At 51.0% G+C, this 55,237-nt stretch carries 57 protein-coding genes and 6 pseudogenes (2 of these 63 only partly in view); 31 read left to right on the plus strand and 32 right to left on the minus strand.

The genetic code is table 11. The annotated features are described in order from the left end of the window. Nucleotides 1–470 carry the 3' portion of a helix-turn-helix transcriptional regulator gene (locus ACX3P5_RS00340; RefSeq protein WP_029571202.1) on the plus strand. It extends 358 nt beyond the left edge of the window, so the window shows 470 of its 828 coding nt (coding positions 359–828); its start codon lies off the left edge, out of view; it ends in the stop codon at nucleotides 468–470. A gap of 13 nt (nucleotides 471–483) precedes the next feature. Here ACX3P5_RS00340 and ACX3P5_RS00345 read toward each other — a convergent pair whose 3' ends face one another. Beyond that, entirely contained in the window at nucleotides 484–1,047 is a 564-nt protein-coding gene (locus ACX3P5_RS00345) for a YbhB/YbcL family Raf kinase inhibitor-like protein (RefSeq protein WP_109653986.1), read from the minus strand. Nucleotides 1,048–1,638: 591 nt separating this feature from the next. Here ACX3P5_RS00345 and ACX3P5_RS00350 point away from each other — a divergent pair. Then, the gene (locus ACX3P5_RS00350; RefSeq protein WP_159223855.1) at nucleotides 1,639–2,208 is read left to right on the plus strand and encodes a TetR/AcrR family transcriptional regulator; all 570 of its coding nucleotides are present in this window, start codon (nucleotides 1,639–1,641) and stop codon (nucleotides 2,206–2,208) included. Between the two features lie 52 nt (nucleotides 2,209–2,260). Next, on the plus strand, nucleotides 2,261–2,737 hold the full coding sequence (locus ACX3P5_RS00355; RefSeq protein WP_067437284.1) for a nuclear transport factor 2 family protein: 477 nt from the start codon (nucleotides 2,261–2,263) through the stop codon (nucleotides 2,735–2,737). Nucleotides 2,738–3,014: 277 nt separating this feature from the next. On the opposite strand, the gene ACX3P5_RS00360 is transcribed toward ACX3P5_RS00355, so the two are convergent. The 4 genes from ACX3P5_RS00360 to umuC (ACX3P5_RS00375) form a co-directional block, all read right to left on the minus strand. Beyond that, nucleotides 3,015–3,653, minus strand: a complete 639-nt coding sequence (locus ACX3P5_RS00360; protein WP_067437282.1) for an NAD(P)-dependent oxidoreductase — start codon at nucleotides 3,651–3,653, stop codon at nucleotides 3,015–3,017. A gap of 332 nt (nucleotides 3,654–3,985) precedes the next feature. Further along, nucleotides 3,986–4,339, minus strand: coding sequence for a winged helix-turn-helix transcriptional regulator (locus tag ACX3P5_RS00365; RefSeq protein ID WP_067437279.1), 354 nt, complete (start codon nucleotides 4,337–4,339; stop codon nucleotides 3,986–3,988). Nucleotides 4,340–4,467: 128 nt separating this feature from the next. Beyond that, nucleotides 4,468–4,893, minus strand: a complete 426-nt coding sequence (locus ACX3P5_RS00370) for an ester cyclase (RefSeq protein WP_115763932.1) — start codon at nucleotides 4,891–4,893, stop codon at nucleotides 4,468–4,470. Nucleotides 4,894–5,510: 617 nt separating this feature from the next. Then, a complete protein-coding gene (gene umuC / locus ACX3P5_RS00375; RefSeq protein WP_458968153.1) occupies nucleotides 5,511–6,536 on the minus strand; it encodes a translesion error-prone DNA polymerase V subunit UmuC in 1,026 nt (341 codons plus the stop codon). Between the two features lie 230 nt (nucleotides 6,537–6,766). Between umuC (ACX3P5_RS00375) and ACX3P5_RS00380 the strand changes: the two genes are divergently transcribed. Then, nucleotides 6,767–7,114, plus strand: coding sequence for a cupin domain-containing protein (locus tag ACX3P5_RS00380; RefSeq protein ID WP_458968154.1), 348 nt, complete (start codon nucleotides 6,767–6,769; stop codon nucleotides 7,112–7,114). Nucleotides 7,115–7,125: 11 nt separating this feature from the next. Beyond that, nucleotides 7,126–7,290, plus strand: a pseudogene (locus ACX3P5_RS00385) (TraU family protein); the annotation flags it as partial. Nucleotides 7,291–7,471: 181 nt separating this feature from the next. On the opposite strand, the gene copM reads toward ACX3P5_RS00385, so the two are convergent. The 7 genes from copM to ACX3P5_RS00420 all read right to left on the minus strand — a co-directional run bounded on the left by copM (nucleotide 7,472) and on the right by ACX3P5_RS00420 (nucleotide 14,171). Further along, on the minus strand, nucleotides 7,472–7,822 hold the full coding sequence (gene copM, locus ACX3P5_RS00390) for a CopM family metallochaperone (protein ID WP_458968155.1): 351 nt from the start codon (nucleotides 7,820–7,822) through the stop codon (nucleotides 7,472–7,474). Nucleotides 7,823–7,948: 126 nt separating this feature from the next. After that, on the minus strand, nucleotides 7,949–9,355 hold the full coding sequence (locus tag ACX3P5_RS00395; RefSeq protein WP_110015875.1) for a heavy metal sensor histidine kinase: 1,407 nt from the start codon (nucleotides 9,353–9,355) through the stop codon (nucleotides 7,949–7,951). Further along, the gene (locus ACX3P5_RS00400; RefSeq protein WP_031374864.1) at nucleotides 9,352–10,032 is read right to left on the minus strand and encodes a heavy metal response regulator transcription factor; all 681 of its coding nucleotides are present in this window, start codon (nucleotides 10,030–10,032) and stop codon (nucleotides 9,352–9,354) included. The genes ACX3P5_RS00395 and ACX3P5_RS00400 overlap by 4 nt, the downstream gene beginning before the upstream one ends. Before the next feature lie 26 nt (nucleotides 10,033–10,058). Continuing rightward, complete coding sequence (gene copD / locus ACX3P5_RS00405; RefSeq protein ID WP_110015873.1) at nucleotides 10,059–10,991, minus strand: copper homeostasis membrane protein CopD; 933 nt, start codon at nucleotides 10,989–10,991, stop codon at nucleotides 10,059–10,061. A 4-nt stretch (nucleotides 10,992–10,995) separates the two neighbouring features. Next, the gene (copC, locus tag ACX3P5_RS00410; RefSeq protein ID WP_110015871.1) at nucleotides 10,996–11,376 is read right to left on the minus strand and encodes a copper homeostasis periplasmic binding protein CopC; all 381 of its coding nucleotides are present in this window, start codon (nucleotides 11,374–11,376) and stop codon (nucleotides 10,996–10,998) included. A 31-nt stretch (nucleotides 11,377–11,407) separates the two neighbouring features. Next, nucleotides 11,408–12,316, minus strand: a complete 909-nt coding sequence (locus ACX3P5_RS00415) for a copper resistance protein B (protein WP_458968156.1) — start codon at nucleotides 12,314–12,316, stop codon at nucleotides 11,408–11,410. A gap of 34 nt (nucleotides 12,317–12,350) precedes the next feature. Next, the gene (locus tag ACX3P5_RS00420) at nucleotides 12,351–14,171 is read right to left on the minus strand and encodes a copper resistance system multicopper oxidase (RefSeq protein WP_458968157.1); all 1,821 of its coding nucleotides are present in this window, start codon (nucleotides 14,169–14,171) and stop codon (nucleotides 12,351–12,353) included. A gap of 286 nt (nucleotides 14,172–14,457) precedes the next feature. On the opposite strand from ACX3P5_RS00420, the gene ACX3P5_RS00425 reads away from it, so the two are divergent. Next, nucleotides 14,458–14,688, plus strand: a complete 231-nt coding sequence (locus ACX3P5_RS00425) for a hypothetical protein (RefSeq protein WP_094121210.1) — start codon at nucleotides 14,458–14,460, stop codon at nucleotides 14,686–14,688. Between the two features lie 540 nt (nucleotides 14,689–15,228). Next, complete coding sequence (locus tag ACX3P5_RS00430) at nucleotides 15,229–15,390, plus strand: hypothetical protein (protein ID WP_158279701.1); 162 nt, start codon at nucleotides 15,229–15,231, stop codon at nucleotides 15,388–15,390. A gap of 154 nt (nucleotides 15,391–15,544) precedes the next feature. Here the strand turns inward: ACX3P5_RS00430 and ACX3P5_RS00435 are convergent. After that, nucleotides 15,545–15,990, minus strand: a pseudogene (locus ACX3P5_RS00435) (heavy metal translocating P-type ATPase); the annotation flags it as partial. A gap of 81 nt (nucleotides 15,991–16,071) precedes the next feature. On the opposite strand from ACX3P5_RS00435, the gene ACX3P5_RS00440 reads away from it, so the two are divergent. The 3 genes from ACX3P5_RS00440 (at nucleotide 16,072) to arsC (ACX3P5_RS00450) (ending at nucleotide 18,285) form a co-directional block, all read left to right on the plus strand. Continuing rightward, a complete protein-coding gene (locus ACX3P5_RS00440; protein WP_099257117.1) occupies nucleotides 16,072–16,425 on the plus strand; it encodes a metalloregulator ArsR/SmtB family transcription factor in 354 nt (117 codons plus the stop codon). A gap of 98 nt (nucleotides 16,426–16,523) precedes the next feature. Beyond that, entirely contained in the window at nucleotides 16,524–17,807 is a 1,284-nt protein-coding gene (locus ACX3P5_RS00445) for an arsenic transporter (RefSeq protein WP_458968158.1), read from the plus strand. Between the two features lie 49 nt (nucleotides 17,808–17,856). Beyond that, nucleotides 17,857–18,285 (plus strand): glutaredoxin-dependent arsenate reductase, encoded by a 429-nt coding sequence (arsC, locus tag ACX3P5_RS00450; RefSeq protein ID WP_110015861.1) that lies wholly within the window; start codon nucleotides 17,857–17,859, stop codon nucleotides 18,283–18,285. Nucleotides 18,286–18,343: 58 nt separating this feature from the next. On the opposite strand, the gene arsH (ACX3P5_RS00455) is transcribed toward arsC (ACX3P5_RS00450), so the two are convergent. The 6 genes and pseudogenes from arsH (ACX3P5_RS00455) to ACX3P5_RS00480 all read right to left on the minus strand — a co-directional run bounded on the left by arsH (ACX3P5_RS00455) (nucleotide 18,344) and on the right by ACX3P5_RS00480 (nucleotide 23,343). After that, nucleotides 18,344–19,066 (minus strand): arsenical resistance protein ArsH, encoded by a 723-nt coding sequence (arsH, locus tag ACX3P5_RS00455; protein WP_458968159.1) that lies wholly within the window; start codon nucleotides 19,064–19,066, stop codon nucleotides 18,344–18,346. Next, nucleotides 19,063–19,398, minus strand: a complete 336-nt coding sequence (locus ACX3P5_RS00460; protein ID WP_458968160.1) for an ArsR/SmtB family transcription factor — start codon at nucleotides 19,396–19,398, stop codon at nucleotides 19,063–19,065. The genes arsH (ACX3P5_RS00455) and ACX3P5_RS00460 overlap by 4 nt, the downstream gene beginning before the upstream one ends. Nucleotides 19,399–19,555: 157 nt before the next feature. Beyond that, complete coding sequence (locus ACX3P5_RS00465; protein ID WP_458968161.1) at nucleotides 19,556–21,679, minus strand: tyrosine-type recombinase/integrase; 2,124 nt, start codon at nucleotides 21,677–21,679, stop codon at nucleotides 19,556–19,558. Continuing rightward, nucleotides 21,679–22,662, minus strand: coding sequence for a tyrosine-type recombinase/integrase (locus tag ACX3P5_RS00470; protein WP_458968162.1), 984 nt, complete (start codon nucleotides 22,660–22,662; stop codon nucleotides 21,679–21,681). Before ACX3P5_RS00470 ends, ACX3P5_RS00465 begins: the two co-directional genes overlap by 1 nt. Before the next feature lie 73 nt (nucleotides 22,663–22,735). Next, nucleotides 22,736–22,963 (minus strand): annotated as a pseudogene (locus ACX3P5_RS00475) (Y-family DNA polymerase); the annotation flags it as partial. Between the two features lie 2 nt (nucleotides 22,964–22,965). Continuing rightward, nucleotides 22,966–23,343: a S24 family peptidase gene (locus tag ACX3P5_RS00480; protein WP_424996897.1), complete on the minus strand. Its 378-nt coding sequence runs from the start codon at nucleotides 23,341–23,343 to the stop codon at nucleotides 22,966–22,968. A gap of 137 nt (nucleotides 23,344–23,480) precedes the next feature. Between ACX3P5_RS00480 and ACX3P5_RS00485 the strand changes: the two genes are divergently transcribed. The 5 genes and pseudogenes from ACX3P5_RS00485 to ACX3P5_RS00505 all read left to right on the plus strand — a co-directional run bounded on the left by ACX3P5_RS00485 (nucleotide 23,481) and on the right by ACX3P5_RS00505 (nucleotide 28,497). Continuing rightward, the gene (locus tag ACX3P5_RS00485) at nucleotides 23,481–24,161 is read left to right on the plus strand and encodes an SOS response-associated peptidase family protein (protein WP_424996896.1); all 681 of its coding nucleotides are present in this window, start codon (nucleotides 23,481–23,483) and stop codon (nucleotides 24,159–24,161) included. A 476-nt stretch (nucleotides 24,162–24,637) separates the two neighbouring features. Then, entirely contained in the window at nucleotides 24,638–25,087 is a 450-nt protein-coding gene (umuD, locus tag ACX3P5_RS00490) for a translesion error-prone DNA polymerase V autoproteolytic subunit (protein ID WP_424999166.1), read from the plus strand. A gap of 8 nt (nucleotides 25,088–25,095) precedes the next feature. Further along, nucleotides 25,096–25,323, plus strand: a pseudogene (locus ACX3P5_RS00495) (Y-family DNA polymerase); the annotation flags it as partial. Nucleotides 25,324–25,396: 73 nt separating this feature from the next. Beyond that, nucleotides 25,397–26,386: a tyrosine-type recombinase/integrase gene (locus ACX3P5_RS00500; RefSeq protein ID WP_346550262.1), complete on the plus strand. Its 990-nt coding sequence runs from the start codon at nucleotides 25,397–25,399 to the stop codon at nucleotides 26,384–26,386. Then, nucleotides 26,386–28,497, plus strand: coding sequence for a tyrosine-type recombinase/integrase (locus ACX3P5_RS00505; RefSeq protein ID WP_346550266.1), 2,112 nt, complete (start codon nucleotides 26,386–26,388; stop codon nucleotides 28,495–28,497). The genes ACX3P5_RS00500 and ACX3P5_RS00505 overlap by 1 nt, the downstream gene beginning before the upstream one ends. Before the next feature lie 253 nt (nucleotides 28,498–28,750). On the opposite strand, the gene ACX3P5_RS00510 is transcribed toward ACX3P5_RS00505, so the two are convergent. After that, nucleotides 28,751–29,071: a metalloregulator ArsR/SmtB family transcription factor gene (locus ACX3P5_RS00510; RefSeq protein ID WP_258996310.1), complete on the minus strand. Its 321-nt coding sequence runs from the start codon at nucleotides 29,069–29,071 to the stop codon at nucleotides 28,751–28,753. Between the two features lie 461 nt (nucleotides 29,072–29,532). On the opposite strand from ACX3P5_RS00510, the gene arsL reads away from it, so the two are divergent. From arsL to ACX3P5_RS00545, 7 genes are all read left to right on the plus strand, one after another. After that, nucleotides 29,533–30,804 (plus strand): arsinothricin biosynthesis radical SAM protein ArsL, encoded by a 1,272-nt coding sequence (gene arsL, locus ACX3P5_RS00515; RefSeq protein WP_346550260.1) that lies wholly within the window; start codon nucleotides 29,533–29,535, stop codon nucleotides 30,802–30,804. A gap of 13 nt (nucleotides 30,805–30,817) precedes the next feature. Continuing rightward, nucleotides 30,818–31,093, plus strand: coding sequence for a hypothetical protein (locus ACX3P5_RS00520; RefSeq protein ID WP_258996307.1), 276 nt, complete (start codon nucleotides 30,818–30,820; stop codon nucleotides 31,091–31,093). Between the two features lie 10 nt (nucleotides 31,094–31,103). Then, a complete protein-coding gene (locus tag ACX3P5_RS00525) occupies nucleotides 31,104–32,309 on the plus strand; it encodes an ATP-grasp domain-containing protein (protein ID WP_346550259.1) in 1,206 nt (401 codons plus the stop codon). Beyond that, the gene (locus ACX3P5_RS00530; RefSeq protein ID WP_458968119.1) at nucleotides 32,278–33,498 is read left to right on the plus strand and encodes an MFS transporter; all 1,221 of its coding nucleotides are present in this window, start codon (nucleotides 32,278–32,280) and stop codon (nucleotides 33,496–33,498) included. The genes ACX3P5_RS00525 and ACX3P5_RS00530 overlap by 32 nt, the downstream gene beginning before the upstream one ends. Beyond that, complete coding sequence (gene arsM / locus ACX3P5_RS00535) at nucleotides 33,485–34,276, plus strand: putative arsinothricin biosynthesis methyltransferase ArsM (protein ID WP_311968000.1); 792 nt, start codon at nucleotides 33,485–33,487, stop codon at nucleotides 34,274–34,276. Before ACX3P5_RS00530 ends, arsM begins: the two co-directional genes overlap by 14 nt. 10 nt (nucleotides 34,277–34,286) lie before the next feature. Then, entirely contained in the window at nucleotides 34,287–35,384 is a 1,098-nt protein-coding gene (locus ACX3P5_RS00540; RefSeq protein ID WP_258996302.1) for a GTP-binding protein, read from the plus strand. A 72-nt stretch (nucleotides 35,385–35,456) separates the two neighbouring features. Continuing rightward, entirely contained in the window at nucleotides 35,457–36,056 is a 600-nt protein-coding gene (locus ACX3P5_RS00545; RefSeq protein ID WP_242458896.1) for an MIP/aquaporin family protein, read from the plus strand. A gap of 33 nt (nucleotides 36,057–36,089) precedes the next feature. On the opposite strand, the gene ACX3P5_RS00550 is transcribed toward ACX3P5_RS00545, so the two are convergent. Continuing rightward, nucleotides 36,090–36,587 carry a GNAT family N-acetyltransferase gene (locus tag ACX3P5_RS00550; RefSeq protein WP_346550254.1) on the minus strand — a complete coding sequence of 166 codons (498 nt, stop codon included), beginning with the start codon at nucleotides 36,585–36,587 and terminating at the stop codon, nucleotides 36,090–36,092. Between the two features lie 225 nt (nucleotides 36,588–36,812). Between ACX3P5_RS00550 and ACX3P5_RS00555 the strand changes: the two genes are divergently transcribed. From ACX3P5_RS00555 to arsC (ACX3P5_RS00565), 3 genes are all read left to right on the plus strand, one after another. Continuing rightward, nucleotides 36,813–37,166, plus strand: a complete 354-nt coding sequence (locus ACX3P5_RS00555) for a metalloregulator ArsR/SmtB family transcription factor (RefSeq protein ID WP_258996301.1) — start codon at nucleotides 36,813–36,815, stop codon at nucleotides 37,164–37,166. 90 nt (nucleotides 37,167–37,256) lie between these two features. Next, the gene (locus ACX3P5_RS00560) at nucleotides 37,257–38,540 is read left to right on the plus strand and encodes an arsenic transporter (RefSeq protein ID WP_187508774.1); all 1,284 of its coding nucleotides are present in this window, start codon (nucleotides 37,257–37,259) and stop codon (nucleotides 38,538–38,540) included. Nucleotides 38,541–38,589: 49 nt separating this feature from the next. After that, nucleotides 38,590–39,018, plus strand: a complete 429-nt coding sequence (arsC, locus tag ACX3P5_RS00565; RefSeq protein ID WP_258996300.1) for a glutaredoxin-dependent arsenate reductase — start codon at nucleotides 38,590–38,592, stop codon at nucleotides 39,016–39,018. A gap of 57 nt (nucleotides 39,019–39,075) precedes the next feature. Here arsC (ACX3P5_RS00565) and arsH (ACX3P5_RS00570) read toward each other — a convergent pair whose 3' ends face one another. Beyond that, nucleotides 39,076–39,798: an arsenical resistance protein ArsH gene (gene arsH / locus ACX3P5_RS00570; RefSeq protein ID WP_458968120.1), complete on the minus strand. Its 723-nt coding sequence runs from the start codon at nucleotides 39,796–39,798 to the stop codon at nucleotides 39,076–39,078. Continuing rightward, complete coding sequence (locus tag ACX3P5_RS00575; RefSeq protein WP_182505494.1) at nucleotides 39,795–40,130, minus strand: ArsR/SmtB family transcription factor; 336 nt, start codon at nucleotides 40,128–40,130, stop codon at nucleotides 39,795–39,797. The genes arsH (ACX3P5_RS00570) and ACX3P5_RS00575 overlap by 4 nt, the downstream gene beginning before the upstream one ends. Nucleotides 40,131–40,478: 348 nt before the next feature. Between ACX3P5_RS00575 and umuD (ACX3P5_RS00580) the strand changes: the two genes are divergently transcribed. The 3 genes and pseudogenes from umuD (ACX3P5_RS00580) to umuC (ACX3P5_RS00590) all read left to right on the plus strand — a co-directional run. Next, nucleotides 40,479–40,928: a translesion error-prone DNA polymerase V autoproteolytic subunit gene (gene umuD, locus ACX3P5_RS00580; protein ID WP_187508778.1), complete on the plus strand. Its 450-nt coding sequence runs from the start codon at nucleotides 40,479–40,481 to the stop codon at nucleotides 40,926–40,928. Between the two features lie 8 nt (nucleotides 40,929–40,936). Continuing rightward, on the plus strand, nucleotides 40,937–42,211 hold the full coding sequence (gene umuC / locus ACX3P5_RS00585) for a translesion error-prone DNA polymerase V subunit UmuC (RefSeq protein WP_458968163.1): 1,275 nt from the start codon (nucleotides 40,937–40,939) through the stop codon (nucleotides 42,209–42,211). A 43-nt stretch (nucleotides 42,212–42,254) separates the two neighbouring features. Continuing rightward, nucleotides 42,255–43,298: pseudogene (gene umuC / locus ACX3P5_RS00590) on the plus strand (translesion error-prone DNA polymerase V subunit UmuC); the annotation flags it as partial. A 307-nt stretch (nucleotides 43,299–43,605) separates the two neighbouring features. On the opposite strand, the gene ACX3P5_RS00595 reads toward umuC (ACX3P5_RS00590), so the two are convergent. From ACX3P5_RS00595 to ACX3P5_RS00625, 7 genes are all read right to left on the minus strand, one after another. After that, on the minus strand, nucleotides 43,606–43,800 hold the full coding sequence (locus ACX3P5_RS00595; RefSeq protein ID WP_311976850.1) for a hypothetical protein: 195 nt from the start codon (nucleotides 43,798–43,800) through the stop codon (nucleotides 43,606–43,608). Between the two features lie 181 nt (nucleotides 43,801–43,981). Continuing rightward, a complete protein-coding gene (locus ACX3P5_RS00600; protein ID WP_285722981.1) occupies nucleotides 43,982–44,185 on the minus strand; it encodes a plasmid partition protein ParG in 204 nt (67 codons plus the stop codon). Further along, nucleotides 44,182–44,805, minus strand: a complete 624-nt coding sequence (gene parA / locus ACX3P5_RS00605; protein ID WP_311976851.1) for a ParA family partition ATPase — start codon at nucleotides 44,803–44,805, stop codon at nucleotides 44,182–44,184. The genes ACX3P5_RS00600 and parA overlap by 4 nt, the downstream gene beginning before the upstream one ends. Nucleotides 44,806–45,085: 280 nt before the next feature. Continuing rightward, a complete protein-coding gene (locus ACX3P5_RS00610) occupies nucleotides 45,086–45,856 on the minus strand; it encodes a site-specific integrase (protein WP_311976897.1) in 771 nt (256 codons plus the stop codon). 4 nt (nucleotides 45,857–45,860) lie between these two features. Next, entirely contained in the window at nucleotides 45,861–46,373 is a 513-nt protein-coding gene (locus ACX3P5_RS00615) for a hypothetical protein (RefSeq protein ID WP_311976852.1), read from the minus strand. 217 nt (nucleotides 46,374–46,590) lie between these two features. After that, nucleotides 46,591–47,037 carry a hypothetical protein gene (locus tag ACX3P5_RS00620; RefSeq protein ID WP_458968121.1) on the minus strand — a complete coding sequence of 149 codons (447 nt, stop codon included), beginning with the start codon at nucleotides 47,035–47,037 and terminating at the stop codon, nucleotides 46,591–46,593. 420 nt (nucleotides 47,038–47,457) lie between these two features. Continuing rightward, nucleotides 47,458–51,285, minus strand: a complete 3,828-nt coding sequence (locus ACX3P5_RS00625) for a YobI family P-loop NTPase (protein WP_458968122.1) — start codon at nucleotides 51,283–51,285, stop codon at nucleotides 47,458–47,460. 184 nt (nucleotides 51,286–51,469) lie between these two features. Here ACX3P5_RS00625 and ACX3P5_RS00630 point away from each other — a divergent pair. From ACX3P5_RS00630 to ACX3P5_RS00640, 3 genes and pseudogenes are all read left to right on the plus strand, one after another. Next, nucleotides 51,470–51,709: pseudogene (locus ACX3P5_RS00630) on the plus strand (hypothetical protein); the annotation flags it as partial. After that, the gene (locus tag ACX3P5_RS00635; RefSeq protein WP_275103433.1) at nucleotides 51,693–52,214 is read left to right on the plus strand and encodes a hypothetical protein; all 522 of its coding nucleotides are present in this window, start codon (nucleotides 51,693–51,695) and stop codon (nucleotides 52,212–52,214) included. The pseudogene ACX3P5_RS00630 and the gene ACX3P5_RS00635, both read left to right, overlap by 17 nt. Before the next feature lie 102 nt (nucleotides 52,215–52,316). Then, complete coding sequence (locus ACX3P5_RS00640) at nucleotides 52,317–53,198, plus strand: hypothetical protein (protein WP_424999266.1); 882 nt, start codon at nucleotides 52,317–52,319, stop codon at nucleotides 53,196–53,198. 191 nt (nucleotides 53,199–53,389) lie between these two features. Here ACX3P5_RS00640 and ACX3P5_RS00645 read toward each other — a convergent pair whose 3' ends face one another. After that, nucleotides 53,390–54,694 (minus strand): DUF1173 family protein, encoded by a 1,305-nt coding sequence (locus tag ACX3P5_RS00645; RefSeq protein ID WP_458968123.1) that lies wholly within the window; start codon nucleotides 54,692–54,694, stop codon nucleotides 53,390–53,392. Nucleotides 54,695–55,155: 461 nt separating this feature from the next. Further along, nucleotides 55,156–55,237: the final stretch of a transporter substrate-binding domain-containing protein gene (locus ACX3P5_RS00650; protein ID WP_376712903.1), read on the minus strand. The gene runs 710 nt beyond the window's last position; only the last 82 of its 792 coding nucleotides appear in the window; its start codon lies off the right edge, out of view; it ends in the stop codon at nucleotides 55,156–55,158.

Here is a 55,237-nt window from a genome sequence, read left to right on the forward strand (position 1 = left end):
GCCGCGCTTTTTATCATACCAGAGAGATATTTACGGATTCAGCAGACATTCCTGAATCTATTGCTATAGCCCGCATGCGGGAGATGCTCAGCTGGCTGGATGAATACGGCATCTACTTCGGAGATTTTCAACGGAGCGGAATCGGAAATAAAATCCGAAGGCTCGTGTCTTCGGATATGTCATATGCATGGAATATCAACGATGTATCCAGGCAACTGGGGATGTCTGAAGCCACGCTGAGGCGCAGGCTTTCGGCGGAAAGTAGCTCGTTTTCGCGAATTATTGCAGATGTGCGCATGTGCCGGGCCCTGACGCTACTGCAGGTTACTGATTTATCAGTCATACAGATAGCCTATGAGGTAGGCTATATTAGCCCTTCAAAATTTTCGGCGCGGTTTCGTAGCCGGTTTGGGTTTTGTCCGGGTCAGGTTCGAACGTTAAAAAACACTGAGCAGTTAGTGCAAGCCTGACCCGTAACTGGCTTTAACGCCCCTGCGTGATGCGAATTTTTGCTTCACCTAGCGAGTTTGCCCTGGTCATAAAGCCGACCATGGCCGGTGTGGAATCAGCGGTAATATTGGGCACTTTATCTACTTTGAGCGCAGTGAGCGTGACCACATAACGATGCGTCTGGCCCTTTGGCGGGCATGGGCCACCGTATCCGGGCACACCAAAGTCGGTGCGCGTCTGGATTGTTCCTGCCGGGAGGCCTGTATTGTCTTTTGCGATGTCCGACGGGATCGATTTTGCATCTGCAGGAATATTCACTACTTGCCAGTGGACCCAGCCCAGGCCTGTGGGTGCATCACGATCGTAGATCTGCAGCGCGAAGCTTTTTGTTCCGGCCGGTGCACCTGACCACGTGAAGGACGGCGATTTATTCTCTCCGGCACAGCCGAATCCGTAAGACTCGCTGAGTAGCTGAGTATTCGCGAAGCGGCCTGAACCAAGCTCTTTACTGGACAGGGTAAAATCCGCAGCGAGTGCGGACTGGCTGAGCAATGCCAGGCACACAGCACCGGCTACAGGAAGAAGGTATTTTGACATCAGTTGTCTCCAGAAGGGTTGTCGCCTATGATTTTAAGAACAGCTGGAAAAGGTTTCGCTCCTGAAACAATCAAAGACTGTTCCAATACGCTCATTTGAAATCATTTTATTAAGAGGTTTTCAACGGTACTACTACAAACCGATAGCGAGCCTAAAGAGTCCGCTATGAGCGATCAGCGGACCTTCATATTTATGCATTGGACACTCCATCAGCCATTATTTCGCCGCGCTTTAGGGATGCATTGTTCTTATAACTGATATACGCAAAATGTCATCAAAACCCCTCCAACAGGCCGGCATCATCATTTCAGCAGTACTTCTCATCCTTTTTATACGGAGTTAATCCATCCATTACGCAAGCCAGCTACCCCGGCTTATGTTACAGCCACTGTGCGCGTAGACGAGCTCGTCTGACTTTTTACCTTTGTGCAGCTGCCTTCATCGGTTTCTCATCAAAGTAAATCAGACTTGTGCCTGATACTGAATTAACTCACTGTTATTAAAAGCATTTACTAAGAATTATTGTCATTAGGAACTTCAATGATGCAAAACTTATTGACAGGGGTAGAACAATCATTCTACCTTCTCGTCATGAACATGACGTCAGGCAATACCCGTGAAAAGATCCTTAAAACTGCTGAAGAGCTTATCTATAAGAACGGTATTCATGCCACTGGCATGGACCTTATTGTTAAGACCTCAGGAGTGGCAAGGAAAAGTATTTATCGACAATTTTCAGGTAAGGAGGACATTGCAACTGCCGCACTGAGTGTGCGCGACGAGCGATGGATGTATTGGTTCAGAACAGAGACAGATAAAGGCAATACGCCACAGGATCGTATCCTGAATATATTTACGGTGCTCAACAGCTGGTTTAAATCTGAGGGTTTCCGTGGTTGTGCGTTTATCAATACAGCCGGAGAAACGGGTGATCCCGAGGACCCCGTTCGCCAGTTAGCAAAGATGCATAAACAAAAGTTGCTGGATTATGTCGGCGAACTTTCAAAACAGCTGAATATTCAACATCCGGAAGATTTGTCCAGAAAGTTGCTGATTCTCATTGAGGGAGCAATTACGACATCTTATGTCATAGGGGATCCTGATGCTGCAGATAACGCGAGAGAAATTGCGCAGATGCTGCTTAAGCAGGTCTCTCCGTAAGTCCGGTATAAAACCACTCTGAATTTTAAACAATGATTACAGGAGTCTTTAAATGACGGGATCACAGGCACGTCCACCATTACCGCCGTTTACTCTGGCAACAGCGACAGAGAAGGTACGCCTCGCCGAAGATGGCTGGAACACACGGGATGCTGCAAGAGTGGCACTGGCCTACACTCTGGATACTAAATGGCGTAACCGGGCTGAATTTGCAAAAAATCGTGACGAAGCCCAGGGCTTTCTTGAGCGCAAATGGAAAAAAGAGCATGAGTACCGCCTAATCAAAGAACTCTGGGCATTTGGCGGCAATCGCATAGCAGTTCGTTATGCCTACGAATGGCACGACGATTCGGGTAACTGGTTCCGCTCTTACGGCAATGAAAACTGGGAGTTTGAAGCTGACGGACTTATGAAAAGACGCTTCGCATCAATCAATGACATGCCAATTAAAGAAAGTGAGCGCAAATTTTTCTGGCCACTGGGACGCCGTCCGGACGATCATCCGGGCCTTTCAGACCTTGATCTGTAAAACAGTAAGCCTCTGATAGACTGTATCTTCGCCAATAACTGATTCTTTACGAACAGATGACCTTCGTAAAAAAGTTATTCACGCCGAAGGGCGAGCACATAATAATAGTTTGCTGAATGATCGCGTATTGTCAGACCAGGCTGGTGGGATGGACAAATATCACCGAATGTTTAATCAGAAATTGCCGGTGGGGAAGTGTAACTGTGATTATTGATGAATACAGGCGTAATGTGTGAGGGAGCCGGGAGGACGTAAATCCCCGGCTCCCTTAATTATGTCAGCGATGCGCGACAGTCATGATACTTCTGATGTGGTTTCTTTGTGAAATTTCATTCACGAACGCTTCAGCATAGTCTGCATATGAGATCCGACTTAGACCATCAGCGCCTTTCAATAGGCTACCACCACCAGTCTGGTAGTCGCCTGTTTTCTCCGATGGACTAATCTCCGCGGCAGGGGAGAAAAACGTCCATTCTAAGTCATCTGCGGTCTGATAAATTTTATAAGCCTCATCATGAGCCAGGCCATAAGGATAGTAATCTGATGGAAAGTAAGGGGCATTGAGCAGCTTTTCACCCGGTGCGACTTCAAGACTTGCAGCGCCACCCACAACGATGACACGCTTGATATCTGCAGCACGGGCTGCACTGATTATGGATTGGGCGGCTCCCACCAGTTCACCAATGTGCTCGCCATGGACGCCAAAAGCACTGGCCAGAACATCAGCCCCGTGAATGACTTTTCCAAACGAAGCCGTATCATAAATATCAGCGACTTCAAATTTGACATCTTGCAGCTCTTCGGGAACAGGGCGACCTGTTCTGACAATACCTGTAACAGTATGTCCCTGACGCAGTGCTTCCCTGGCAATCTCAAATCCGATTTTTCCTGTTGGTGCTATTAGCGCAATTTTCATTTCTGATCTCTCTTTCATAAAGTGAGTTGTGGCGTGACTTATCGGACACATTTAAAAAAGTGCACGTGGGAATGACGTCACATCAAAACGATTGCTTATAATCAGGACGTATTTAAATAAATAATTCTTGCGATTAAAACATCACGTAATTTTTTCACTTTTCAGGCGCCTGTACCTCCATAAATTTATTTCTGATTCACCATTAATCTCAGACATTGCCTCATAAATTCTATCCCGCAAAAGCAGGCCGTTACTGATTTTTATTCAGCAGCCAGTTGCAGGTGTCTGTGATTAACCTGGTTATTTCGGTATGTCAGTTTTAAAGTCCTGGCTCACATCTCGTTATCATTAACTATTGCGGACCTGAGTACGTCGTCTGGAATGTTCTGTCCCCAGTTATTCATGGTCAGCAGAATCGGTTCCAGTGATTTACCCAATTCCGTCAGTTCATAAATCACCTTGGGTGGTGTTTCAGCATAAGCGGTACGCATGACCAATCCGCTCTTTTCAAAGCGTCGCAAACGGTGGGTGAGTGTATGCGCGCTGATACCAGTTAGTGATGTACGTAATTCGCTAAAACGCTGAGGACCACGCAGCAATTCTCTGACAATTAACGTTGCCCAGGGACCATCAAGTAAAATGAGAAATCTCGCCACACCGCATGATGGCAGGTTACATTTCAACATATGTATCTGACCTAAAGTTTTTGGCGCCAGCACCTGAATCATAAATTATCACACAGCGATGCGTTTTGGGTGACATGACTCTTCACTCATGTCTGAGATTACCCCTGAATGTCTGCAGTCTCAGCTAATCAACTTACCAGTTTAGGGATGATGTCGAGCGCCTGGAGCATTGAAAGCTGATCAAACTGCTCCCAGTGACCATTGATTTTTCCATTCTCAAGAGAATAGGCAGTAATGCCGTTAAGAGAAAAATGACGGCCTGTCGCCGGCAAATGAAGAAACTGTCCCGTATGCTCTACCTCTGCATGCCAGATTGCGACAACGGTATCACCCTGTTCAATCATCCGGTCAACATGATAAACCTGCCGGAAAGCTTTATTAATAAAGCGCACGCTGTTCTCAAACCCTGTTTTATCAGGTTTTGCGCCAAATACAGGCGAATGATCCTGAAATGAATCAGACAGACGCTCGTTAACTAATTGAGAAGCAATGTCTGCATCGTTTGAGTTATAAAACGCTGTAAAAAGATCGGCACCGTAGGGATTAATACTCATCTTAAACCTCGTTAGTTGAAGTGAAAAAACCTGGTATTGCAGAGATTTTTACCGGTAAAGGGGAACCCCGATAAAACGAAGTTCGCCCGACAAAAAAATCCCTGTCTTTTATTCTGTGCATTACTCTCCCGGATGGTGCATTCATACGTTCCTTCAGGGCTTAATGCTTATCAGCATGAGAAAAATCGAGGATTCTCATGCTGTGCTTCACCGGGCAGGCTCAATAGTTCATTACGTGCATCAGTTACGTCAAATGCACTAATGCAGTTTTTATTCCTTTTCCTGAAATTTTTTATGGATGCGTATGATGAGCTTGTTCACACCTCCATAACTGCGTTGACATGCATTTTTTACATACCTTGGTGCTCTGGCTCTGAGTGGCATCAGTTTTTACTCTTTTGCTGGCGCGATCATTTTTTTGGGCTCGAATGTAATTCTCCACGAGATGCTGTGGCTGACATTGGCTGCATCGCCCGCCCCTAAAGGCAGATTTAACTCTTTACGGGCCAGAAGACTGACGCTATGCCCAATAAAAAATGGTAAGCCAGCTTTTTTGAACGTCCGCTTCTGGCACATAGCGGACTCTTAGTTAAAGAGTTCCCTCAATTACTCTAAAATTATTTTATTCCTGGGATATCTTTTATTCTCGTTGTGTAGCGCGGCGACAGCATTCCGCGCTTCATCTGCCATGAACTGTCGCGATTTCCCTGACCCGCGAACCAGACCTTTCCTTTGCCTGAACGATTGATGCCGTCCAGCGCTGCCATTAAAGCGTCAGAGTTCGCGCGCGGCTGCTGCTCACTAAACATGTCAAACTGCGCCACATCTGACTGGTAAAAATCGGCCAGCATGACCCCTGCTTTGGCATACCTGTAGCCTTCACGCCAGATAGTACTGAGGCCGCTAAGCGCTGATTCGATAATGTCCCGCGTGTCGTTCGTTGGATAGTCGCATATGCGGGAAGCAGTATTCGAATACTGCGGTTCACCACCGTGGCGACCGGTGGCGATCGAGACGCTTATATGGCGGCAGCGCGAATTCTGCTCCCTGAGCTTTTCCGCAGTACGCGTGGCATACAGTACGACTGCCTGCTGCATATCTTCCAGCTGTGTGACGCGCTGGCCAAAAGAGCGCGAGTTTACAATCTGTTGTTTTGGCGGCGGTGCATCTTCAAGTGCCAGGCAAGACTCACCACTGAGTTCACGCACGGTGCGCTCGACGATAACGTCGAAGTTCTTCCGTATCATGCTGATGTTGCTGTCCGCGAGCTGCAGGGCTGTGGTGATCCCCAGCTGGTTCATGCGCAGACTGATCCGCCGGCCAATGCCCCAGATATCACTGACGTCAGTCAGATGCAGGAGTTTTCGCTGCCGGCTACTGTCTGACAGGTCTACGACGCCATTCGTCTGCGTCCACTTCTTAGATGCATGGTTGGCCAGTTTGGCCAGGGTTTTAGTCGGCCCGAACCCCACGCCGATTATCAGCCCGGTTTCACGCCGGATGCGCTCGCGCATCTGCTGCCCGAATGCCTCAAACGGGATAAGGTTATCAATCCCGGTAACGTCCAGAAATGACTCATCGATGGAATAGACTTCCTGTCCCGCAGCCATCTCGCCCAGTATGGCCATCATGCGTGCAGACATGTCGCCGTTTATGTGGAATGGAAAATCTACAGGACTATTTCGGATTTGATGGCTGCTCTGAGCGAAAAGCGGACATTACGGTCCCGTTAATACATTTATGACTGCCAGATATGTTGAACAAAGCTGTTCAGGTCTTTAGGTAATTATCACCTGATGCGAACCGATAGTATCTCTCGGTATAACTTTCGGAATGACTTGAAAAACAGACACAAACGAACAGGAGAACGTTGATGATTTCAAAGGATAATGCTGAGCATTACGTGTGGGGCGATGATTGCGATGGTTGGTATCTGGTAAACCGTCAAGACAGGTTGGTTATTCATGAAAAAATGCCTCCCGGCACTTCTGAAAAGCGACATTTTCACTCCGTTTCCAGACAGTTTTTCTTTGTTCTCAATGGCATTCTTTCAATAGAGTTGGAAGGTGAAATGCGCAAAATTAAAGCCCTGCAGGGGCTAGAAATTCCACCGGGGTCAAAGCATCAAGCCAGAAACGACACTAAGTCTCCCGTAGAATTTATTGTAATTTCGCATCCGACGACACGAGGGGATCGTTCTGACCTCCTTTCTTCCTACTGACAACTCACAGACATCCGGCCACCTCGCTAATTGGCGGCAGCATTGCCGGCTACTCATGCGATACAGCGGCCCGAGCGCTCAATCCCTACTTCCTCAGCATCCTGGATTCCCTTATGTGGCGTTCGGGCCTGCCGGAATCGCTTTATCCGGAGGCGCTTATTCCCGGCCAGCGCCAACATGTGGGGTATCCCTGAATATCAGTTGGTGATAATCAGGCTTTAACGTAATGGCGTCAGATATATCTGTATGATGATGCTGTAAAATTAAACCTGTTTAGCTGAGTGTATAATGGATGCAAGCTTACTGAAGGATTCTTTGGGCAGAACCCTTCAGAGCGTTTATAAAGCCGGATAACCGTTATTTTTTCAGCCACGCTTCCATGTGCTCTATTTCATTTTTCTGTGCCTTGATGACATCTTCTGCCATCTTCTTCATTTCCGGATCTTTCCCGTATTTCAGCTCCGTTTCAGCCATGGCAATCGCGCCCCTGTGATGCTCGATCATGCCTTTGGCAAACGCCCTGTCAGCGTCCTGCTCCTTCAGGGCATTCATCATGCTACTGTGCATCTTTTGCATACCTGACATGTACTCTTTTGATGCCGGAGACATGCTCATCTCATGCGTCATTTTTGAGGCCGGTTGCTGAGCCATAACCGCAGCCGGCAGGACAAACAGCAGGGAGGCAAGAATCATATGCGGTTTTTTCATAAGGTAACTCCTTATAGGTAAGATATTTACTTCAGGTTTTCCCGGGCATCCTTTCATATGTCCGGGAACATAACCTTGATACAGAGCAGTTCAAATCATGAAATTTTAGCCCGGAAAATTTTGTTATTACGGTCCCTCTGTTGCCGGCATGATGGCCGTGAACGTAATGACATTATCATTCACGGCTACCTGCAGATCGCCTTCATGGGCCAGCAAAATGGACCGCGTAATAGAAAGACCGAGTCCCGCGCCATCCGTATTATGCTGCCTGGATGCATCGCCCCGGTAAAAACGGTCAAACAGTCGGCCCAGACTTTCCGGTGCAATATCTTCTGTGTGATTGGAAATATGTACAAAGGCCCTGTCCGAGTTATGCTCTGCTGATACGGATATGGCAGAGCCCGGCAGAGAATATTTTATGGCGTTGGTGATCAGATTACTCAGCGCACGACGCAGCATCAGGCGATCGCCTCTGACGAGAGCATCACCTTTAAGCTTCAGCGTTTTATGACTTTCACCAGCAAGAGGCTCGAAGAAATCAATCAGTTCCTCGAGTTCTTCGTGCAAGGAGACGTTCTGCTTCTCCAGTATCATCAGGCCATTTTCTGACTTCGCCAGAAAAAGCATGTCGCTGCTCATTCTTGCAAGCCGGCTCAGCTCTTCCAGATTAGAGAAAAGTACCTCCCGGTAACTGGCTGCATCACGATCCCGGGACAGGGCAACCTGCGTCTGCATCATCAGGTTACTGACAGGCGTACGCAGCTCATGGGCAATGTCCGATGAAAACTCAGAAAGGCGCCTGAAGGATTTCTCCAGCCTTTCAAGCATGCTGTTGAATTCAGCCACGGTAGCCATCAGCTCGGCCGGCAGATTGTGCGCAGGAAGACGTTTACTGAGGTTGTTGATGGTGACAGCGGAGGCCAGACGGTTTAATTCATTCAGCGGCTTGAGACCCATCCTTGTGACAAACCAGCCCAGTAATACCGAAATGAACATCAGCCCGCCGTTGAACCAAATCAGCCATTTTTTGAGCTGGCTGATAAATTCATCATGAAAGCCGGTATCATAAGCGGCTGTTATCAGGACATCATGTTGTCCGCCTGCTTTCTGCGCACTGATTTTTCTGACAATAACATTATAACGCCAGCCTTCATCCTCTACTGTCTGCATCGTATCCGGATATGCGGCTTCGCTGGCAAAACGTCCGTAAGGAAGCGGAAAACCGGGCGAGGAATAGTCGGCAAGTAACCGGTTATCCGACGTTTTAATCGACAGATACAACCCGCTGTGACCTACCATGGCATCGGCAACCTTGCGTGCAAGCGAAGCACTGTCTGGCTGCCCGGAATCAGCTCCACTTTCCAGTAGTTCGGTTGCCAGCTCAAGCTTTCCTGTCAACAGTGCGGCATCCTGATGGCGAAAATAGCTGCTCAGGGCAGCAACAAGCAGGACACTGGAAAGAAGCCAGGCAGACATCATTACACCGGCAAATATCACGCTCAGCCGTGTAGTCAGGGACCAGTTACGCTTCACTCTTCACGTATCTCCAGAACATAACCGATGCCCCGCACGGTATGAATGAGCTTTGGCGTAAAGTCATCATCTACCTTGCTGCGAAGCCGCCTGACGGCAACGTCAATGACATTGGTATCGCTTTCAAAATTAATATTCCAGACCAGGGAGGAAAGCAGGTTTCTTGGCAAAACCTCCCCGGTTCGCTGTAACAACAACTCAAGCAGCACAAACTCTTTGGTAGACAGGTGAATTTTTTTCCCCGACCGGCTCACGGTCCGGCGGGAGGCGTCCATGATCAGATCTGCAATGCTGTGGTTTCCTGAAGCCTGTGTACGGTTACGCCTGAGCAGCGTGCGGATACGGGCCAGAAGCTCGGCAAAATCGAAAGGTTTTAGCAGGTAATCATCCGCGCCCAGATCGAGCCCTTTAATTTTTTCGCTGACGTTATCTCTGGCCGTCAGGAACAGGACGGGCTCTTCGTGGCGTGCCATGCGCATCTGCTGCAGGATATCCCAGCCGTCCATTGAGGGCAGCATGACGTCCAGGATTATCAGGTCATAATGCTGACGCAGAATATGCTCCAGGCCCTGACGCCCGTCGTTCACCAGGGTCACGTCATAGCCTGCTTCCTGGAGTCCCTGCTTCAGGTAAGTACCGGTCTTCAGTTCATCCTCAACAATCAGCATGGTTGTCATGATGCGTTTTTTCCTGCAGTTAATTGTTACTCCATACCGGTTCCTGGCGACAGGGTGCCCAGCCAGGCAACAATTGCCAGTATCAGTACCGCTACGGTAAATTCTGTAATAATGCTTTTACGCATCAGTGCAATACCCGCCTTATAGTGGCCCTGAAGCAGGGCATTTTCCAGCTTTGGTGCAAGCCGGAAGCGGTTGGCGGCAGCCAGCAATAACATCAGAAAAAACAGAGCGGTCTTTATTACCAGCAGCAGGCCGTAAACGCTTCCCGGCAAAGTGCTCAGTGGCTTTTCTGTGATAAGCACGAAATTAACCACTGCCGTGATCACGATGCTTATCACAATAACCGTGCCGGCACGGGCAAATCCCGTTAATGCCCCGGACAGCTGCAGTGCATAAGCCGCTTTACTGGCTTTTTTTATACTCAGCAGAACGGTAAAAGCCGTCAGGGCTCCTACCCAGGCACCGGCTGCGGAAAGATGAACAATATCGCTCAACAAATGGACGTAATAGCTCACACCGTCATTCATGGCTGCATGCCCCCCCCACGCCAGGGTCGCCAGCGCCGTACCGCCTGCCAGCATCAAAACATAACGTGAAAGTACGGCATTCCTGAGCCGCAGACCGAGCCCGACAAAGGCGATGGTCAGGGCAACGAGCCGGACAACCCAGCTCATGCCAACAGCGGTCTCGCCGACCACCATTTCAATAATGTGCAGAGTCAGCTCACCGGGGTCGCTGACACCGCTCATAGACTGGGCAACCAGCAGCATGTTTGCCAGTGACAACACAATCCCGGCAGAAATGAGCGTGAAAAAGAACGACCAGACGCTGAACAAAGATACCGGTTTTTTTAAGACGCCTTTCAGGGCATAAAGCTCAAATAAAGGCAGGCCAAAAAGAACCATAAGATCAAGGTAAAGAAGAAACCGGATGACAATAAAAGTCTGATCGTTCATAGCATTACTTCACGCTAAAACTGTAGTTGCCGGTACGGGGATGTGTGTCAGATGACACCGCACGCCATTCCACCTTATAAGTCCCGGCGGGCAGCGGCTTTGCCGGCGTGATAATCATGGTTTTGGGATCGCTGCCGGCTGCAACTTTAGCTGCAACAGGCATTGGCGCGTGCGATGACATGCCCGGCATGGCAGTCATTATCAGACGTGCGCCAGAGAATTTGGTCACCAGATTTTCGGTGAAGTGAAGCTCTACTTTTGAAGGAGCCGCAACCTGTGCCTTGTCTGAAGGCACTGATGAAGCCAGTTCAGGATGTGCCTGGACAGCGAAAGCAGTGACAGAAGCCACAACAGCGATGAAATACTTAGCAGATGAATGTTTCATTATAATACCTGTCTTGTTTGAATTGACTGCATCAGAACCACATGCGTGCCCCGAAAAGGAAACGCACTTCGTTATCTTTTTCTTCTTCACGGGCAGCCATATCGGCGGTATTACCGTAAAGCTGGCTCCAGGAAACCCCGACGTATGGAGCAAACTCACGTTTCACCTCGTAGCGAAGGCGCAGTGAGAGTTCCGTACTGGACAGTCCCTTACCGGTTTCACGCGCTTCATCATCTTTCCCGTAAAGATTGGCTTCAAAGGAAGGCTGCAGGATCAGACGGTTGGTCAGCAGCACATCGTAATCCGCCTCCAGCCTCAGCGCAGTTCGCCCCTTCTCGCCGGCAAACGCTGTCAGCTCGGTTTCAAAATTGTAAAGGGCCATTCCCTGCAGGCCGGCGGCAAGCCAGGTCTGGGGCTTTCCGGGCCGGAAATCCTGTCGGGCCCCGGCAACCACGTCCCACCAGGGCGTAATGGCATGTCCCCACAATGCCTGCACTTCTGCGGATTCAGCTTTACCGTCGCTGGTTTCTCCTTCGCTGCGCATCCAGAGCCGGTCAATGTCACCCCCAATCCAGCCGCTCACATCCCAGCTGAATCCGCCAGGATCGTTGTTTTTCTGCCATTCCAGCTGATCGGCAAGCAGAAAGTAATTCACGCTGCTGTCATGAACTTTATGACCGTGGACATCCGGAAATGCCGCCTTACGGTCAGCCTCGGTAACCGGCGGGATGGGCGTTCTGCTTTCTGCTGACGCGGCGGGTTGCATGGACTCCATACCATCCATCGGCTCCATCCCGCCCATAGCAGAATGCTCCATCCCTGACATATCATGCTGCTGCATGTTATGCGCTGGCGCGGCATAGACGGGTGTAAACGTCGTTCCGGCAAGTGCAGACCAAACCAGCAATCCTGCCGCAGAACGCGACACATTCTTTTTCATATCACTCCACCCTGAAACTGACATCAGCAGTACCTCATTCAATGACCCGGACTTCACGGAACATGCCCGTTTCCATATGGAAAAGAAGATGGCAGTGATAGGCCCACCGCCCGAGTGCATCAGCCGTGACGCGATAGCTGCGGCGGGTTCCCGGAGGCATATCAATGGTATGTTTACGTACCTGGAAGTTGCCATCCTCGTCTTCAAGATCACTCCACATACCGTGAAGATGAATGGGGTGCGTCATCATGGTGTCGTTGACCAGTACGATACGAACGCGTTCACCGTAGCGGAGCGTAACCGGTTCTGAATCTGAGAATTTGATACCGTTGAAAGACCAGGCAAACTTTTCCATATGCCCCGTAAGGTGCAGTTCGATAGTACGGGAGGGTTCACGGCCGTCCGGATCCTCAAACGTACTTTTCAGGTCAGCATAAGTCAGAACTTTTCTGCCGTTATTACGCAGGCCGATGCCCGGGTCATTTAATTTTGCTGCCGGCATCATTGCCTGCATATCGACCAGAGGGTTATTCGTTTCGGAAGCCGGGTGTTTTTGCATGTCACTCATGCCAGCCATGCTTGCGTGATCCATACCGCTCATGGCGCTGTGATCCATTCCCGCCATGCTGTCTGTTGGAGGGGCTGGTATATCTGAACCATCCATACTCTGCATATCGCCGCCGTTCATGCTCTGCATCTGACTGTGATCCATCCCGCCCATGCTGCCATGATCCATCCCGCCCATGCCCATATCATCCATGGTCAGCCAGGGACGCGGATCGGGTTTCGGAACCGTTGCTGACAGCCCCTCCCGGACGGCAAGCGTGCCACGCGCATAGCCGCTGCGGTCCATAGACTGAGCAAAAATAGTGTAAGCATCATCAGTCGGCTCTACGATCACATCGTAGGTTTCGGCAACGGCGATACGGAACTCATCAACGGACACGGGGGTGACATACTGTCCGTCTGCAGCCACGACCGTCATTTTCAGACCGGGAATACGAACGTCAAAATAAGTCATGGCCGAGCCGTTAATGAAGCGCAGGCGTACTTTCTCACCTTTACGGAACAGACCGGTCCAGTTTTTACCGGGTCCCTGTCCGTTCATCAGGTAGGTGTATGTGAAACCACTGACGTCGGCCAGATCTGTCGGGTTCATCTTCATTTCAGCCCACATTTTCCGGTCAGCCAGCGTATTCGCGAGGCCTTTCTCCCGCGCATCACGGAAAAAGTCGGTAGCGGTGGGTTTAGCGAAGTTGTAATAATCTGACTGTTTTTTCAGTTTTGCGAGAATGTCTGAGGCTTTTTCATCAGACCAGTCGGTCAGCAGCACTACCTGCTCGCTGTCCCACTGAAACGGCTCAGGTTCAGCGGCATCGATAATAATCGGACCGTATACTCCTTCCTGCTCCTGCAGACCGGAATGGCTGTGATACCAGTAAGTTCCGTTCTGCTTTATTTTAAAGGAGTAAACATACGTGTCGTCCGGTTCGATACCGTGAAAACTGAGACCCGGTACGCCATCCATATTTGCTGGCAGGATAATGCCATGCCAGTGAACAGAGGTCGGCTCTGACAGGCGGTTTTTTACCCTTAGCGTGACAGTGTCGCCTTCTTTCCAGCGCAGCAGCGGCCCCGGAAGACCCGCATTTATGGTTTTTGCATAACGGGTCTTACCGGTGATATTCAGTGGCGTTTCGCCGATAAACAGATCAAAGTCGGTCCCGGTCAGCGTGCGGGACTGCATCAGGCTTACCGCCGAGAGCGCATCAAACGTTCTCAGCCCCAGGCCGCCCACGAGACCGGCGGCGGTTATCCCTTTAATAAAATTACGTCGTGAACTTTTAAGTTCCATGACTGAGCTCCGGCAAAATTCACAGTATCCCGGGAGAAAAAATCTCTCCGCTCCGCAAGCACAAGCCGTGCTTACCGTTCAGGAAGTTTATTTTTTGTTACCGGAAAGCTATCACAGCTGAAAGACGGACATGATTACAATTGTGTAATGTTGGAACTTACTGTTTTTACATTACATTTCTGTCATTTTCGATCGGAAGCATTTTTCTCCTGTACGATAAAAATGACTGAAGCCGGAGAGCATCCGGCCCGCCATTATTTAACTTTTACTCGTAAGGACTGCCGACATGAAAAAATTAATGTTTGTTTCTCTTCTGGCCCTGTTTTCTGCCTCATCAGTATGGGCACAGCCGCATCCTGTTTCAGAGCCGGACGGTCAGGTAACTAATAACGCTGTTGCCATGATGAATGAACATGAGCGTGCCATCCTGGCGCACCAGAGTATGGATAATGCAAATTCTGCAGCACATCAGAGCATCATTGATATGCACCGCAGGATGATGCAGCAGGAAAAATAACGGGTCGTACCGGACAGAAGGTTTGCCCGGTATCTTCTGTCCGTTTCTGTCACTGCTCCGGGATGTGGTTGTGTTTTACCCTCATCATTAATGCTTTTTCCGGTAAATCTTCTTTCAAGGCTTACGTGAGCCGGCCCGTCTTGCTGCGACGGGCTCTTTTTTACTGCCTTCCCGCTTTCCGCATCGTTAAACTGCCGGCCGTGCTGAGTACAGCGGTATCTTTGCGCCAATGATGATTTTGTTCCAGGCTTACCACTTGTTCGCAAATAAGCCGAGTGAGAGAGGACAATATGTCAGAGCATTATCGCAACTGCATTGAAGCCTGCTACATCTGTGCCGCAACCTGTGATTACTGTGTCGCATCGTGCCTGAAGGAGCCTCAGCTCGATATGATGCGTGAATGCATAAGCCAGGACATGCAGTGCGCAAGTATCTGCAGGATGGCGGCAAAATTAATGACGCTTGACAGTGAGTTTGCTACAGAAATCTGCAGGATCTGCGCTGAAGCCTGCCAGAAATGCGGGGATGAGTGCGGCCAGCATGAGCACGAACACTGTAAAAAATGCGCAGAAGCATGCCATCATTGTGCTCAGGAGTGCAGAAATATGGCAGCATGAATTTTCTGTCATCCACGGTACGAAGCAAGGAACAGCTACTTCATACGCCGGAAAGCAGAAAATTGTCGTCGCCAGCCCTGCCTGACCTTTTGCGGGAAAAACGCAGTAGTAACAGATAATGCGCAACAAAAGACAGGGCTGCCTGAACGTGCCCTGTAAGCTGTTCAGGTGGCAAGGGTTCTGGTGTACGCGAAAAGCGACATTATCTGCAGTACCCACCCGACGGGCAGCCGATCCGGCTACTTACGCAACAGGCGCAGGCCGTTTACCACTACAAGCAGACTTGCACCCACATCCGCGAACACCGCCATCCACATGGTCCCCATTCCGGCAATGGTCAGGGCCAGAAATGCTGCCTTGATGCCAACTGCCATAATGATGTTCCTGACCAGCACGCCGTATGTCTCCTGGAGAGCCGGACAAAGGCCGGAATTTTACGTAAGTCATCCTCCGTCAGAGCCCCGTCGGCAGTTTCGATGGCGGTATCTGTGCGCATTGCGCCCACGGCAAAGCCGATATCGGCGCGGGCCAGCACCGTATGTACCTTTTCCCCGAACAGCCTGGACGTTCTGACGTCCAGGCTGTGCAGCTGACTGCTCGCCTCGAGACTGCTTTCTGTTACCGTATCTGCCACTGTGAACAGCCCGGGCACCTGATGACTGTCACAGACCATGATGACCGCCTTAATATATATGATTAATCGAATATAAAATTGACATGCGCAGTCCTGGAAACGACACTGGACTCTGTAATTCAGGAGAATGTCATGCCACCATTTATGCCCCTGCAGCTTTTCAAAAACCTGTCTGACGAAACCCGGCTCAGCCTGGTGCTGTTACTGCGCGAAAAAGGTGAACTCTGCGTCTGCGAGCTTTCATCCACCCTGAAGGAATCACAACCCAAAATTTCCCGTCACCTGGCTTTACTGAGAGAAAGTGGCCTGCTTGTCGACCGACGAGACGGCAAGTGGATCCATTACCGTTTGTCTCCGCACATGCCAGCCTGGGCAGCAGCAGTGATTGAACAGGCTTATCTGTGCCAGCGGGATGATATCCTTAAGCTCAGCCAGCAGGCTGAACGCGATAACGCAACCACCAACGGCAAGCCTGTCTGCATTTAAAAAATTTTGCCATCATATATGCGATTTTTTGAATGTGTTTTGTGCGGGATAATCATCAGCCCGGATCAACGGGCAACTTTATTTAAAAAGGAGAAGGTATGTTTCTGGCGGGTGCGATTTTCGTCCTGACGCTGATACTGGTTATCTGGCAGCCGAAGGGCCTCAGTATTGGCTGGAGTGCAGTCATCGGTGCGGCTCTGGCGCTCCTGACCGGCGTAGTACAGATTGGGGATATTCCGGTGGTCTGGCAGATTGTCTGGAACGCTACGGCTACCTTTATTGCCGTCATCATCATCAGCCTGCTGCTCGACGAGTCCGGCTTTTTTGAGTGGGCGGCGCTGCACGTTTCCCGCTGGGGGGGCGGAAAAGGCCGACTGCTGTTCACCTGTATCGTTCTGCTGGGTGCGGCGGTGGCCGCCCTGTTCGCCAATGACGGGGCGGCGCTTATTCTGACGCCTATCGTTATCGCCATGCTGCTGGCGCTGGGCTTCAGCCCCGGTGCCACGCTGGCGTTTGTGATGGCAGCAGGTTTCATCGCCGACACCTCCAGCCTGCCGCTCATCGTGTCGAACCTGGTGAACATCGTCACGGCGGACTTCTTTAAGCTGGGTTTCAGCGAGTATGCCTCGGTAATGGTGCCGGTAAATATCGCCTCGGTTGCCGCCACGCTGGTCACGCTGCACCTGTTTTTCCGCAGGGATATCCCGGCCACCTACGACCTGACGAAACTGAAGGCGCCGCGTGAGGCCATTCGCGATGCGCGCACTTTTAGAACCGGCTGGATTGTTCTCATCCTGCTACTGGTCGGCTTCTTTGCTCTCGAACCACTCGGCGTGCCAGTAAGCCTGGTGGCAGCGGTGGCGGCGTGTGTTCTCTGGCTGGTTGCCCGCAAAGGACACGTGATTGATACCGGCAAGGTGCTGAAAGGCGCGCCCTGGCAGATTGTTATCTTCTCGCTGGGCATGTATCTGGTGGTGTACGGTCTTCGTAACGCCGGCCTGACTGATTACCTTTCTGCCGCCCTGAACCGGTTTGCAGAGCACGGCGTCTGGGGCGCAACGCTCGGCACCGGTTTCCTGACGGCGGCGCTCTCTTCTGTCATGAACAACATGCCTACCGTGCTCGTTGGCGCGCTTTCGATTGACGGCAGCACCGCGCAGGGCGTGGTGAAGGAGGCGATGATTTACGCCAACATCATCGGCTGCGACCTCGGCCCGAAAATCACCCCCATCGGCAGCCTCGCTACCCTGCTGTGGCTGCACGTACTGGCGCAAAAAAACATTACTGTCAGCTGGGGCTACTACTTCCGCGTGGGTATCGTGATAACCCTGCCGGTACTTTTTGTGACGCTGGCCGCGCTGGCTCTGCGTCTGTCTGTTTAACCTTAACCCCGGTGTTGCGACTGTGCAGCGCCTTTACGGAGTACCGCTTATGACTGACATCACCATTTATCACAACCCGGCGTGCGGGACGTCCCGCAACACCCTGGCGCTTATCCGCAACAGCGGCACCGAACCCAAGGTTATTCTGTATCTGGAAACACCGCCGTCCCGCGACGAGCTGAAGAAGCTGATTGCGGACATGGGCATCAGCGTACGCGCCCTGCTGCGCAAGAATACCGAACCGTACGAGCAGCTCGGCCTGGCAGAAGACCGCTTCAGCGATAACGAACTGCTCGATGCCATGCTGGCTCATCCGATCCTTATTAATCGCCCGGTGGTGGTGACGCCGCTCGGCACGAAGCTCTGCCGTCCGTCCGAAGCGGTTCTCGACATTCTGCCAGATCCGCAGCAGGGAGCCTTTACCAAAGAGGATGGCGAAGTGGTCATTGATGAGCACGGTCATCGCGTCAGCCACTGATTATTCACCAGGCTGCGGACATAACGAGTGTGAAAAAAGCCGGCATCTGCCGGCTTTTTTATATGCTGCGCTGGTTGACCCGCTCTGAGAGCTGAGTGGCACTCTCTTTTCTTTCACTGTAGCGGTCGGTCAGGTAGTTGCTTCGCCCGCGCGTCAGCAGGGTGAACTTCATCAGTTCCTCCATGACGTCCACGATGCGGTCGTAATACAGTGAAGGTTTCATGCGACCGTCCTCATCAAACTCGGCCCAGGCTTTTGCCACAGATGACTGGTTCGGGATGGTAATCATTCGCATCCAGCGCCCGAGAATGCGCATCTGGTTTACGGCGTTGAACGACTGTGAGCCGCCGCTGACCTGCATGACTGCAAGGGTTTTCCCCTGCGATGGCCGGACCGCCCCGGACGTCAGGGGTATCCAGTCAATTTGCGTCTTCATGATGCCGGTCATGGCACCGTGACGCTCAGGAGAGCACCAGACCATCCCTTCTGACCAGAGTACCAGTTCGCGCAGCTCTGCAACCTTCGGGTGCGTTTCAGGTACATCATCCGGCAGCGGCAGGCCGGACGGATTAAATATTTTCACCTCCGCGCCCATAGCCGTCAGCAACCGGGCAGCTTCTTCCGTGGTGAGCCGACTGTAAGAGCGTTCCCGCAACGAACCGTAGAGCATCAGGATACGGGGCGGGTGTGGCACTTCTGCGGCCTTCAGCTTCTCTTCCGTAAGGGGCGCATTCAGGAGCGTCGGATCGATATTGTTCAGGGCATCATTCACGTTATTCACAATGGAGTCTCTTTAAGGGGCATCGCGGCAGACAGGCGGCAGTCGCTGCCGCCGGCGCAGCACTCTTCAGTCAGAAAAGCCATCAGCTGCTCAAGCTGCGCATAACAGGGCCTGCAGAACAGGGTTCGGCTCTGCCGTTCCTGACTTATGAGGCCAGCAGACATCAGCGCAGAAAGATGATGGCTGAGCGTGGAGGCAGGAATATCAAGGTGCTTCTGAAGTTCGCCAACCGGCAGGCCGTGATGACCCGCCCTGACCAGCTCCCGGTATATGCTGAGACGGGTCGGGTGGCCCAGCTCCCGAAGTGCGTTTGCTGCGGTATGTAAGTCCATGCTGGCTCCAATAACTATATTTCCAGAATAATAGAAATATAGTCAGCGTCAAACATTAATTTAATCATCCTGGCACTCTGTTGATGACTTAAAATGACTAATCTGCTTCTGAACAGGTAATACATTAACGTCCGCTTCTGGCACATAGCGGCCCGTTTTACCCTTCGGGTTTGAGGGACAACCTTTTAAGAGCCTGTTCAATTTTCTCTGCGTCCTGTTCCACGATGGCTCTCTCATCGGGTGTGAGCGGAACTTCCTCAAGGTAACGTCTGACAGAGGCTTTGCTTTCCAGTATCAGTCCGCGCGCGCTCTGTTTGAGCAGGTTAAAATCGCAACCGATGCAGGCCATCCGGTGCTGACAGCTGCTCCAGAAGGGGTTCGTGCAGTATGAGTCACCCAGATCATAGTACGTTGAGGGGCCGGTCAGACTCGCGGCTTCCGGATCGTGGTCAATCAGCACGCTGATCATATGAGCGACCCTGTCTGCTTTTACGAACGATGCTGCCAGCTGGGTCGGACGGATGCGGATATAATGCATTGTCGACTGTGCGGATGAGTGACCTGACCACTGCATCAGCTCATGTAAAGACATGCCCCCGGTAACACTGGCCAGTGCTGTAACGGCAGAAGCACGGCCTCGGTGGCTTGTAATGGGACCGCGTGAATCTTCCGCAGGCATTCCTGCTCTGGCGCAGAGAACCGGAATAACAGTGCGATTTATTATGTCCCTGCCCACCGGTTTACCCCGATTCTGTAACAGGAAACGAACTTTTTCGCCGGTGCGTTCATCCGTAAGTGCTGCCTGCTCCTGAGGACGCTCACTGAGCCAGATATCTACATATTTTTTCACTACAGCCGAGACCGGCTTAACAAAAGCTTTAGACGTTTTGCCGGCCGGCACGCTGAGATAGCACAAAGTGCCCGCCGGGATAGCACCACCGTTTTCCTGCAGAATGTCATCCGCCTGTGGAGTAATACAGTTCATTGTCAGACGCATCAGCTCGTTCTGTCGCAGCCCTGCATGTGTCCAGATAACCGCCATAGCCTGAAGCATAGACAGGGGATAATGAATTTCGCTCAGCAGATCTTCTTTACGCAGATTCAGGCTTGCCCAGACCAGTTTCAGCCAGACCGGATCATCAATGACGCGGGGATTCACGCCCTGACGAAACAGCGGTGTGTCAGGCGTGGACAAATGACGGGCCGGACTGAATTTTAATTTCCCCCAGCCCCAGCTTTCATAATCAAGCATAAAACGGCGAACTGCATAAACAAACCGGCTGCGGGAATGCGGCATCAGGGGCTTTCCTGAGCGGTTTGAACGCCTGCCCCCTTTATTTGTGTCCAGTGACAGCTCGTCCACTTTCAGTCTGCCAACCATTGCAATAAAGCTGGCGCAGGTTTCCATTGTCCAGTCAGACGGTTCGCATATTTCCGGCTTTTCCCGGGCAAGCCACAGGCCGCAGCGGAGAATGAAACTGTACTGAGTTTCTCTGGAGCGGGGGCGGAGTACCGACGTTTCCCGCCACTTCCGACACCATCGGGCCCAGTCAGGCGCGATACCTTCTGTTGGCTTTTCATGCCACTCTTTATAATTACGCATTCTCAGGGGGCTTTTTATAATCCCCATAGCAGCAAGTGCATAGGATATTTTTCCTGTAACTCTTGCGATCCCCCGGTCGTGACAGTTCTGCCCCCGCCACAGCAGTTCTGTCGTAAAATTTTCAAGTTGCGGATCATTATTCATCAGCATCAGAACACCCAGCATACCCGACAGATTGTGTTTCTGATTCTGCCCGACATATCCCAGTGAGATCAGAACGTCTGTCAGCCGGTTAAGTTCATGGCTGACAAAAATCCGGCCATAGATGGCACTGGCGTACAGCGAAGGTGCACCATGCACTGGCAGGCTTAACGGAGAGGGAAACGGGCCGAGATGAAAGGCAAAAGCAGCAAGCAAAGGCCTGCCGGAACTGTGTTGCTGACAGAGCGTTAACCACCTTTCCTGCGTCCACAGCCAGCAGGGCTGACCCGCCCGGTGCGTTTCTGCAAGAACTGTAAGTATGGTAATTCTGACAAGTCTGGCACTGATACTGCTGCGTGAGGCAATGTCCTGCAGAGGCAACAGCAAAAACGGCAGAGAACCTGGCTGGTCGAGCGCAGCTGACCGCCGGTAGCCTGTACTTATTGCGTCTCTTTCCTCAGGACTTAACGCATCTCTCAGCTGATAATCTGTGCGTTTAAAAGGCACATAAGTGACTCTGGCCGTTTTTTCATTCATCAGTAAGGCTCCTGAAAAATAAGTCCGGCGACTTTCCTGTCGGTTTCAGCCACGGCTGCGGCTATCCGGCCAGCCAGATCGTAACCTGACAGATGGATATAAATTTGTGTGGTGCGCAGATCCCTGTGTCCTGCATAAGTCGCCAGCTCATGCAGTTTCCAGCCGGCCCGCGCCAGATGGGTCAGACGAAGATGGCGGAAGGTATGTGTTGTAATCTGTGGAAGCCCGGTATCCAGAGCCCATCTGCGTACGGTTTTACTCCAGTTCCACACAGAAAGGGGTGTGCCATAATTACGATCAGAAAATGAACGGAACAGCGCACCCTGTGTCCAGCCAGCCTGCTTCAGCTGCCGAAAATGATTTGCCAGTACCGGCGTCACGTCCGGACCATAACAAATAATTCTTTCCCGCCTGCTTTTCGTTGTTTCCGGGCGGATACGGATCAGGCGATGCGCAGGGTCGATATCCTCAAGCGCCAGGGCTGTCACCTCTGCACGGCGGAGTGCACCAAAATAGGCAAGCGCGAGCATCAGCCGGTCACGCAGGGAGGCAGTTGAAACATGTTTAAGAAATTTCCGCCATTGCTCATCATCAGGTATTACGGGTAAGCGGGTGATACGCGGGACCAGCCCCCGCCCGGTATAAATGACGCCGGGTAAACCCGCACGGGGTAGCGGATTGAGACTGCATATATCCTGATAAAGCAGAAAGTCATACCAGAGACGGATCACAGAAAGGCGCAGCTGGAGCGTGGCGCTGGCTGCGGGAAAAGGCATGCCGGGTAACTGAGGGCTGATGTAGGCGGCTAGGTCTTCAAACCGGGCCTTTTCAGGTTCAATGCTGTTCTGGCTGCAGAATGCAAAATAATGGCTGAGGGCACTGCGGTAGGCGGAGAGTGTGGTCTGAGCCCGGCCCAGGTCGGACAGCAGTTTCAGCCAGCGCTCCGCCAGTACCAGCACATCCTCGTTTGGTGGAATCATCATTGTGTTTACCTCTGACAACAGCATTGCTGCTCAAAGTTCACCCAATCAATGTTGCATTCCACTTAACTTACTACAGCTCGTAATTGGAGCTGAACACGTGCACACCGTTCTCCCTGAAATAACGCTCATTCTGAAACAGCGGGGCGGCCATTTTAACCCCTAGACGCTTTGCCTCGGCCGATCGAGCGATAACGCATCCGTCGTTGTTCGACACGACGACAATCGGTTTACCACGCAGATCGGGCCTGAATACGGTTTCGCATGAGGCGTAAAAATTGTTGGCATCGGCCAGCGCAAACATTGCTAATCTCCAGCCGGTCCGTTAAACCCCACTCCGGCTACATCGGTAAGGGCATAGGCGACCACTCCCCACACGGGCAGCACCTGGCTTACATCAAGCAGCGTAACAGTTTCGTCCGCGTCCAGCGCCTGCAGGGCGGGAACCGGATTGAGCAGCAGCCGCCTCAGCGTCAGTTCTCCCTCGAGCTCGGCAACGATTAACTGACCGTGTGCCGGTGTCAGCGCCCGATCGATGGCCAGCACGGACCCTTTAATAATACCTGCATCTGGACAGTCGCTTTCGCTGCGCATGAGATAGGTAGAGTAAGGGGCAAGATGCACCAGATCGCCCAGACTCAGGCGCGCTTCGGTGTAGTTCTGGGCCGGACTCTGAAAGGCCATGAATTGCTCCATTCTTAACAGCTTCTCAGCCTTGTGAAGTGAACCTGATAGCGACCAGGTGTCTGTCTCGCAGGCGCAATTAATGCTCCAGATATCAGTATACGTCGCTATCCTTACATCAACAGCAGGAGGTATTTATGTGTGGAAGATTTGCGCAGTACAGCAGCCGCGACGACTATTTTGACTCCCTCGGTCTTACACCAGACGAAATAATCTTCGATCCGGAGCCTCTCGGGCGCTTTAACGTAGCACCAGGCACTAAAGTACTCCTTCTAAACGAACAGGAAGATTCGCTGCGCCTCGATCCGGTGTACTGGGGCTACGGACCGGAATGGTGGGATAAGCAGCCACTTATCAATGCGCGTGGTGAGACGGCAGCGAGCGGCCGCATGTTCAAGCCTCTCTGGAATCATGGCCGCGCTATCGTGCCTGCTGACGGCTGGTTCGAATGGCAGAAAGAAGGTGGTGATAAGCAGCCATTCTTCATCTTTCACAAAAAAAAGGAGCCTCTTTTTTTTGCCGCCATCGGCAGACAGCCATACGGGCAGGATCACGGCAAAGAAGGCTTCGTGATTGTCACGTCAGCCAGCAATCAGGGGATGGTCGATATACATGACAGGCGGCCGCTGGTTATTACGCCTGATGCCGTTCGTGAATGGCTAAGTGAAGAAACGTCTCCAGCGCGTGCTGAAGAAATTGCCCATGACGCTGCCGTTCCGGAAAAAGCATTTACCTGGCATCCTGTCAGCAAAAAAGTAGGCAATATTCATCACCAGGGCAGTGAGCTTATTGAGCCTTTACCGGCAGATAAGGAGTGACTCGCTTACAGTTCAAAAAACTTCATATAGGGCATTTCTCAGACGGCTATTATTGCCGGGATGGGCAAGCCATAAGAGTAATAAGGGGGCGGTATTTCTTTCCCTTAACGTGCAATTGTAACGCTCGCCGCAGGCCCGACTGAGGCGTACCGCAGCGCAGCGAGGAACGAACAGTCGTGGCGAGGAAGCGTCATTTCACCGATGCCGGCATGGACTGCTTACACATCATACATACATATATAACGCATTATTGTTAGCTCAGCCCGGATCTGAAAGTCAGGGTGACCTTCATAAAATTTCCTATCCCTTCAGATATATAGATTCGCTTTAATAAGTGGCCGTCTCGCTCCCTATTGCCAGATTAATCCGCCTCAATAATACTGTACATATAAACAGTAAAATAAGAGGAGGAATTTTATGCGCTATTTCAACCGAGTTTCTGCAGTGACACGACATCACAACCGGAGCACCTGGTCATGAATCCGGGTAACTATGCAGCAGGCCTGACAGTGCTCTGGCCCCCACTATTTACGCCCCGCATCCGGGTGCCGCTGTATGCTGATCCGTGCGCGGCCGGCTTCCCCTCCCCCGCTCAGGATTACGTTGAGAAAGAACTCGATCTTAACGAGCTTTGCATCCGCCGGCGCGCCTCGACCTTCTTTGTTCGCGCCAGTGGAAACAGTATGCGGGACCTCGGTCTCTGCGATGGAGACGTAATGGTTGTTGATCGGGCGGAGAATGCGGCGCACGGCGACATCGTGATCGCTGAGGTTAACGGCGAATTTACAGTCAAGCGTCTGCAGCTACAGCCCACGCTTGCCCTGCTCCCGATGAATCCGGCCTATCCGGTAATCTTTCCGGAAGAACTGCAGCTGCTCGGTGTTGTTACCTGGTTCTTCAACAGTACCCGAGCCAGGCGGAGGTGAACATGTCCATGTTTGGGCTCGCCGACGTCAACTCGTTTTACGCCAGCTGCGAGGCATTGTTTCGCCCCGATCTCCGCGGCAAACCCGTTGTTGTGCTGTCGAACAATGACGGCTGCGTCATCGCACGCAGCGCGGGCGCAAAAAAACTGGGCATCAAAATGGGGGCACCGTGGTTCCAGATAAAAAATCAGGATTTCAGCGAGCGCGTACATGTATTCAGTTCCAACTATGCGCTCTAGTAAGTTAAGTGGAATGCAACATCTCCGGTATAAACTTTAATCAGTTGTTATGAACTGAAGGGAGAAGGCCGTGAACACCACCATTCATTCCACATCTGCACTTCTCCTGACTGAGCAATGGCTTAAAATTCTTTCGAATTTAGGAAGAGCCAGCGCAACTATTAAAACCTATCGAAGTGCCCTGACGCATTTTTTGGCCTTCTGTGAAATACACGCTATTGCTCCTGAAAGGGCTTCCTTTGAGGACTTGGCAGCATATATCCGCCCTCAGCTCCCTGATATGCCGTCATCCGTTGCCAGCGCCACACTCCAGCTGCGCATTTCAGCTCTTCGCCTCTGGTATGACTTTCTGATTTACCAGGATATATGCAGTCTCAATCCGTTACCCCGCTCGGGTTTGCCTGGCGCCAGTTATACCGGGCGTGGCCTAGTCCCCCGTATCACCCGCCTCCCCGTTATTCCTGATGACGGACGGTGGCTCAGGTTCCTGAAACACGTTTCTGCCGCGTCTCTGCGTGACAGGCTGATGCTTGCTCTGGCTTATTATGGCGCGCTCCGACGTACGGAATTGACGGCTCTCAGGCTTGAGGACATTGATCTGGCTCACCGCCTGGTCCGCATCCGCGCAGAGACGACGAAAAACAGACGGGAAAGAATAGTCTGTTACAGCCCCGATGTTACGCCGGTGCTGGCAAACCATTTTCGGCAGCTAAGGCTGGCAGGCTGGTCAGGTGGTGCTCTGTTCCGTTCCGCCTCTGACCGTAATTATGGCGATCCTCTCTCGTTCTGGAGCTGGAGTAAAACCGTGCGGAAATGGGCGACAGAGACTGATCAGCCAGACATTACCACGCATACTTTTCGTCACCTCCGGCTGACACACCTGGCGCGGGCTGGATGGAAACTGCATGAACTGGCTACGTATGCAGGACACAGGGACCCTCGCACCACACAAATTTATATTCATCTGTCGGGAACGGATATGGCGGCCCGCATGGCTGCTGCCGTCGCTGAAACCGACCGGAAGATCGCAGGGCTTATCTTTCAGGCGGGAGCAGTATGATGAACGCAGGAACAGCAATTAATAACATTTATGTCCCTTTCAGTCGTTCGGATTATCAGCTGAATAATGTGTTAAGCACTGAAGAGCGTGAGGCGTTATGTACCGGGCACAAACGTACCTCTGCTCTGAGCCAGCAGGGTCCGCTGTCATCTTTACTGCGGCCTCTTCAGGATATTGCCGACCGCAGCGGCACCAGTGATAGACTGGTCAGGATTATCCTTCCTGCCGTTCTGGCGGAGATACACCGGGCAGGGCAACCTTGCTGGCTGTGGGGATCAGAAAAGTGGCTGACGCTGTGCCAGCAGCACCGTACAGGCAGGCCGCTGATTGCGGCTCTTGCCTTCCATCTTGGTCCGTTTACATCACCGCTCAGCCTGCCGCACCATGGTGCACCGTCGCTGTACGCCTGTGCCATTTATGGCCGGGAATTTTTTACTCATGAGCTCAATCGGCTGACGGACACTCTGGTTTCACTGGGATACAAACGGCAGAACCAGAAAAATAATCTGTCAGCACTGCTGGGCATACTGATGATGATGAACGGTAATCCTCAGCTCGAAAGCTTCACGACCGATCTCCTGTGGCGCGCGCAGAAGTATCACGACCGCGGGATCGCAAGGACAGTGGGCAGAGTTTCGTATGCGCTTGCCGCAATGGGCATCATAAAAAGCCCCGTGCGTATGCGTAATTACCAGGAATGGCACGAAAAACCGACAGATAACATCGCCCAGCCCTGGGTAGCATGCTGCCGGCGGTGGAGGGAAACCTCAGTGCTTCGTCCCCGTTCCAGAGAGAGCCAGTACAGTTTTATCCTCCGCTGCGGCCTGTGGCTCGCCCGGGAGCACCCGGAAATACGCGAGCCATCCGACTGGACAATGGAGATCTGCGCAAGTTTTATTGCGGCAGTCGGAATAATGAAGGTCGGTGAACTTTCTCTGGGAACCGCGCGGGGAGTGCGCCGGTCTTCCCGTTCAGGAGAACCCATGCTGCCAAACTCCCGCGCCGGTTTTATGTATGCCGTTCGCCGTTTTATGATCGACTACGAGAACTGGGGATGGGGACGGCTGAAATTCAGTCCATCCCGCCATCTCTCGACGCCTGATACACCACTGTTTCGTCAGGGCGTTAATCCCCGCGTTATTGATGATCCGGTCTGGCTGAAACTGGTATGGGCCAGTCTGAACCTGCGTCAGGAAGATTTGCTGAGTGAAATTCATTATCCTCTGTCTATGCTGCAGGCTTTGGCAGTCATCTGGACGCATGCAGGGCTGCGCCAGAATGAGCTGATGCGCCTGACCGCTGGCTGCATCATTCCACAATCAGAAGATATTAACCGGGACGACGGCAGTACTATTCCTGCCGGAACTCTTTGCTATCTGAACGTGCCGGCCGGCAAGACATGTAAAGCCTTTGTTAAGCCGGTTTCTGCTGTGGTGAAAAAGTATGTCGATATCTGGCTGGCAGAACGACCAGAAGAGCAGGCTGCTCTGACGGATGATCGCACCGGTGAAAAAGTCCGTTTTCTGTTTCAGTACCGGGGAAAACCGGTGGGAAGAGACATAATAAACCGCACCGTTATTCCGGTTCTCTGTGCCCGGGCAGGAATGCCGCAGGAAGACAGCCGGGGTCCTATTACCAGCCACAGGGGACGTGCATCGGCCGTAACTGCACTGGCTAGCGTTCCTCAGGGCATGTCTTTATACGAGCTGATGCAGTGGTCAGGACACTCTTCGCCGCAGTCCACCATGCATTATATTCGCATACGCCCGACACAGCTTGCGGCCTCTTTTGTTAAAGCTGATCGGGTAGCGCACATGATAAGCGTGCTGATTGATCATGACCCCGAAGCAGCCAGCCTCACAGGGCCGGCAACGTATTATGAGCTTGGGGACTCTTACTGCACCAATCCTTTCTGGAGTAGCTGCCCTCACCGGATGGCCTGCATTGGCTGTGACTTTAACCTTCCCAAAAAAAGCGCGAGAGGACTGTTACTGGAGAGCAAAGCGTCCATAAAGCAGTATCTTGAAGAGGTCCCGCTGACTCCGGATGAAAAAGCGATAGTTGAGGCAGATACAGAAAAACTGGAGGCCGCTCTCCGAAAAACGGAGTGAGTGGCGGTAAGTTAGTCTTGAACGTCCCGCAGGATGTTTTCAGGCACGATGCTGTTGAGCTGACATGACATCATTTCTCTTCAGTGCCCCCTCCTTTGCACATCTGTTTTATACGGGACGAAAATACTTTCTTCATACCTCTGTACCGATGATAAATCTGCCACTGCTGCCCAGCAGCGATCATTGAGCAGGTATATCTGTGCCAAGGTGGCAAAGGTGACTCCAGCGGGCCGGCATACCGTTTTCCGGCAGGTTAATTCGGATGAACCTGCCGGACATGCCGTACCTGGCCGGTTATGTGCTGGTTTTGTCGTTGCGTTATTTCAAGGATATCGTGCATCCACGCCGGCAATGACTCACTGAGCCGGTAGTAAACCCATTTTCCGTTGCGGCGGTCGGTCAAAACGCCGGCGCCTTTAAGCATGGCGAGATTACGGGATATTGCCGGCTGGGAGATATCCAGCGACGCGCAGATGTGGCATACGCACAGCTCACCGGACTCCCTCAGGAGGATAAGGATATTCAGGCGACTCTCGTCTGAAAGCAGCCGGTAAAAGGCAGATGGCGGGATCATATTGTCAGGCCGGTAGTCAGCTTAGATAAAAAATTAAAACATAGTACGCCTTCTATCGCCAGACAGCAGGCGCCCTCGTATATCCCTCTTCGGGAATGAAATTTCGGGTTCAGGCAATGGGAAAAATACCGTAAAACTGACTGCAGTTCATCCGAAGTACAGTTTTTAGGCAAGATGACTGAACGAACTTACCATATTTATTCTGCTTAAGAATAAATTAATTAGCATGAAGCTCTGTGCGGGAAGCCAAAATTATTAGCCGGATTTATGCTATTTATCAGGCATCCGTATTCCCCTTCTGTTTTAAATGATTTAAAATCAGTTAGTTATACACAATATTACATTCTTTGACATTTATTTTCTCCTGGTGTTATAAGTAAAGCGAAACTATCCAGCGGGTTATCATCCGCTGATACATAAAACATTCGCCATATGTTATATAAATTCGCGCAGGTGACCGGATGAATGTATTGCTTGTTTCCATCTTTGAAGGCGGCTACCAGCCGATAACCATCTCTACAGCCTATCAGGCGCTGGCAGGGGAAGCCGCTGTTACTGACATTAATGTCCTGGATATCTACGTACACGGGCCGGATGAATCAAAAATCAGGGGGCGGGATCTCATTTTTATTTCTCTGCCGCTGTTCGATGCGGTGATGCCGGGGGTCGAGTTGCTCGCCACCATAAAGCACCTGAATCCGGTCGCAAAAGTGTGTTTTTATGGTCAGCATGCCACCATTCATGCGGCCCGGCTGACAGAGAAAGGGGCGGATTTCTGTATCCTTGGTGACTGGGAGTTACCCATGAAATCCCTGATTAACGCTCTTTGTACCGGCGCCCGCACATCATTAACTGGCATTATGAATCAAGGCGACCTCACTGAACCGGCGCCCTTTTTTTCCAAAAAAGGTTTCAGTGTGCCCAACCGGAAAATCCTCCCTTCACTGGTTAAATATCCCAATAAGCAACTAAACAAGCTGCTCGGAAAAGACGTTACTGTTGGTTCAACAGAACTGGCAAGGGGATGTAAGCACAAATGCCTGTACTGCTCGGTCTACGCCGCTTACGACGGTCGGGTGATAAAGATTCCTGCTGACATTATCATCGAAGATGTCAGAAACATGGTCGACGGAGGCATGACGCACCTGACCTTTATTGATGCCGACTGGTTCAGTACCCGGCATTACGGAATTGAAATTCTTACCGAGCTTCACAAAATACACCCTGAACTGACATTCGATATTACGACCCGGGTAGATCACATTATTGAGAATGAAAGTCGCATGGCGCTTCTGAGGGATCTGAACGTCAGAATTATCACTTCTGCGCTGGAGTTCCCCAGCGAAAATGTCCTGAAGATATTCAACAAGCAGGTCACCGTCCGTGATACGGAGAAAGCCATCCGCATAATGAAGAGCTCCGGCATCCTGCTAAACCCCACATTCATTATGTATAACCCTTGGGCGGGCCTCAGGGACATGGAGCATTTCCAGGAGTGGATAGACGGCGTCAACCTGCGTGACGATATTGATCCCATTCAGTTTGAAACCCGCTTGTCACTGTATAAAGGCTCGCCCCTGCTTCTATCGGATGACATAAAAAATGTCAGCCTCACTGAATACGATTTCCACTATGACTGGTCCCACAACGATCCGTGGGTTGATGAGCTGTACGCTGCAAGCGTCACCCCGGCAGAAGAAGGCGTGTTCAAGCGCTGCTGCCTCAAATGCTGACAGGATAATCAACATGTTTATTAATGAGTTTTCAAAGCTGGCTGCATTTGCGCAGGAAAAATCCTCTCTGGAAGCCGGCACGCTGAGCCTGATCAAAATGGCCGTGCTGCTGGCAATGGACAAACCGGAAGAGGCAAAAGCATTGATGCTTGAATATAAAAACGCCGGAGGCGGGCAGGATAACATTGATGCCGTCTTTGCCATTATCGCCAGCGCAAAGCTTTCGTATATCTACAGTGAAACCGTCCGGAATGAAAAGCCTTCGGGTTCTTCTTCGTGCTGTTCATAAGGGGCTGAGAATGGACCACGGCTACGTCGTTCTTATTGGCAGCAGAGACACGGAGCAGGAAACACGCATCATCAGAAAGCACGGTTACAGGGTGCTGCTGATCAATACGCGTATATCCCTGAAAGAGCTCTGCTTTGTGGACAGAGCCATTGAGGCAGATCTCAATGACAGCGACAGTATTACCAATCAGATTGCTGATCTCCTGCAGGACGGCATGCACCTGGTTTCTGTTCTTACGCAGAATGAGTACCGTACCGGGCTGGCAGCGAAAATTGCAACGCTGGCGGGCACCTGTTTTCTGTCTGAGCAGGCGGCGGCCATCTGCAGAAACAAATCCAGCGTCAGAAACGCGCTCCGGGGAACGTCGCTCGGCACTGTGCCTTTCGTTGTGAATGAAAACATTCGCGCACTGCTCAGTGATACTGAAGGTATGGATTTTCCGGTAGTGGCCAAACCGGAAAATGATGCCGGCAGTAACCACGTCTACATCTGCCGGAACACAGAGGAGCTTTGGGACGCGGTCAGCATCATCGGTAACCTGAAAACGAACCATGTCCTTCAGGCGATGGGGGGCCGGACGCTGATTGAACGCTATCTGGAGGGCCGGGAATTCAGCGTGGAAGCATTATCTGACGCGTCATCCACGCGCGTTATTGCCGTTACTGAAAAGTTTACTCAGGGCAGTGTTGAAAAGGCTCACCTGGTACCGGCACGCATTAGTCCGGAAGAGCGGAGCGCCATAAAATCCTTTATTTCAGCCCTTCACGAACAGCTGGGCATCCGGCATGCCGTTACGCATACCGAAATCAAGCTACATGAAGGGGTGCCCGGCCTGATTGAAATTAACGGCCGGATCGGAGGAGACAATATTGCCGATCTCGTCCGGCTCACCACCAGACTGGATTTGTTTGAGGCCGCGCTGCTTCTATCGCTGGGTCATTCCGTGGATAACGTTATTACCTCTCTGGGCTGTGTCACAGAAAGCCCGGCATCGGCCATGAGTATCTTTCTGTTTGCCGCTGAAGACGGGTATGTCCGTTATAAGTCCTGCCCTTATCCGGTGCAGCGGGCTTTTCCGACGGGTTCCTTCGTCACCCGGACGACCAGTAACTACACCCGACTGGGTTCGTACATTATCTCCAGCGCATCCTCTTTAGATCCGCTTGAAAGGATTACCGAGTCAGATGAATACTTCACCGTTGAATGCTGTCAGTGAATCTCCCCACGATAATCGCAGGATGCAACTGCTGCTCTGCACAGCGGTTTTTCTGCTTGTCAGCGGAACCGGAATTATTGCCCCGTTGCTGGCTCCGTATGCCGGCACCCTGGGTATATCAACCTATGCGATCGGCTTCCTTTTCAGCGGCTTTTACATTGTCAGACTGATAATCGGCACGCCCGTAGGCTTTTTCTCGGAAAAATACGGAGCGAGAACGACGCTTATCGTCTCTCTTGTGGTCTATCCCTTTGTCTCGATGACCTATTTTTTTGCCGGTGACGCCGTTACCCTTCTCGGCGCCCGCCTGCTGCACGGTATTGCCTCCGCCATGATGCTGCCCATGGCCATGGCTTACATGGGTAATATCAGCCTCAGGGGAAGGGAAGGATATTACATCGGCATACTCAATACGGTTATCCTGTCCGCCGGCGCGTTCGGTCCGATAGCGGGCGGTTTTATAGCCCAGTACTGGGGCTTTCGTGCAGCCTTTTCGTGTCTTTTCTTTCTCTCACTTATTTCCCTGATGGTTGTGTTCCTGCTGCCACGCGAGAACCCGATGCAGAATACGTCACGGAGCAGAGTGACACCAGACAGTACACGGCAGACAAGCGTCACCCTGACACGCGGCGTCATCGTGCTGGCACTGTTCAATACTGTCATTGCCGTCTTTGATATTTTCATCATTTCCTTCTTCCCGCTGTATGCGCTGAAGATGAATCTGTCTCCCTCCGTTCTCGGAGCCCTTATTGCCGTAAACAGCCTCATCATGGCTGGACTTCAGATCCCTTTCGGACGACTGGTCGACCGGCACTCCAGGCAAACGTGCATCCTTATCTCGGTCATCAGCATGTCGGCAAGTCTACTGCTCACCCCGGTGATTTGCGGATACGCGGCCTGGGCTGGGCTCTGCTTCTTTGTCTTCACGACAGCCGTTAGTGTGGCGCTGTGCATGGCTGGCGTGTCGGCTCTGTCTGTGGAAACCGGTAAGAAGAACGGTATGGGCAGGATCATGGGTTTCCTGGGTTCTGCCAGCAGTTTTGGCATGATGATCGGCCCGATGCTGAACGCATTTCTCGTCGATCGCGTGTCCTATGATTCCATCTTTTATGTCACCGCCGCCCTGTGGCTGCTCACAGGCGCTGTGTTTGTTTGCGTAACCAGAGGCTCTCATCATGACCACCACTAACTGCTGTGCCCCGGCAAAAGCGCCGTCTCTCAATCCCATCAGGGAATTTTACAATCAGGCTGCCCTCGGAGGATCGGGATATTCTCAGGGAACGGATAAGTTTTCTCCCGGTGCCCCCACGGAAAGCATTGTCCGCTATATTGCGGCCCGGCAGCCAGCCACCATCCTGGATATCGGCTGCGGGATGGGGACCACCCTTTTCGATGCCGCACCAGTTCTGCATCAGCCGGAGAAAATCATCGGCATCGACTTCAGCGACAACATGATCAAGCTGGCGCGCAAGAGAAAAGCTGAAACAGACGCCCCCTTCACGGAAAAAATGGCATTTTTCGTTGCGGATGCTCAGGATCTCCCCTTCATGGATAGCACTTTTGATTTCATTTACAGCGAATGTGTCCTGAACCTGGTGCCGGACAGAAACAAGGTTCTGCAGGAGATTCACCGCGTCCTGTCACCGGGCGGCATCTTCATCTACACCGACTTTATTGCGTACGAAACCGTTCCGCAAAACATCCGTGAAAACATCAACCTTATGAGCGGATGCCGCGCAGGCAGCCTGCTGCTGAGTGAAAATCTCACCTCTCTTGAGCAGAACGGATTTACCTCTTTCGTGGTGGAAAACCATACGGATGATAAAAACCTGCGTTACGCCCAGATGCTTGAAAACAGCGAAGAATATAAAAAGCAGTATTTTGAGCTGCAGGAAAAAGAGCCGGAAGCGTCATCATTTATTGAACACAAACTGGGTTATTACCTTGTGAGCAGTCTCAAAAAATAAGGTGACCACAATGAAAAAAGTAAAAATATTACTGCTGAGTGGATTTCTGGGGGCCGGAAAAACCACGACGGCCCTCAGGCTGATTTCACATCTGGAAAGCAAAGGGATGTCCGCAGTATACATTGCCAATGACCAGGGAAGCCTGCTGATTGATACCGGAATGGGTGAAGGTAAGGGCATCGTGACCCGGCAGGTCGGGAACGGGTGTTTTTGCTGCAGGTTTGAAGATCTGATGGAAGCGGTACAGGGCCTGATTGCAGAAAAACAACCGGACGTCATTATTGCGGAAGCCGTGGGCAGCTGTACGGATCTGGTTTCAACGGTCATCAGGCCGCTTAAAAAGTACTACGGCACTCAGCTTGAAGTGCTGCCTTTTCCGGTGGTGCTGGACGGTAGCCGCTACGCTGATATGCAGCGCCTGCTTGGAACCCGTTTGAGCTACCTGTTTACAAAGCAGATAGAAGATGCGCAGATAATTGGCCTCTCCAAGTCAGACAGCATTCCTGACGACGAACGGGCAGCGTTTATCGAGGCGTTGCATAAGCAATATCCGGCCAAGCCGGTTATAACCTATTCCTCGCAGACCGGTGACGGCATCGCTGAATTTGCCGATGCGCTCATCTTCACGCCTCAGCTTTCGGCAGATACCCTGACGCCTCTGGAGATCGATTATGAAACTTACGGGGCCGCTGAAGCCGATATGGCGTGGGTGGATATAAGCCTGGACCTGACGGCCAGTGACCGGCTTATTGCGCCTGATGTCTGGATCCGTACCTGTCTTGAGCATCTGAGATCTGCCCCCTCACTCAGTAACCGGGTGATTGGTCATATTAAAATAGCGCTGGGTAACGGCGCGACACTCACAAAAGCAAGCCTGGTCGACATACATAAAGAAATTCAGTTTGATGAGCGTTGCAGCGATACGGCAGAAGCCTGCGTCGCACTCATCAATGCACGCGCTGAAGGGCAGCCGGCTGAAATTTATGCGATCGTGGAGGCGGCGGTCAAACATACGGCCTCACTGACAGGCTCACAGGTCATCTTCCGGGAGCATAACGCGTTCAGTCCCGGTATGCCGACACCGGTTTACCGCATCCTTCAGGACTGACCCATGAAGACTTTATGCAATTGTAAATCCCGTGATGTGATTTCGGAGTTTCTCGGTACATTCATGCTGGTTATGATTGGTGTCGGTTCCATTTCTGTAAATGAAATCAGTGAGGTAATTGGCAATTTCGGTATAGCGCTCAGTTTTGGTCTGGCCGTTTACTTTTGCATAAATCTGTTCTCGGCCAGCAGCGGGGCACACCTGAATCCAGTGGTCACCCTGATTTTTTATCTGATCAGGACCTGCTCACTGCGTTCGACAGTGAGCTACATCTTGGCTCAACTGTTGGGCGCAAGTGCCGCAGCAGTGTGCCTGAAGGCGGTGTTTGGTCATGCGCTGCTGGCAGGCGTAACCCGGGTTCATTCGGACGTATCCCTGTATAACGCGTTCTTCATTGAGGGGATCATGACGTTTTTTTTAATCATGAGTATCCTGACAACGCGGAATGCCACCATCATCAGCATTGCGGTCTTTCTGGATGCCTTTATCGGCGGCCCGCTGACCGGTGCCAGCATGAATCCTGCCCGAAGTTTCGGCCCGGCCTTCGCCATGGGATACTGGGATAACCAGTGGCTGTACTGGTGTGCTCCGCTGTGCGGCGGTCTGGCAGCCGTCTTCTGTTGTCATTTCATCATGCAGGATCCCAAAACCGTTTCCGTGGAATCACGCTGATACTCTGGATGCCTCCGCTCAGCGGAGGCATGTTCAGTAACAGACCGCACGGCTTCTTCGTTCATAAATCAGAACATCGCGCCATACGCCATGCATTTCCCCTACCTTTTCCCGGCATCCCACTTCCCTGAATCCCTGGCTAAGATGCAGGGCAATGCTTGCCTGATTTTCCGGGAATATGCCGGCCAGCAGGGTCCAGAACCCGGCTTTTTCTGATCCCCTGACGAGTTCCGTGAGCAGTGCTTTGCCCACTCCGGAACCCTGATAGCCGGAACCGACATAAATGCTCAGCTCAGCAACGCCGCGGTATGCATTCCGGCGGGAATAGGGAGATAATGCAGCCCATCCCGCCACATTGTTCTCAACACAGGCAACATAACGGCATTCCCTGAGATGACCGCTATCCCATTCCTGCCATTCCGGTGGTGCCATCTGGAAAGTGGCATTGCCGGTAGCAATCCCCTCTTGATAAATCTCCCTGACTGCATTCCAGTCTTCATCGTTCATCTTTCTTATGCTGACTTTTGCCATATTAACTTTTCCGTATATGAGTTTATAGTTAGCAGCTGACAGAAATGGCGCCTGTCACGGATTTTGGAGGCGAACCGGGCAGCGTAACCGGACAGTGATCCTCCCCCTTTCGTATTACTTAAACCGCACCTCTACTCTGGCCGATTCATATGCATATATCTATATATATAATTGCTAATCTTTATCCTTACAGTCACACTATCTCCGGCCTGAACAGGAGTTAATATGCCACTGCTTCTCCCCCTTATGCTTTTCCAGGCTCTTGCTGACGAAACCCGTCTGGCTCTGGTCCTTTTGCTACGTGAAAAAGGCGAACTTTGCGTCTGTGATCTCTCCGCTATTCTGCAGAAATCCCAGCCGAAAACGTCCCGTCATCTTGCCCTTCTGAAAAAAAAGGGCATCCTGCATGACCGGCGCGAGGGGAAGTGGATCCATTATCGTCTTTCCCCGCATATGCCGGCCTGGGCGGCAGCCGTTATTGAGCAGGCTTACCTTTGTCAGCGGGATGCGCTTCTGCAGATGACCCGTCAGGCTGAACGGAATAACGCAACCACCAAGGGAAAATCTGCCTGCATCTAAAAATTTTGCCCTTACACATTCGATCTATCGAATGTGATTGCTATTGCATGACATCGTTTTTAACCGATTTTGTCTTTCAAAGGAGAGGATATGTTTCTGGCGGGTGCGATATTCGTCCTGACCCTGATACTGGTGATCTGGCAGCCGAAAGGACTCAGTATTGGCTGGAGTGCCGTTATCGGCGCCGCGCTGGCGCTGCTGACCGGCGTGGTACACATCGGGGATATTCCGGTGGTCTGGCAGATTGTCTGGAACGCCACGGCCACGTTTATTGCGGTCATCATTATCAGCCTGCTGCTCGATGAGTCAGGCTTTTTTGAGTGGGCCGCGCTGCACGTCTCCCGCTGGGGTGGCGGTAAAGGCAGGCTGCTTTTCACGTATATCGTTCTGCTGGGTGCGGCGGTGGCGGCTCTGTTCGCCAATGACGGGGCGGCGCTCATTCTGACACCGATCGTTATCGCTATGTTGCTGGCGCTGGGCTTCAGCCCCGGTGCCACGCTGGCGTTTGTGATGGCGGCAGGCTTTATCGCCGACACTTCCAGCCTGCCGCTCATCGTATCGAACCTGGTCAACATCGTCACGGCGGACTTTTTTAAGCTGGGTTTCAGCGAATATGCCTCGGTGATGGTGCCGGTGAATATCGCCTCCGTGGCCGCCACGCTTGTCATGCTGCACCTGTTTTTCCGCAGGGACATCCCGGCTACCTACGACCTGGCGAAACTGAAGGCGCCGCGTGAGGCCATTCGCGATGCGCGCACCTTCAGAACCGGCTGGATTGTTCTCATCCTGCTACTGGTCGGCTTCTTTGCTCTTGAACCCCTCGGCGTACCGGTCAGCCTGGTGGCAGCGGTGGCGGCGTTTATTCTCTGGCTTGTAGCCCGGAAAGGCCATGTTATTGATACAGGAAAGGTACTAAAAGGTGCACCCTGGCAGATTGTTATTTTCTCGCTGGGCATGTACCTGGTGGTATACGGACTGCGCAATGCCGGGCTGACTGATTACCTTTCTGCCGCCCTGAACCGGTTTGCCGAGCATGGCGTCTGGGGCGCAACGCTCGGCACCGGCTTTCTGACAGCGACGCTTTCCTCGGTGATGAACAACATGCCTACCGTGCTGGTTGGGGCGCTTTCGATTGAAGGCAGCACCGCGCAGGGCGTGGTGAAGGAGGCGATGATTTACGCCAACATCATCGGCTGCGACCTCGGTCCGAAAATCACCCCCATCGGCAGCCTTGCTACCCTGCTGTGGCTGCACGTTCTGGCACAGAAAAACATTACCGTCAGCTGGGGCTACTACTTCCGTGTGGGCATCGTGATGACCCTGCCGGTGCTGTTTGTGACGCTGGCCGCACTGGCCCTGCGCCTGTCTGTTTAACCTAAACCCCGGCGCTGCGCCTGCGCAGCGCCTTTACGGAGTACCGCTTATGACTGACATTACCATTTACCACAATCCGGCCTGCGGGACGTCCCGCAATACCCTGGCACTTATCCGCAACAGCGGCACCGAGCCCACGGTGATTCTGTATCTGGAAACTCCGCCGTCGCGCGATGAGCTGAAAAAGCTTATTGCGGATATGGAGATCAGCGTGCGCGCCCTGCTGCGTAAAAATACCGAACCTTACGAGCAGCTCGGCCTGGCAGAGGACCGGTTCAGCGATGACGAACTGCTCGATGCCATGCTGGCTCAGCCGATCCTCATTAATCGACCGGTTGTGGTTACGCCGCTCGGAACGAAGCTGTGTCGCCCCTCAGAAATGGTTCTGGACATACTGCCGGACCCACAGAAGGGAGCGTTTACCAAAGAGGACGGCGAAGCCGTCATTGATGAGCACGGAAACCGCGTCAGCCACTGATGTTTCCCTTGGCTGCGGGCATAGCAAATGTGAAAAAGCCGGCAGATGCCGGCTTTTTTATATGCTGCGCTGGTTTACACGCTCAGAGAGCTGCGCGGCACTCTCTTTCCTTTCGCTGTAGCGGTCGGTGAGATAATCAATGCGACCGCGCGTCAACAGAGTGAACTTCATCAGTTCCTCCATTACGTCCACTATACGGTCATAATACGGAGAAGGCTTCATGCGGCCGGCCTCATCAAACTCGGCCCAGGCTTTTGCCACGGATGACTGGTTCGGGATAGTGATCATCCGCATCCAGCGCCCGAGAATACGCATCTGGTTTACGGCGTTGAACGACTGTGAGCCGCCGCTGACCTGCATTACCGCAAGGGTTTTCCCCTGCGAGGGCCGGACCGCCCCGGACGTCAGCGGAATCCAGTCAATCTGCGTCTTCATGATGCCGGTCATGGCACCGTGACGCTCTGGCGAGCACCAGACCATCCCTTCTGACCAGAGCACCAGCTCGCGCAGCTCTGCGACCTTCGGATGCGTCTCAGGTGCATCATCCGGCAGCGGCAGGCCAGACGGATTGAATATCTTCACCTCCGCTCCCATGGCCGTTAGAAGCCGGGCGGCCTCTTCCGTGGTGAGTCGGCTGTAAGAGCGCTCCCGCAGCGAGCCGTAGAGCATCAGTATGCGGGGCGGATGCGCCACCTCTTCGGCCTTTAATTTTTCTTCCGTCAGCGGTGCATCCAGGAGCGTCAGATCGATATTGTTCAGGGTATCATTGAAGTTATTCACAATAGAGTCTCTTTATGAGTAATCGTGGCCGACAGGCTGCAGCAGCTGCCAGCGGCGCAGCACTCTTCCGTCAGAAAGGCCATCAGCTGCTCAAGCTGCGCATAGCAGGGCCTGCAGAACAGGGTACGGCTCTGCCGTTCCTGGCTTATGAGGCCAGCTGACATCAGCGCAGAAAGGTGATGACTTAGCGTGGAGGCCGGAATAGCCAGTCTTTTCTGGATGTCACCCACGGGCAGTCCTTCAGGCCCGACTTTCACCAGTTCACGGTAAATTCCCAGTCGCGTCACGTGTCCCAATTCCCTGAGAGCAGCCGCAGCATTTTGTATGTCCACATCATCACCAAATCTATATTTCTAGAATAATGGAAATATAATTTAAAGCGGACGGAATGGTCAAGCCTCTTCCCGCCATAAAAGTGCTGCGCTCAAAAAGAAAGCCTTTTATACCCTGTTGATCCGGCTGCAGTGGCAGAGCATATAAAAAGGCCATGGCTCAGCATTTCGGTAAAATTTCAGCGCTCTGACAACAGCTTTAGCCATAACCGTTTCGCTTCCGCTTGCCAGAAATCCCAGGCTCAATAATACTGTTCATATAACCAGTATAATTTAAAGGGGGATTTTTATGCGCTTTACATTTTTTTTCCTAATCCGTACACGGCAGCACGTCCGGGACGCCGCGTTATGAAAGCGGTCAGTTACGCTCAGGGCCTGACGCTGTTATGGCCGCCGATTTTTACCCCAACGGTAAAGGTGCCGCTGTACGCAGATCCCTGCTCAGCTGGTTTTCCCTCCCCTGCTCAGGATTATGTAGAGAAAGAGCTGGACCTGAATGAGCTCTGTATTCGCAGACGGGCGTCCACATTCTTCGTACGGGCCAGTGGCAACAGCATGCAGGAGCTGGGGCTTTATGACGGTGATGTTATGGTGGTCGATCGCGCGGAGCCACCCACGCACGGCGACATCGTCATCGCTGAGGTTGGAGGTGAATTCACAGTTAAGCGCCTGCAGCTGATCCCACGGGTGGCACTGCTGCCCATGAACCCTGCTTACGCCGCCATCTATCCGGAAGAGCTCCAGCTGCTCGGCGTTGTCACCTGGTTCTTTAACAGTACCCGTGCACGTCGGAGATAATTATGCCCATGTTCGGACTGGCTGACGTCAACTCTTTCTATGCCAGCTGTGAGACGCTTTTCCGCCCGGACCTGCGTGGCAGGCCGGTAGTCGTACTTAGTAATAACGATGGCTGCGTTATTGCGCGCTCTGCTGGCGCAAAAGCCCTGGGCATAAAAATGGGTGCACCGTGGTTCCAGATAAAAACACAGCACTATCCGGAAAAGGTACACGTGTTCAGCTCAAACTATGCGCTTTATCACAGCCTCAGCCAGAGAGTAATGACCGCGCTTGAGGACATAACACCACGCGTCGAACAGTACAGCATTGATGAGATGTTTCTGGATCTTACCGGTATTAACGGCTGTGAGGACTTCGAAGCTTTTGGTCGTCGCCTGCGCGCGCATGTATTTACCACAACGGGTCTTACCGTCGGTGTCGGCATGGGGCCCACTAAAACGCTGGCAAAATCAGCCCAGTGGGCGAGTAAGGAGTGGAAGCAGTTTCGCGGCGTGCTGGCGCTGACGCCGGGTAATCCGAAACGTACCGAAACTCTGCTGGCTAACCAGCCCGTTGAGGAAATATGGGGTGTGGGACGGCGTATCGGTAGGCGACTCAGCCTGATGGGCATCGAAACCGCCCTGCAGCTGTCACGCGCGCGTCCAAAGTTCATTCGCGATAACTTTTCCGTGGTACTGGAACGCACCGTACGCGAGCTGAACGGTGAGTCATGTATTCCGCTGGAAGAACTGCCGCCGGCAAAACAGCAGATAGTCTGCAGTCGCAGCTTCGGGGAGCGCATTACAACAAAAACAGCCATGCAGCAGGCGCTGTGTCAGTACGCTGCACGCGCAGCGGAAAAGCTGCGAGGGGAACGTCAGTACTGCCGCAACATCGGCGTGTTTATCCGGACGTCGCCACACGCCAGCGGTGAGGTGTTTTACGGAAACAGCGCCGGAGAGAAGCTGACACTACCAACACAGGATACGCGGGACATCATTGAGTCTGCGATGCGGTCGCTCAATTGTATCTGGCTTGAGGGTCGCAGATACATGAAAGCAGGCATAATGCTTGATAACTTTACGCCGAACGGCGTAAGCCAGCTAAATCTGTTTGACGATAATCGGCCACGGGCTAACAGCGCACAGCTGATGAAGGTACTGGACGGCATTAATCAGTCAGGACTGGGAAATGTGTGGTTTGCCGGACAGGGAATTAACACTGAGTGGAAAATGAAGCGTGAAATGCTCAGCCCTGCCTGGACCACGCGCTGGTCAGACATTCCTAAAGCACGCGTGCTCTGAGACGGTTATTAATTAAGCTGTTGAAACTCTATTCCACATAAATCACAGCATGTCTCAGCGCGTCATGACCGCGCTGGAAGAGATAACCCCCCGCGTTGAGCAGTATTCCATTGATGAGATGTTCCTGGACCTGACTGGCATTGATTTCTGCGAAGACTTTGAACATTTTGGCCGACGCCTGCGCGTGCACGTGATGGCTACGACGGGCCTTACTGTCGGCGTTGGGATGGGGCCGACAAAAACTCTGGCCAAATCGGCGCAGTGGGCCAGCAAAGAGTGGCCACAGTTCCGCGGTGTATTGGCGCTGACGCCGGGTAATCCTAAGCGTACCGCAACCCTGCTGGCAAACCAGCCCGTGGAGGAAATCTGGGGCGTTGGCCGGCGCATCGGTAAGCGACTTAATCTGATGGGTATTGAAAACGCCCTGCAGCTGTCGCGCGCTCACCCTGCCCTTATCCGTAAAAACTTCAGCGTCGTGCTGGAGCGTACTGTCCGGGAACTTAACGGAGAGTCCTGTATCCCACTTGAAGAGTTTGTGCCTGCGAAACAGCAGATTGTCTGCAGCCGGTCCTTTGGCGAGAGAATTACAGCGAAGGTGCTGATGCAGGAGGCGCTGTGTCAGTACGCAACCCGGGCTGCGGAGAAGCTCAGAAAGGAACGGCAGTTCTGCCGGCGCATCAGCGTCTTTATCCGCACCTCACCGCATGCGCAGGGTGAGATATTTTATGGTAACAGCGCCGGTGAGAGTCTCACAATTCCTACCCAGGACACACGGGACGTGATTGAAGTTGCCATGCGATCTCTTGATCGCATCTGGCTTGAAGGGCGACGTTACATGAAGGCAGGGATAATGCTCGACGACTTTACGCCTAACGGCGTCAGTCAGCTGAATCTGTTCGATGAAAATAAGCCACGTGCCAACAGTGCGCAGCTGATGAAGGTTCTTGACGGGATCAATCAGTCCGGGCTGGGCAGTGTGTGGTTTGCCGGTCAGGGCGTGAATACGGAATGGAAAATGAAGCGGGACATGCTCTCACCGGCATGGACCACGCGCTGGAGTGACATACCGGTGGCGCGCGTGATGTAGATGGGGCCTGCGGGGCACAGCATACTTTACGTCTGCCTGATGCCCTGTATTCTCAGGAAAACTGCTGCCAAAACTCATCCACAATGATCAGGGGTTTACCCGGGCGCTTTCCGCGGAAGTATCGTCCGCGCGGAACACTGTCCTTACGCGAAAGTTGATGAAGCCAGTCATCGAAGGCCGGACGGCGCCTGCGGACGGGCCCTTTAAACATAGCGGCTGACTGAGTAAACGTTTTGAATACAATCCCCGGCGCACGCATCTGTGTCAGTAATTCCTGAATTTCCATCAATGCCTCTGCGTTAATCATTCATTGATCAGGATTTTTTTTCTTCCAGCCGCCGTTAGCCAGGAAGGCTGCGCGCGAAACGCAGGCGCCCCACAGCAGCTGCATGCCGATTTTGACAAGCTCACTGGCATCATGCATGAAAAAAAGCGGCACGATAAACAGTGTGCTCAGCAAGAACCCCCACTCAGCAGCGCTTTTTCTATCTTTACCACTCATCGAACTCATCGGCCTAAAGCCCAGAAACCCAGATAGCAATATTTTTAATCTGTTCATATAGCAGCCCGTATAAACCCAGAAAACAATACATAATCACATAATCACATAATCACATAATCACATAATCACATAATCACATAATCACATAATCACATAATCACATAATCACATAATCCTGTAGTTACTGTTGTCTTTCCATCCATTCATTAATTAGCTCAATTGTTACATCTGTCATGTCCCTGTCCTGCTTCAAACAAGCCAGCTTGAAAGACTTATGCAGATCTTCAGGAATGTTCATCTGGAGTTTTTTCGTCGGTAATCCCGGTTTGTGGATGGCGTCAACCGCATGCATTGTGCTTTTGCTTGCACCGAGTTTCATTTTCATTGGCATAATTCCAGAATGTCATTTGTTAGTACGTCGATTTCACCTTTGGCATTAGAATCATCCGTATCAAAAACGGTGCCGCCATCAAGCATTGCTTTGACGTAACTCTGCCGTTGTGTCGTTCCTGTCCGTAGCGCGGGAATGCCAGTATCCTCAATGGATGCCTTAAGAACGCCCAGCATTTTGGCTGTATTTACCTTTTTGGTTATTACAAACCTAGCCTTAATTGGTTGCAGTTCCTGCCGAGCTTCAATCACAGCAATGATGGCGCCACAGGCAGCAAAATCCAGCGGTGAAGGTGTAACAGGGATTAAAACCACATCGGAAACCATGACTGCAGCAGCTGAAATAGCAGATATCGCAGCCGCACCATCTATGATTATGTAATCATATGATTTCAATGTTTTCCTTACTGAGTAGACTTCTTTTTCTGATCCAGCATCGGCTACGTCAAAGACGCATTTATCCTCGTTGTACCAGTTCCCGATGCTGCTCTGTGGATCAGTATCGACTACTATTACTTTGGCTCCCCTCTTTGCGATTGCTGTAGCTACATTTATTGAAGTAGTCGTTTTACCAACTCCACCCTTACCGTTCAAAAAAGAAATGACTTTAGCCATAAACACACCTTTCAAAAGTAAAAATTCGCCTCTAAAACAGCAATCCTGTAATCCTGTAATCCTGTAATCCTGTAATCCTGTAATCCTGTAATCCTGTAATCCTGTAATCCTGTAATCCTGTAACTATACGTGCGCGAATTTAAAACTCAATGAAAAAGATTATGTAATCATAAAATCAATAAATCACATAATTATCCTATCGATTCTGGCTTTTAAGGGGTGCGTAGATAATTGATAAATAAGATATATATTTTTATAGGGCCGTAGCATTTGAAACAGATCAGGCATTATTTTTGAGCATCGCAACAGCCTCCGTTCCGGGCATATGGAACTGCACCCTATGCCGGGCTGCCACGTCCAGCGCAAACACCTTCGTGTAAACCTCAGTGGACTTCATGCTTTTGTGCCCCATCAGGCTCTGCAGAGCCTTCAGCGGAATCCCCGCGTAAAGCATGTGCATGGCGTAGCTGTGACGGAAGGTGTGCGGCGTTACCGGCACGGAGAACGTTACTCCATCACCGGCGGCGACGGCAACGGCTTCATTAAGCCAAGTCCGCACCGTTCTGTCAGTCACCGTCCAGAGCCTGACCTTTTCGGTCCGGCCGGTATTAGGATTGCGCCGCTCCAGCGGAATTTTCAGCGTGGCGACCATCATTTCCAGCTGGGCTACGTATTGCGGATCGGACAGCGGAACCAGCCTGTGAGGAACCATGCCTGACGGTGCCCTGCCTGGGCCGCGGGCAGCTTTTTCTCCGCGCTGCTTCAGCGTGGCCAGCTGCACGTAAGGGTAGGGCGGTGCAAGACTGAAATCTCCCCGTGTCAGTGCAAGCGCTTCATTAATACGCGCACCGGTATTCCAGAGTGTTGTAAACAGCATCTTGCGGTGCAGATCCGGCACATAATGGAGGAGGGCGCTGACCTCTGGAGCCAGCATGTACTGGGGGTATTCGTCATGCTGTGCGGCCATTTGACGTAGCGCGAGCGCTGCGGGATAGTCGATAGCGACCGGTAAAGCCGGCGCTGGGTGCCCGTATCTGATGAGATCTGTCATATTTTCACTCAGCATCATCCATTTTCCAAGGTGATGGGAGATTGCACTTATGCATCAGTAACTCAATTAGCGCATCACACTCATTAGAAAGTTGTCGGAACCGTGTTGTGGCATCAGATAGGTATTCAACTTCAGTTAGCTTATCGAGCACATCATCTAGCTCCCTTTCATATTGCCTATGCAATAAAGGGAGGCGGTGAATCCGTAAGAGCAGCTCACCATCAAGCGAAGTCCAGTCTCCCTTTACTTTAGAGAAATCTGGCACGCCAGGCTTAGGGTTTAGAATTATGCTTTCCTCTCCAGGATTAAAGGAAAATTCATAACAAATGTCTCGATACTCAGCCAAGACAATCATTGCCTGACTGCCGATAAAGGCTCTGTCAGATGCAAGACGTTTTGCATTTGCGCCGGTTTCATTTCGAGCAATAAGTAACTGGGTTACAACTCCGCCAGCAATCGCCAGCGCTCCACCGAGTGCAGAGGTACCAAAGTTAACCCATGCAGGTGTATCAGCCATACCTATTCTCCCTAGTCTACAAGTAAAGGTATTTCTCTACATTCAGCTGCTGATTACTGCAGCGTAAACAATGCGTCAGCCAACATTGCAATTGCCGAACAGGCGGCGATCAGCCCGGCAGTCACAGTTCCCCATGTGCCCGGCCCTTGGTTGAACATCTGAACCGTAACCGTATGGGAAACTCATGATGCAAAGCTGTCAGTAATTTGCGTAGGCATTAAATTCTTTTCACTTTAATTCCCGTAGTTAAGGGGGCTGCGTCTGCGTCTGCGTCTGCGTCTGCGTCTGCGTCTGCGGCTGCGGCTGCGGCTAATGCCAGATCAATGATTTCTTTCTGAGTCAGAGCCCAGGCTTCATCTAGCGGCATGTCCCTGACTTTGCCGTTACCTTCAGGAGACTTTGGCATTTTGATATTATCGGATTCGCCGCGCGTGTAGCTGTAATCATTCATTTCCCTGAGATGCCCGTTTGGCATGATCTCCAATAATCCCCTGTCCGAATGAGTAACAATATTCCTTTTGATTATTTTTGCGTGTCCCACAGTCTGTGTTGTCTCTTTAATACAGAGTTCATGGATCTCAAACACTTTTTCCATCTTTTTGCGGATAGCTACCACTAAAGGCTCCTCACTCACCGTCAGAAACAATTCGTTATTATTAGCCATAAAATAATATCCTTTATTATTGTGTGATCGCAATTACCTGACACCCTAACACGCATGATCCGACTTTTCGCCGATACGGCAGTAACCGGAAGCGTAGCACGGCGGCGGGGCGGGGCAAAGCCCCCTCTCACGGGACGCTGAATCCGCAAAGATACTATATCTGGTAGCAATATCAGCTGCCGGGACCACTATATGTAGTGCCCTGTGCGGAAAAGCGCCGCCGGGGATAAAAGATCCGGTTCTGCCTTTTTCCGGATCCAGGGGTTTTAACAAAAGAGATGAATGCAAAGTGCGGAGAATAAATCAGGAATTGATCTGGTGGTACAGTATTATGTTTTCAGGCAACTTTAATGGTTAAAATCTAAAACTCTGCAGGAATGCATTAATCCTTGCTTCCTGCAGAACTGTATTCAGAATGCGTTATTCTCGCCGGAATGCGGAACTGTTATGCGGAATGAAACGGAACCGCCCTTCTTTACTCTCCTCCTTAAGCGCCCGGATAAAGCCAGCTGACTGCAGCCGCTGTGCCAGCTCCAGATCTTCCTCAGTCATGTCAATACTCCGGTGATTGAGGTCGCTGATGAAAGCTCTGGCGACAGGATCGCTTAACGCGCCGAGAACCTGCACAATGACGTTGTGCGTAACGTCTCCCGCTTTCAGGGACTGCAACAGTAGCGCACGCAGTATGTTTTCATCCCTTAAAAGGGTTAATAGCCGCAGCAGCGTAGAAGAGTTGATAAACAGAGGCCCTTCAAACAGCTCCACGTCATATCCCCACAGCCACTGCAGGGTAGAAGTGAGGACGGATCCCGGCAGGTCTTTGCTCGTCAGCAGCTGTCTTGCCAACATATAGTCGAAATCACCGCCGTGAATCAGAATGATGTCGGGCTCTTTTTCAAGCATCTTCGGATGCTGCAGGACCAGCCCCGCAAGCAATGTATCAGCGTTGTGATTTTCCTCATGAAAGGCCGTGTACAGCTGCTGGTAAACGCTGCGGATAGGGGCCAGTCTTCCGTAATCAATCAGCAGACCGACCTGATCAGCGTTCAGATTTTCAGGCAGCGACAGCAGCGTCAGCTGGATGGCAGAAAGAATTTTAATCCGGGCCTGGTCGCTTAAAGCACCCGAAGCATAAATTTTTTCTATTAAATTTTCATAGATATCAATAGAAGACACTGCTGCAGGAATATCGGCTATCGTATCGTAATTATTTTCGAACCATATGGCTAACCATGGATTGAGTTCATCACTGAATTTAAGCAGATAACAGACATTCCGCCAAGTGGACTCAATACGGTTATTTTCAAGCAGCAGTGTATAGATACTTGTTTCGGCCGAAATATTTTTGTACGTAAGAAAAACACCACTTCTTTCATTGATCTTACTGACATCGGGAATTGAAAAAATCATTTCACGCGCCAGCTTCTCGATGTTATTAACTGACAGGCTCGGATCGTTTAATATAGCAAGCACCCTGCCGAACTCATCTGAAGAGATAAATAAATCAGTAATAAAATCATTGATACTTTGCTTTATCTTTTTATTCAGCTGAGGAATATTAAAGGTCTCAATCGTGCTAAAAGGCTCTTTCATGAACTGTTTATGAACAGTTTCATCATGACCGGAGAGTATGCCGACCATGTTTAAAAGATTGTCTTTGGAATATTTCCACAAATCAATATTTGCTAATATGGAAACAATCTCCCTCCCTTGCTCGGATTTGCAGTCTCCTATCCTGGAAAGCATAACGCGCGTCCGCATGAGATTTTCAGTGAACGAGCTTGCATAATTGTCAGGAACTACGTCAGGGATGTCGTCATGTTCAGAGAATATTCTATCTGCCATATACCGTATTTCGACTGCTTCATTTTTCCAGCGCGGCTCTGAGGAACAAAAAAGTAGCACTAACAAATTCATCGCCGATTTTTTATCGCCCATTTTCAGAAGACGATTTAAAAATTCAGCAGCAGCATTCGTACCCGAAGCCATGAGCTGTGTGTATGCGATGCTCTCTGACGCAGGCCAGCTACTGAAGACTTGCTTGTAAAGCTGCTCAAGCCGGTGTTCTTCACCTTCTTCAAGCTGGATTTGAATAACTTCCTGTAGCTTACGCTGGTCGTGTTTATGCAGGTAACGAAGCACACCGGCGTGCCAAGCATTGTCCTGCAGAAGAAGCCCCAGCTCCTTCAGTTTTGCAATGACGTTAGCGGTTTTTTCCAGCGGCATCGCAGCTGTGAGAGTATGATCCATGCCAGCGCTGACGGCACGGATAAACTCATTGTCGTTGCTGCTGAGGCTGCCTGGAATGAATACCGACCGGTATGCCATATAGTCCGTCGAAAGATATCCCCAGCGCAAAAGAGAGTAGATAAAATCCAACTGTGAAGCATTATACCCTTCGCTGTTGTCAGGGCCGCACTCGATGCGGAGATTGTCACAGACCCAGGTTCTGAAGCCTTCACTTCCCATTCTTTCGATCAACGTTCCTGGTCGGCTGGCCTGGAGTCTGCGCCTACGCTGGAGAAGATGTTCCACTCTTTCTTCAAGAGCAGAAAGCTTCCCGTCTGCTTTTGAGCTAAGAATATTACAGCGACGTTCATATTCTCTCAGAATTTCACCAGCCTCCGAAGTATCTATGCCAGCTAATTGTATGTTATATGTAGAAGTTCTTACATGCAGCCCAGGAGATTTAAGCATGGATAAGAAGGTCTCTTCATTATTAATGACACTATGAAGAGTATATTGAGCATTGTTTTGATTGCTGAAATATGCCTGTCGATGTGTTTTGTCACTGACATAAACCTGTAATATATCTCGAATCACTTCGGATTTATCGTTTGCAAGCTCATCATCTATTTCTGAAACTTGAATGTTCAGGGTGTCAATTTCTTCATTAATTCTAGATTCAAAAATGGAAGAGATTTCGCCTGATATATGTGCATTCATAACACCATACAAAATACCCTGCTTTGAATCTATTAAATGATAATCTCGAGAACAAATATTTTTGTAAGCAATGAGCGAAATAAGCCGTATAATATTCTCACCATTATTGACCAAATTCCTGTAAAGCCGGAACTCATTGGAGATACTGTTTAGCACGCGCATGTCAGGAATAAAAATAGCGAGGCGCGCAATGCACTGTTCAAAACCAGGCACTTCAAGTTCATTTTTTTGAAATTTCCCTGAGAAATGATCTGTAGCATTCTGACTATCCATAACAGGGATAACGGGCATGATAAAATCAAAGAATTTAGTACGCGCCTCAGGTGAGTTGAATATATCATCCCTTACAGCATAGATAAAGCGCACAGGATTTTCTACAGGCCTACAGTTATTGATGATCTGATTAATTTCACGAAGTTTGATGAAAATAGCACCGTCATTATGACGGTCTAGATCTTCAAAAATAACCACATTGTATTTTTGCTTTTCAAAAAAGTAGACAATTTCATCAATAAAGACATTGAGCAGCGAAGGATCTGAAGGCCGGGTCGATATAGTGGCGCCTTTGGAGAGGTCAATCTTATCTATGCTGACGCGTCGGTCAAATATGCCAATCCTTTGGAGTTTACTGAGAACAAGATAAAAAGTGATGAAAAACGCGCTACTGGCTAAAAGGCCGATACGTATGACAGACGGTATCTGAAGGATCGTCTCGCTAAAGCCCGCAGGAAGCGAGAGTTTTTTCCCGTAATAAGCTGGGAAAAGGAGTACAAGGCCAGACAGACCACATCCTACCGTTGCCAGCAGGTCCCAGGCCATTTTGCGTGTCTGCGAAGGCGTAACGTCCGCAATCCGTTCGATGCGGGAGTATGGAAGCTCGCTTTTGCGGGCTTTGTACAGTATCTGCTGAAGGATGCTGTACTCTATTGATTTTTCTTGTTGTTTTGCCTTTCTCTCTGACTTGGCGCCGGATTCTTCCGACTTTTCTTCCGTCTCAGCCGTCGCCCGGATCATGTCAAAATCGGCGAGAGAAACCGTCATAATTTTCAGGTCGTTCTCACGACAACTTGACCAAGTAAGAAGCACAGAGCTTTTCCCTGCGCCGTAAGGACCGGTAACTGCGATGTTTTTAATATCTTGATGATGACATGCATAGTTCAGCGCATTCACGTAATGCTGCGCATCCTTTTCATCCATTAATGACGGCGTCAACGCGTCATAATCATAGATTTTAACATTTTCTTTTTCATTTTCAGCCTTAAGGAGGGCCAGAAGCCCCGCCAGCCTTGGCGTCTTCATCATATCGAGTACCAGAGTTCAATAAGTTTGCTTCAGTATATCTGCTGAATGTTCAGCATTTAAACATGATTAGAAGCTCTGAACAGCAGTATTTAAGGCTTAACAAATCTCATATTTGTTTTGCGGTTGTGCCTTTTTTCGGATCTGCGTGAGGTAACAGAAGCGGCGTGTGCAGCATGCGGTGAATCGTCGTGAAAGGCAGCGGCAGGGCGTGGAACTAGCAAAAGCTTCGGGAAAGTATAAAGGGCGCAGACCGGAACCCAAAACACACGAACGTATCATAGCCCTTCGCGAGTCCGGTATGATGATTGCCCGCACTGCGACTCTTGCAGGATGCAGCATAAGACAGGTCGAGCGGATATGGGCCATTCATAAAGAAATTCTGCAGAATCCAAAGGAACTGAAAATAAATGACACCAGAAATTAGACGCAGTATTCATGCTTTCCGCAACGCACTGGTACTTGCCGCCGACACCCGTTCACACGAATGTTTCAGAATGCCGCGATGGCGGTCAGATTTGAATAATTTCCCGCATGGGTGCTGTGATTTATCCGGTAACTTCCTGGCGCAGTACCTTAAGGACAGCTACCCGACACTGGCGCCAGTAATTGTCCATATGCAAACGACAGCTGACTTCAGTGAAAAACACCAGTCATCAATTCAATCCCACGTCATCACTAAGGTGGATAACTGGTATATCGATCTTACCCTCAACCAGTTTGATGAGTATCGGGCCAGGGTGGTGATTGAAGAACATACTGGAACGCTGGGAACCCTTCTGAGAAATATCAGGAAGTGTGACGGGTCTGTAAAAGAGCGCGATATCCAACTGAACGCCTTCAGGGAGAACGGGCAAGAACTTTACGCCTGGCTATGCTCCACTGCGAATAAACTGCTGAAGGATGTGGAAGCAGAAAACAAATCATGCTGAGAGGTGATGGACAGCCAGAGGGGCATGTCCGTTGTCTGGTTCCATAGCGGCATAAACAGAAATATCATTCATAAACAGCCAGAACCGCATAAGGATATAAAAATGAAACTTTATCATTTTACGGGCGTTGCAATGCTGCACAGCATTTTGACGTCGGAAGGAATTAACAAAGGCTATTTCCATCTGAGTGATGGAAAGATGCTTTACGGCCATAGCTGGTACACTTCCTACCCATTGCCCTATGGGCACGGCTTAGTAGACGGCACAGAAGTACTCACCGAAAGCGATAAAGATTTCTTGAGAAAAGCAGACGGCCAAGATGCTCATAGCCCGGTCCGAGGCACTCATAACAAACGACTTATCCGACTGACGGTAGACTCATCCTGGCTCAAGCAGCAAGACACGTTTTACCCTTTTAAAAAACTTTTGCGCAAATATGAGCAGCCGTCAGTGTGGGCCACGATACTTGGCATTCAGGGGTGGGTTAAAACCGAGAACCTCTCTGACAGTGAACTGAAAAGATGGACAAAGAGCCCCAAGCTGAAGCAAGACACCTGGTATGTGCATACAGAAACACTGCCCATCGATCGTATTCTTTCCGTTGAGTTCATGGAAAAACCTGATGTATACGTACCTTACGACTTCGAGTTGCACGGGCGTTCAGAGCTTGAAAAATCAGGCCTGTACTCGATCACTGCCGAACAGTTTAAAGAACTGAACGAAATTTCGCAGGAAGAGGATTTTATCGGCGGAGAAGTTCTGGTTATATGCCCTAAACCTGACTCTGAACCGGCCATTATTTTCCGAAAACGGAACAGTGCGCATGTTTTTGCTATTGGTGATGGCAGACTAATGGGGAGCCAGGGTACGAGGTTCATTCCGGAGTCCCTGAAAACAATCTCAGACTGGGTTAAGCAAAACTCTGGTCAGTTAATGAATTTATGGAACAGGAGTCGGGAAAATTTACTGAGATACGATTCCTGATATTCCTCTCTGGCCTGTTCGCTGCTGGAAGTACAGATTGCGGTATATTCTCAGGGATTGAGTATTTCCCAGGTAATGCCGGCATATTGTAACTGCGATACAGGCCAGACAACTACGCGACCGTTCTGTATAGTCGCTCTCTTTCTGATCTGATATACATATCCGTAATACGCTTTTATTAAAGGCGAGAATCACCGGGGAGGGAGGGCGGGCATTTCAGAATGCTCGGTAGCGTTCCAGTACCACCAGTTTCCCTGACCGTATTCCGTATCGTAATAGGCCGTCTTCTCCTGCCTGCGCAACTGATACTCCGGCGTGTTCATGCCGAAGACTTCCATCGGCAGCGCATCCACGCCAGGAGCGTCCTTCAGTACGAAATCCGGAAACACGTCTTCCTCACCGTCGTAGCGCAGAGGCTTGATGAAGGCGCGTTTTTCCTGCCACAGCTTTTCTTCGACAGCCCCCTCATAGCCTGAATCCAGCGGGATAAAACGTGGGCTCACCGTCATCAGCGAAACATCGATCACGGTACTGCAGCTTGACGGCAAATTACGGCCCTCTACTTTTCTGAACGATGTTTCAGGCGGTTCCGTTTCAGCGATAACCATCACTTTCATTCCTCTGCGCCAGTCGCCGAGCTCGCGGCTAAAGCTTCGCTCAAGGCGGTGACAAACGTCTTCAGGCATAACCAGATCGGGAAAGCCAGAAAACAGTCCCAGTGGCAGCATTGCCTGGAGCCGTGCTTCACCGGCCTCACTCCAGCCAGACAGCATGGAAACCACAATGAGTCGCCTTTTGTTTTTTTCGGCTGCTCTCAGATGCTCCCGGTTTGCGATTACCTGCTGACTACCCTTCATGGCCATGAGCAGCAGGGATTCTTCCAGTGGCACGCGACCAATACGAATCCGGGCCGCAGTCTGCTGCAGGTGCCAGCTCACCCAGCCAGGGGTACGTTTCTTTTTATCGAAAGCGGGGTGCCAGACATTGATACCAGATTGCTCCCACAGCAGGTGCAGAAGCCCCAGCAGGCTCATCGATGGCCGTCGTTTGCGTTTCACCGGTTCGTCATCTGAGACGTTTTCAGCCGGTTTTAAATCAAAAGGTGCCTTTTTCTGGAGGCCCGTGGGCAGTCTAACCACAATTGTGCCATCCGCTGCAGCACGGACCGCTTCCCCCTGATAAATCTCTGCCTGACGTTCATCAGACCACACAGAATAAAAACGGCAGTCAGGTTTATGCTCATTACCCGTGAAGGCGTATGAAGATAGCCAGCAGCGTTCGGTATCCCGAGAGTAATGAACCTTCAGCCTCCTTCTGACAGGATCATTTTCTACCGGCAGACACCTACAGGTCACCACTGTAGTTTTTTTATTATCCCGGGAGTGTTTGAGCCAGCGCTGCCAAGTGGATGTTTCATTCTGCTGGAAAGCCTCAGACGCCTCCTGCTGGCCCCGCTGACCAGTGAAGTGAACCGGATAAACTTTTTTCTTTGCCATATACAGTTCCCAACGCTAGTTAAACGTCCTTTATCATTTATGAATAGCAGCACTACACAGGTGATGACTCCTCCCAAAGCCGGTTAAATCTCTCTGATATCTTTACTAGGAATGAATTTTTTGATAACTATCACATTCTCGGCATTACGTTTATCTGCTGATGTGTTGTAATTTAATGACTACATTTAAACCGTGCCTCCATCAACCATAATATATTTATTTTGCATGATACTGTATAAGCTGTTGTACGGGAAATATTAAAATGAGAATGTAATCATGCCCCCCTAAAATTGAAATAATAGTCAGCTCAGATTATCTTATAATCAGTCATAAATAACAAAGAAAGTTATCCATTAAAACAGCTTGAGTATATTTACCATAAACAGTAAAAGAATTTAAAAAATCAGTTCAATTGTATTGCGATATAGCATAAAACGCTAGATTGCCTTTGACATCTTGCACTATTTTTTCACGTTCAGGTCTATATTGCCAAAATAGCTTTTTTTAAGCTTTTCAAAAGTACCATCATTTATAATATTTTGT

The sequence above is a fragment of the Pantoea sp. S-LA4 genome (assembly GCF_054482835.1).

Excerpts from the sequence above, each read along its gene's own strand:
- ACX3P5_RS00635 (WP_275103433.1), top strand. The coding sequence starts at position 51,693 with ATGACACCAGAAATTAGACGCAGTATTCATGCTTTCCGCAACGCACTG.
- ACX3P5_RS00470 (WP_458968162.1), bottom strand. The coding sequence starts at position 22,662 with ATGATGATTCCACCAAACGAGGATGTGCTGGTACTGGCGGAGCGCTGG.
- ACX3P5_RS00485 (WP_424996896.1), top strand. The coding sequence starts at position 23,481 with ATGTGTGGAAGATTTGCGCAGTACAGCAGCCGCGACGACTATTTTGAC.
- ACX3P5_RS00380 (WP_458968154.1), top strand. The coding sequence starts at position 6,767 with ATGATTTCAAAGGATAATGCTGAGCATTACGTGTGGGGCGATGATTGC.
- ACX3P5_RS00530 (WP_458968119.1), top strand. The coding sequence starts at position 32,278 with ATGAATACTTCACCGTTGAATGCTGTCAGTGAATCTCCCCACGATAAT.
- ACX3P5_RS00625 (WP_458968122.1), bottom strand. The coding sequence starts at position 51,285 with ATGATGAAGACGCCAAGGCTGGCGGGGCTTCTGGCCCTCCTTAAGGCT.
- ACX3P5_RS00610 (WP_311976897.1), bottom strand. The coding sequence starts at position 45,856 with ATGACAGATCTCATCAGATACGGGCACCCAGCGCCGGCTTTACCGGTC.
- ACX3P5_RS00415 (WP_458968156.1), bottom strand. The coding sequence starts at position 12,316 with ATGAAAAAGAATGTGTCGCGTTCTGCGGCAGGATTGCTGGTTTGGTCT.
- ACX3P5_RS00440 (WP_099257117.1), top strand. The coding sequence starts at position 16,072 with ATGCCACCATTTATGCCCCTGCAGCTTTTCAAAAACCTGTCTGACGAA.
- ACX3P5_RS00520 (WP_258996307.1), top strand. The coding sequence starts at position 30,818 with ATGTTTATTAATGAGTTTTCAAAGCTGGCTGCATTTGCGCAGGAAAAA.
- copM (WP_458968155.1), bottom strand. The coding sequence starts at position 7,822 with ATGAAAAAACCGCATATGATTCTTGCCTCCCTGCTGTTTGTCCTGCCG.
- ACX3P5_RS00345 (WP_109653986.1), bottom strand. The coding sequence starts at position 1,047 with ATGTCAAAATACCTTCTTCCTGTAGCCGGTGCTGTGTGCCTGGCATTG.
- ACX3P5_RS00600 (WP_285722981.1), bottom strand. The coding sequence starts at position 44,185 with ATGAAAATGAAACTCGGTGCAAGCAAAAGCACAATGCATGCGGTTGAC.
- ACX3P5_RS00615 (WP_311976852.1), bottom strand. The coding sequence starts at position 46,373 with ATGGCTGATACACCTGCATGGGTTAACTTTGGTACCTCTGCACTCGGT.
- ACX3P5_RS00555 (WP_258996301.1), top strand. The coding sequence starts at position 36,813 with ATGCCACTGCTTCTCCCCCTTATGCTTTTCCAGGCTCTTGCTGACGAA.
- ACX3P5_RS00620 (WP_458968121.1), bottom strand. The coding sequence starts at position 47,037 with ATGGCTAATAATAACGAATTGTTTCTGACGGTGAGTGAGGAGCCTTTA.
- umuD (WP_424999166.1), top strand. The coding sequence starts at position 24,638 with ATGAATCCGGGTAACTATGCAGCAGGCCTGACAGTGCTCTGGCCCCCA.
- ACX3P5_RS00445 (WP_458968158.1), top strand. The coding sequence starts at position 16,524 with ATGTTTCTGGCGGGTGCGATTTTCGTCCTGACGCTGATACTGGTTATC.
- arsL (WP_346550260.1), top strand. The coding sequence starts at position 29,533 with ATGAATGTATTGCTTGTTTCCATCTTTGAAGGCGGCTACCAGCCGATA.
- umuD (WP_187508778.1), top strand. The coding sequence starts at position 40,479 with ATGAAAGCGGTCAGTTACGCTCAGGGCCTGACGCTGTTATGGCCGCCG.
- ACX3P5_RS00640 (WP_424999266.1), top strand. The coding sequence starts at position 52,317 with ATGAAACTTTATCATTTTACGGGCGTTGCAATGCTGCACAGCATTTTG.
- ACX3P5_RS00460 (WP_458968160.1), bottom strand. The coding sequence starts at position 19,398 with ATGGACTTACATACCGCAGCAAACGCACTTCGGGAGCTGGGCCACCCG.
- ACX3P5_RS00645 (WP_458968123.1), bottom strand. The coding sequence starts at position 54,694 with ATGGCAAAGAAAAAAGTTTATCCGGTTCACTTCACTGGTCAGCGGGGC.
- ACX3P5_RS00510 (WP_258996310.1), bottom strand. The coding sequence starts at position 29,071 with ATGATCCCGCCATCTGCCTTTTACCGGCTGCTTTCAGACGAGAGTCGC.
- umuC (WP_458968153.1), bottom strand. The coding sequence starts at position 6,536 with ATGTCTGCACGCATGATGGCCATACTGGGCGAGATGGCTGCGGGACAG.
- ACX3P5_RS00525 (WP_346550259.1), top strand. The coding sequence starts at position 31,104 with ATGGACCACGGCTACGTCGTTCTTATTGGCAGCAGAGACACGGAGCAG.
- ACX3P5_RS00430 (WP_158279701.1), top strand. The coding sequence starts at position 15,229 with ATGAGCACGAACACTGTAAAAAATGCGCAGAAGCATGCCATCATTGTG.
- ACX3P5_RS00550 (WP_346550254.1), bottom strand. The coding sequence starts at position 36,587 with ATGGCAAAAGTCAGCATAAGAAAGATGAACGATGAAGACTGGAATGCA.
- arsM (WP_311968000.1), top strand. The coding sequence starts at position 33,485 with ATGACCACCACTAACTGCTGTGCCCCGGCAAAAGCGCCGTCTCTCAAT.
- ACX3P5_RS00540 (WP_258996302.1), top strand. The coding sequence starts at position 34,287 with ATGAAAAAAGTAAAAATATTACTGCTGAGTGGATTTCTGGGGGCCGGA.
- ACX3P5_RS00350 (WP_159223855.1), top strand. The coding sequence starts at position 1,639 with ATGAACATGACGTCAGGCAATACCCGTGAAAAGATCCTTAAAACTGCT.
- copC (WP_110015871.1), bottom strand. The coding sequence starts at position 11,376 with ATGAAACATTCATCTGCTAAGTATTTCATCGCTGTTGTGGCTTCTGTC.
- ACX3P5_RS00360 (WP_067437282.1), bottom strand. The coding sequence starts at position 3,653 with ATGAAAATTGCGCTAATAGCACCAACAGGAAAAATCGGATTTGAGATT.
- ACX3P5_RS00595 (WP_311976850.1), bottom strand. The coding sequence starts at position 43,800 with ATGAGTGGTAAAGATAGAAAAAGCGCTGCTGAGTGGGGGTTCTTGCTG.
- ACX3P5_RS00465 (WP_458968161.1), bottom strand. The coding sequence starts at position 21,679 with ATGAATGAAAAAACGGCCAGAGTCACTTATGTGCCTTTTAAACGCACA.
- ACX3P5_RS00505 (WP_346550266.1), top strand. The coding sequence starts at position 26,386 with ATGAACGCAGGAACAGCAATTAATAACATTTATGTCCCTTTCAGTCGT.
- ACX3P5_RS00425 (WP_094121210.1), top strand. The coding sequence starts at position 14,458 with ATGAAAAAATTAATGTTTGTTTCTCTTCTGGCCCTGTTTTCTGCCTCA.
- parA (WP_311976851.1), bottom strand. The coding sequence starts at position 44,805 with ATGGCTAAAGTCATTTCTTTTTTGAACGGTAAGGGTGGAGTTGGTAAA.
- ACX3P5_RS00545 (WP_242458896.1), top strand. The coding sequence starts at position 35,457 with ATGATTGGTGTCGGTTCCATTTCTGTAAATGAAATCAGTGAGGTAATT.
- ACX3P5_RS00560 (WP_187508774.1), top strand. The coding sequence starts at position 37,257 with ATGTTTCTGGCGGGTGCGATATTCGTCCTGACCCTGATACTGGTGATC.
- arsC (WP_110015861.1), top strand. The coding sequence starts at position 17,857 with ATGACTGACATCACCATTTATCACAACCCGGCGTGCGGGACGTCCCGC.
- ACX3P5_RS00355 (WP_067437284.1), top strand. The coding sequence starts at position 2,261 with ATGACGGGATCACAGGCACGTCCACCATTACCGCCGTTTACTCTGGCA.
- ACX3P5_RS00370 (WP_115763932.1), bottom strand. The coding sequence starts at position 4,893 with ATGAGTATTAATCCCTACGGTGCCGATCTTTTTACAGCGTTTTATAAC.
- arsC (WP_258996300.1), top strand. The coding sequence starts at position 38,590 with ATGACTGACATTACCATTTACCACAATCCGGCCTGCGGGACGTCCCGC.
- umuC (WP_458968163.1), top strand. The coding sequence starts at position 40,937 with ATGTTCGGACTGGCTGACGTCAACTCTTTCTATGCCAGCTGTGAGACG.
- ACX3P5_RS00365 (WP_067437279.1), bottom strand. The coding sequence starts at position 4,339 with ATGTTGAAATGTAACCTGCCATCATGCGGTGTGGCGAGATTTCTCATT.
- ACX3P5_RS00480 (WP_424996897.1), bottom strand. The coding sequence starts at position 23,343 with ATGGCCTTTCAGAGTCCGGCCCAGAACTACACCGAAGCGCGCCTGAGT.
- ACX3P5_RS00400 (WP_031374864.1), bottom strand. The coding sequence starts at position 10,032 with ATGACAACCATGCTGATTGTTGAGGATGAACTGAAGACCGGTACTTAC.
- copD (WP_110015873.1), bottom strand. The coding sequence starts at position 10,991 with ATGAACGATCAGACTTTTATTGTCATCCGGTTTCTTCTTTACCTTGAT.
- ACX3P5_RS00420 (WP_458968157.1), bottom strand. The coding sequence starts at position 14,171 with ATGGAACTTAAAAGTTCACGACGTAATTTTATTAAAGGGATAACCGCC.